Genomic DNA, 57671 nt, shown 5'->3' with positions numbered 1-57671 from the left:
CCAGGCGACCCGATACTGCCACAGCCCCGGGCTTGGCACGATTGCGAAGCCCGATGTTCGCAGCGTTGTTAGGCTGGTTGACGTGGCAAAAACGTTCGTGGGGTCGCGTGTTCGGCAGTTGCGCAACGAACGCGGCTACAGTCAGGCCGCGCTGGCGCAGATGCTCGAGATCTCCCCGAGCTACCTCAACCAGATCGAGCACGACGTCCGTCCGCTGACCGTCGCGGTGCTGCTGCGCATCACCGAGGTGTTCGGCGTCGACGCCACGTTCTTCGCCTCGCAGGACGACACCCGGCTCGTGGCCGAACTCCGCGAAGTGGCGATGGACCGCGAACTCGGCGTCGAGGTCGACGTGTCCGAGATCGCGGACATGGTCGCGGCGCACCCCGCGCTGGCCCGCGCCATGGTCAACCTGCACCGCCGCTACCGGCTGACCACCACCCAGTTGGCCGCCGCGACCGAAGACCGGTTCACCGACGGCAGCGGAAGCGGGTCCATCACGATGCCGCACGAGGAGGTGCGCGACTACTTCTACCAACGCCAGAACTACCTGCACGAACTCGACAGCGCCGCCGAGGATCTCACTGTCCGGATGCGGATGCACCGCGGCGACCTCGCCGGCGAACTGTCCAACCGGTTGTCGACGGTGCACGGTGTGCACATCGTGCGGCGCATCGACCTCGGGGAGACCGTGCTGCACCGGTTCGAACCGGGCACCCGGACACTGGAGATGAGCACCCACCTGTCGGCCGGTCAGCAGGTGTTCAAGATGGCCGCCGAACTGGCCTATCTCGAATTCGGCGACCTCATCGACAAGATGGTCGACGAGGGCATGTTCACCAGCGACGAGTCGCGCACCCTGGCCCGCCTCGGCCTGGCCAACTACTTCGCCGCGGCCACGGTGCTGCCGTACCGGCAGTTCCACGACGTCGCGGAGGACTTCCGCTACGACGTCGAACGGCTCTCGGCGTTCTATCAGGTCAGCTACGAGACGATCGGGCACCGGCTGTCGACCTTGCAGCGGCCGTCGATGCGCGGGGTGCCGTTCTCGTTCGTGCGCGTGGACCGTGCGGGCAACATGTCGAAACGCCAGTCCGCGACGGGGTTCCACTTCTCGTCCAGCGGCGGCACCTGCCCGCTGTGGAACGTGTACGAGACCTTCGCCAACCCGGGCAAGATCCTGGTGCAGATCGCGCAGATGCCCGACGGCCGCAACTACATGTGGGTGGCGCGGACGGTGGAGCGCCGGGCGTCGCGCTATGGTCAGCCGGGTAAGACGTTCGCGATCGGTCTCGGATGCGAACTGCGCCACGCACATCGGCTGGTCTACTCCGAGGGGCTGGAGGTAACTGATGGCTCGAATGTTCGAGCGACGCCCATCGGGGCCGGCTGCCGCGTCTGCGAGCGGGACAACTGCCCACAGCGCGCGTTCCCCGCGCTGGGCCGCGCCCTCGACCTCGACGAGCACCGGTCCACGGTCTCGCCCTATCTGGTGAAGCAGACATGACCCGCATCGCGCCCGGCGGACTCCGGGAACTCGGCCCGCTGAACTGGGTCATCGCCAAGGCCGGTGCCCGCGCCATCCGCGCGCCGCGCTTCAGCCTGTTCGACGTGCTCGGCCAGCACCGTCTGCTGTTCCTGGCGTTCCTGCCCTACAGCGGCGTGCTGCTCGGCCGGCTGGGCAAGCTGACCCGTCAGGACGCCGAGCTCGTGATCCTGCGGGTGGGCCATCTGCGGGAGTGCGAGTACGAACTGCAGCAGCACCGCCGGCTGGCGCGCAGCCGCGGCCTGGGCGCCGACCTGCAGGCCCGGATCTTCGAGGGACCCGACGCCGAGGGCCTCACCGACCGGCAGCGGGTGCTCGTCACCGCGACCGACGAGTTCGTCGTCACCCGCGGGGTGTCACCGCAGACGTGGGCGGTGCTGGCCCGGCATCTGACCAAGCCGCAGCTCATCGAATTCTGCTTGCTGGCAGCGCATTACGACGGCCTGGCGGCGACCATCAGCACGCTGCAGGTACCGCTGGACTTCCCGGACTGAGCGCTACAGGTAGGTCACGCCGAGGACGACGATCGAGAACAGCACCGGCGAGACCGCCAGACCCCACACGAACGTCGACCACACGTGTTCCTTGCGCTGGAATCTGCGCCAGCCGAGGTAGCCGAGCGCGGCGCCCACCACGAACGACAGCGCGGCGACCACCAGCACCCACGTGCTGACGTCGGAGGTGTTGGTGGCCAACGAGATCGCGACCAGCCACAGGATATGACCGAGCACGAATCCGCCGACACCGGCGACGATTTCGTTTCTCAAAAGTTGATCATGTGTCCGGCAAGCCCGTGGAAGGCCTCCTGCAGCGCCTCCGATAGCGTCGGGTGGGTGTGCACGTTGCGGGCCAGTTCGTTGGCGGTCAGATCCCACTTCTGCGCCAGCGTGAGTTCGGGCAGCAGTTCGGAGACGTCGTGGCCGATGAGGTGGCCGCCGATCAGCTCGCCGTACTTCGCGTCGGCGATGAGCTTGACGAAACCGGCCGGAGCGCCCATCCCGTGCGCCTTGCCGTTGGCGGTGAACGGGAACTTGGCGACCTTGACGTCGTAGCCCTCCTCGCGGGCCTGCTCTTCGGTGAGCCCGAAGCTGGCGACCTGCGGCTGGCAGAAGGTGGCGCGCGGCATCATCCGGTAGTCGCCCAGCGGGAGGGTCTCGGCCCCGGCGATGGTCTCGGCGGCGACGACACCCATCGCCTCGGCGACGTGGGCGAGTTGCAGTTTGCCGGTGACGTCGCCGATCGCGTAGATGTGCGGTTTGTTGGTGCGCATGTAGTCGTCGATGCCGATGCCCTTGCGGTCGGTCAACTCGACGCCGGCCGCCTCCAGGCCGTACCCCTCGACGTTCGGGGAGAAGCCGATGGCCTGCAGCACCTTGTCGGCCTTGATGTCCTGGGACTTGCCGTCCTTGGACACCGCGACGGTCACCTGCTCACCGTCGTCGGTGATCTTCTCGACCTTGGTGCCGGTCATGATCTTGACGCCCAGCTTCTTGAACTGCTTCTCGATCTCCTTGGAGACCTCGGCGTCCTCGTTGGGCAGCGCGCGGGGCAGGAACTCGACGATCGTGACGTCGACTCCGTAGTTCTTCATCACGTAGCCGAACTCCATGCCGATGGCCCCCGCGCCGGCGATGACGATCGAGCCGGGCAGTTCGCGCTCCATGATCTGCTCTTCGTAGGTGACCACGTTCTCCGACAGCGACGTGTTGGGCACCAGTTTCGTGCTGGCCCCGGTGGAGATGATCGCGTTGTCGAAGGTCAGCGTCTCGGTCCCGCCCTCGTTGAGGTCGACCTCGATGGTGTGGTCGTCGGTGAACTTCCCGTACCCGTGAACCTCGGTGATCTTGTTCTTCTTCATCAGGAAGTGCACACCGGCGACGCGGCCCTCGGCCACCTTGCGGCTGCGGTCGAACGCGGCGCCGTAGTCGAACGTCGCCTCACCGCTGATCCCGAAGGTCTTGGCCTCCTTGGTGAAGATGTGGGCCAGTTCGGCGTTGCGCAGCAGCGCCTTCGACGGGATGCATCCCACGTTGAGGCACACGCCGCCCCAGTACTTGGGTTCGACGATGGCGGTGTTCAGCCCGAGCTGGGCAGCGCGAATGCCCGCGACGTATCCGCCGGGACCTGCTCCGAGTACGACGACGTCATAGTGGGTCACCCTGACCACACTAGTGGTCGCGGCAGCTGTGTCAGCGTGTGATCCAGCCGAATACATAGGCGCCGTAGAGCGCGGCGGCGCCTGCGGTGGATGCCAGCGGCACCGACATCAGCGCGATGGCCAACGCCGAGATGACGGGTTTCCTGGCGACCATGGCGACGATGAGGCCGGCGACCGTACAGCCGAGCAGGTAGACGAGCACGCTGTAGACGGGCCAGGTCTTGTCGGGGTCCAGGTCCCCGACCCACCAGTGGTAGAGGCCGGCGCCGACGGCGGCGGCGACGACCCACACCCCGGCCAGCACCAGCGCGAACACCCAGCGCTTGAGGAACTGGTAGGAACCGGGCAGGACGACCGGTTGCGCGGGCGGCACGATCATCGGCTCGGAGTCGGGTTCGAAATCGAGCGCCTCGTAGGCGATCGGATCGGGTTCCCGGTCCAGGGTGAGCGTGTGTTCGGGCTTCGCGGCCAGCGGCGTCACCGGATCGGGCCGGCTGAACCCGCCCGTGTCGAACGTCGGCAGGTACGGCGAGGTGTGCTCGCCCCCCGCGGTGTCGTTGCCGTTGTCAGCCACCGTTGACCACCTCGATCAGCGTCAGCGCGCCCAACCAGCCGGGCGCGATGGCCAGCACGAACACCCCCAGCGTGGTGACCCAGCGCCGGCCCGAGCACAGGATCATGACCACGCCGAGGACGGCGGGCACACCGACGACGAGCCCGATGACGACGTCGGGACGGACGGTGGCCGTGATGAGCAGCGTCGACGTGACGGCGGCGACCAGTCCGACCGCGGCGCCGACCAGCATCGCACTGGACAGCAGCCAGGGGCGGGGCAGCGGAATCACGCATCCGACGATAACGCCGCCGGGCGCGTCAACCCTGCATGCGCTCGGCGCGCCTCGCAGGTATCGGGCACGCGTCCTCGGCTTCGGCCACGACGGGTGCCCGGCCGGCCGGGCGGTCCCCGTCGGCGTAGCGAGCACCGGTCACCGGCGAATCCTGCGCCAACGCCGCGTTCTCGGCGTCGGTGAACGCGCGGGCGCGGCTGAGGAAGCGCATGCCCTCGGGCGCTTCGAGGCTGAACCCGCCGCCGCGGCCGGGCACCACGTCGATGACGAGCTGGGTGTGTTTCCAGGTGTCGAACTGCGGGCCGGAGATCCACACCGGCACACCGTCGGCCCCGACGTCGAGCACCGCGAGCAGCACGTCACGGTCGCCGACGATGAACTCGCCGTCGGGGTAGCACATCGGCGACGACCCGTCGCAGCAGCCGCCGGACTGGTGGAACATCAGCGCACCGTGGCGGCCCTGCAGTGTGGTCAGCAGGTCCGCCGCGGCGCGCGTGACGAGTGCGCGGGGTGGGGTCATCTAGAAGAAGCCCTGCGCCTTGTTGCTGTAACTCACCAGCAGGTTCTTCGTCTGCTGGTAGTGGTCGAGCATCATCTTGTGGGTCTCGCGCCCGATGCCGGACTGCTTGTAGCCGCCGAACGCCGCGTGGGCCGGATACATGTGGTAGCAGTTCGTCCACACCCGGCCGGCCTTGATGTCGCGTCCCGCGCGGTAGGCGGTGTTGCCGTCGCGCGACCAGACACCCGCGCCCAGCCCGTAGAGGGTGTCGTTGGCCATGCCGATCGCGTCGTCGTAGTCCTTGAACGAGGTGACCGCGACGACCGGGCCGAAGATCTCCTCCTGGAACACACGCATCTTGTTCGTGCCCTCGAAGATCGTGGGCTGCACGTAGAAGCCGCCGTTGAGATCGCCGCCCAGTTCGGCGCGTTCACCGCCGGTGACCACACGCGCGCCCTCGTCCTTACCGATCTCGATGTAGGACAGCACCTTCTCGAGCTGATCGTTGGACGCCTGCGAGCCGATCATCGTCTCGGTGTCGAGCGGATCGCCCTGGCGCACCGCCTTGGTGCGGATCGCCGCCAATTCCAGGAACTCGTCGTAGATGTCGGCCTGGACGAGGCTGCGCGACGGGCAGGTGCACACCTCGCCCTGGTTGAGGGCGAACATCGTGAACCCCTCGAGCGCCTTGTCCTGATAGTCGTCGCCCTCGGCCATCACGTCGGAGAAGAAGATGTTCGGGCTCTTGCCGCCCAGCTCCAGCGTGACGGGGATCAGGTTCTGCGATGCGTACTGCATGATCAGCCGGCCGGTGGTGGTCTCCCCGGTGAACGCGATCTTGGCGATCCGGTTCGAGGACGCCAGCGGTTTGCCGGCCTCGACGCCGAATCCGTTGACCACGTTGAGGACTCCCGCGGGCAGCAGGTCACCGATCAACGACATCAGGTACAGGATCGACGCGGGGGTCTGCTCGGCCGGTTTGAGGACCACCGCGTTGCCCGCGGCCAGCGCGGGCGCCAGCTTCCAGGTGGCCATCAGGATCGGGAAGTTCCACGGGATGATCTGGCCGACCACGCCGAGCGGTTCGTGGAAGTGGTACGCCACGGTGTCCTCGTCGATCTGGCTCAGCGCCCCCTCCTGCGCGCGGATGGCCCCGGCGAAGTAGCGGAAATGGTCCACCGCCAACGGAATGTCGGCGTTGAGCGTCTCGCGGATCGGCTTGCCGTTGTCCCACGACTCCGCCAGCGCCAGCGATTCGAGATTCGCCTCGATGCGGTCGGCGATCTTCAGCAGCACCTGCGCCCGCTCCCCCGGCGAGGTCTTGCCCCACGCCGTGGCCGCGCCGTGCGCGGCGTCGAGGGCCTTGTCGATGTCGGCCTCGGTCGAGCGCGGGATCTCACAGAACGTCTGCCCCGTCACCGGTGTCAGGTTCTCGAAGTACTCCCCGCCGACGGGCGCGACCCATTCACCACCGATGAAGTTGCCGTACCGCGACTCATAGGCCATCAGTGCGTCGGCAGCACCGGGTCGGGCGTAAACAGTCATGCGTGTCCTCCTTGGTGGGATGGGGGTTCGGGTGGTTCGAGCCGTGCGGCGTGGACCACGGGGGCGGTCGAGGTCGGCAGGAGTCGCATCCTATCGACGGGGTAGCGGACGTCCAGGCGCACAGAGTGGGCGATGCGGTACGGCTGGGCGGCCAGCAGCCCGACGAACTGTTTGCGCATCCGCGACACCTCGGCGCGCACCGTCACCACGCGCGAGGCGTCTCCGTACAGATCGAGGGCCAGCTCCGGCGCGGACCGGCCTGCACGCCGAACCGACAGCGCCAGAAGGATTTCCGCGTGCCGCAGGCTCAGCGCGCGGCGCCAGCCACCGACCTGGCCGACCATCTCCAGCGCCGGCGCGTCGGGGTTGCGCAGATCCAACGCCACCTGCGCCGCGACCCCCGACGCGGCCTCGGGGTCGTCGGCCAACCGGACCAGCCACCCGCCGGGCAGCGGGTCGACATCGCACAGACCCAGGGCAGGCACCAGCAGCCTTCCGGGTGTGACCCCGCGGGGAAGCGCGATCCGGTTGTGCGGCGGAAGCGAATCCACCGCGGCGACCCACCCGTCGGGGTCGACGGCCAGGGCGGGGCTGCCGATGCGCGCGAGGATGGGCGCCGCGACCATCCGCAGGCTGTTGAGCGTGCGGTTGTGCTGTTCGCGCAGATGGGATTCGGCCAGCCGCGCGACCGCGTCGACCAGCGCCACCGTCGTCGGATGCACGGTCGCCGCGGGGCCGGACACGTCGACCACACCGATGACGTGGCCCGTCCGCGGATCCTTGATGGGCGCGCCCGCACAGGTCCACGGGTGATGGCTGCGGGAGTAGTGCTCGGCGGAGAACACCTGCACCGCACTGTTCGACATCAGCGCGGTGCCGATCGCGTTGGTGCCGACGGCGTTCTCACCCCAGTGCGCGCCCTCCACGAAACCCAGCCGGTCCGCGGACCCGAGCACCGCACGCGATCCGGCCCGCCACAGCACCCGGCCGCGCGCGTCGGCGACGACGAGGATGTTGTCACCCTCGACGATCAGCGATTCCAGCCCGCGCGAGAGATCCTCGAGCACCGACATCAGCCCGGACGCCTGCCGCAACTCCTCGAGAGTGGTGCCCTCCACCTCGGGTTCGGGCAGCGTGTCGGGGTCGATACCACGCGCCATCAACCGGTGCCAGGACTCCTCGATGACCTTGCGGGGCCGGGCGGGGGCGCGGCCGCCGGCCATGGTGGCGTCGTAGACCGCCGACATCAGACGGGCGTACTGGCGTGGATCCTCGCCCGCCGCGACGGCGGGTTCGGGGACGGGCGGACGAGGCATCACAGCCGATTGTGCTCCCCGTCACAATGACGCGGCAACGAGGTCACCGGTAGACCATGCCGCCGTCGATGAGGCCGGCCTGTCCGGTCATGTAGTCGGCGCCGGGTCCGGCCAGGTAGGCCACGAATCCGGCGACGTCCTCCGGCGTCTCCGGTCGGCCGAGTGCGATGGTGTCGGAGAACTTCTTGAACGTCTCACCCTCGGCGGCGCCGGTGAGTTGGGCGAACCGCCGGTCGATCTCCACCCACATGTCGGTGCCCACCACCCCGGGGCAGTAGGCGTTGACGGTGATGCCGTCGGCGGCGTGCTCCTTGGCCGCGGCCTGGGTCAGCGCGCGCACCGCGAACTTGGTCGCGCTGTACGGGCCGAGCATCGCGAAGCCCTCGTGGCCGGCGATCGACGAGGCGTTGACGATCTTGCCGGGACGCGCGAGTTCCTTGAATTTCGCCACCGCCGCCTGGATGCCCCAGAGCACACCGTCGACGTTGATCGCCCAGAGCCGCGCGAGGTCCTGCGGAGTCACCTCGGCGATCGGGCCGACGAGTGCGATCCCGGCGTTGTTCACCATCACGTCGAAGCCGCCGAGTGCGGAGGCCGCATGGTCGACTGCGGCGAAGACCGCCTCGCGGTCACTCACGTCGGCCACGAATGTCGTTGTCTTGGAGCCTGATTCACCAATCTCGGCGGCGACCTCGGCCAGACCGCCCTCGGAGACGTCGACCAGCGCCACATCGGCGCCCTGCCGGGCGAGCTCGACGGCGATGCCCCGGCCGATACCACGACCGGCGCCGGTGACCAGGGCGACCTTGCCCGCCAACGGGGCGGGAATCTGCATTGCCATGCCGCAGTTCTATGTGACGGCGACCACACGCCGAAAGAGTTGCATCGGGTTGCACGCCCGCGTGCAACGGCGTGCAACCCTTGTGCGACGCGGTGGCGACGGTGTGCCCTGGGTCACATGACACAGACCCTTGCAAATGGTCGGAAACCGACCACCGACCTGACGCCGCAGCAGCGCGTCGACGCCTGGCTCGCCGACTTCGAGGCCGCCCTGGCGGTGCGCGACGTCGAACGGGTGGTCGCGAAGTTCGCGACCGACAGCTTCTGGCGCGACCTCGTCGCGTTCACGTGGAACCTCAAGACCCTCGAGGGGCGCGACGGCATCGCGGACATGCTGTCTTCTCGCCTCGCCGAGACCGATCCCGGAGGCTTCCGCACCCGCGAGACGCCCACGGTCGACGGCGACGTCACGACCGCGTTCATCGAATTCGACACCGCAGCGGGCCGCGGTGTCGGGCACCTGCGGCTGCGCGGCGACTCCGCGGGAGATGATGTGGCCTGGACCCTGCTGACCACCCTGCAGGAACTCAAGGGCCACGAGGAGCGCAAGGGCCCGTCGCGGGTGCTCGGTGCGGTGCACGGCTCGGATCCCGATCCCCGGTCCTGGGCCGAGAAGCGGGCCGAGGAGGAGGCGGCGCTGGGGCGGACCGTTCAGCCGTACGCGCTGGTGATCGGCGGTGGCCAGGGCGGCATCGCGCTCGGCGCGCGGCTGCGTCAGCTCGGGGTGCCCGCCATCGTCGTGGACCGCCACGAGCGCCCGGGTGACCAGTGGCGCAAGCGTTACAAGTCGCTGTGCCTGCACGATCCGGTGTGGTACGACCACCTGCCGTATCTGCCGTTCCCGCAGAACTGGCCGGTGTTCGCGCCGAAGGACAAGATCGGCGACTGGCTGGAGTTCTACACCCGGGTGATGGAGGTGCCCTACTGGTCGAAGACGACGTGTCTGTCGGCGTCGTTCGACGACCGGACCAAGACATGGACCGTCGACGTGGACCGGGACGGCGAACGCCTCACGCTCCACCCGACGCAGTTGATCCTGGCCACCGGCATGTCGGGTAAGCCCAACGTCCCGACGCTGCCCGGCCAGGACGTGTTCTGCGGCGAGCAACACCACAGCAGCGCCCACCCGGGGCCGGACCGCTATATCGGCAAGCGGGCCGTGGTGATCGGGTCGAACAACTCCGCCCACGACATCTGCAAGGCGCTGGTCGAGAACGGCGTCGACACCACGATGGTGCAGCGCTCCTCCACCCACATCGTCAAGTCGGATTCGCTGATGGACCTCGGGCTCGGCGACCTGTACTCCGAGCGCGCGCTGGCGGCGGGGATGACGACCGAGAAAGCCGACCTCACGTTCGCGTCGCTGCCGTACCGGATCATGCACGAGTTCCAGACGCCGATCTACGACGCGATCCGCGAGCGGGACAGGGACTTCTACGAACGACTGGCCGCCGCGGGCTTCGAACTGGACTGGGGCGACGACGGTTCCGGGTTGTTCATGAAATACCTGCGCCGCGGTTCGGGCTACTACATCGACGTCGGCGCGTGTGATCTCGTGGCCGACGGCACGATCAAGCTCGCCCACGGGGAGGTCTCCCATCTGACAGAGGATTCGGTAGTGCTGGCCGACGGGACCGAGTTGCCGGCCGACGTGGTGGTCTACGCGACGGGCTACGGCTCGATGAACGGCTGGGCCGCCGATCTGATCGGCCAGGACGTGGCCGACAAGGTCGGCAAGGTGTGGGGACTGGGCTCGTCGACCACCAAAGACCCCGGGCCGTGGGAAGGCGAGCAACGCAACATGTGGAAGCCGACGCAACAGGAGAACCTGTGGTTCCACGGCGGCAACCTGCACCAGTCCCGGCACTACTCGCTGTATCTGGCGTTGCAACTCAAGGCCCGCTACGAAGGCATCCCGACACCGGTGTACGGACTGCAGGAGGTGCACCACCTGAGCTGACGGCCGGCGGTCACGCAGAATGGGGGCGTGACTGACGACGCGTACCTGTGGCTCGAGGACATCACCGGCGACGACGCCCTGGACTGGGTGCGGGCGCACAACGAGCCGACCCTGGCCGACCTCCGCGGTGAGCGTTTCGAGCAGATGCGCACCGAGGCGCTCGAGGTGCTCGACACCGATGCCCGCATCCCCTACGTCCGCCGGCGCGGGGACCACCTCTACAACTTCTGGCGCGATGCGGCGAACCCACGGGGTCTGTGGCGGCGCACCACGCTGGAGAGCTACCGCACCGAGGAGCCGGAGTGGGAGGTGGTCATCGACGTCGACGACCTTGCTCGCGCCGACGACGAGAACTGGGTGTGGGCCGGGGCCGACGTCCTCGAACCCGACCACACCCGTGCGCTGATCAGCCTGTCCCGGGGCGGCGCGGACGCCGCGATCGTGCGCGAATTCGACATGAGCGCAATGCAATTCGTCGACGGTGGGTTCGAGCTCCCCGAGGCCAAGACGGCGATCGCCTGGGAGGACCACGACACCGTGCTGGTGGGTACGGATTTCGGTGAGAGCGCGCTGACCGACTCGGGTTATCCGCGGCTGGTCAAGCGGTGGCGTCGCGGTACGCCGCTCGCCGATGCCGAGACGGTGTACAGCGGCGAGCCGACCGACGTCATCGTCACCGCATCGGTGGACCGCACCCCCGGATTCGAACGCACCATGGTGCGCCGCGCCGTCGACTTCTTCAACGACGAGGTCCACGAGCTGCGCGACGGCGAGCTGAGCCGCATCGACGCCCCGACCGACGCGACGGTGTCGGTGCACCGGGAGTGGCTGCTCATCGAGTTGCGCACCGACTGGCTGGACTACCGGGCAGGCTCGCTGCTCGCCGCGAAGTATGACGAATACCGCGGCGGCACAGGGGAACTGCGGGTGGTGTTCGAGCCCGACGAGCACACCTGCCTACACCATTACGCGTGGACCCGCGACCGACTCGTCGTCGTCACCCTCGCCGACGTCGCAAGCCGCGTCGAGGTGTACACCCCGGGTGAGTGGACGTCGCAGCCCGTCCCGGGACTGCCCGACAACACCAACACCGTGATCGTGGCCGCCGACGACCTCGGCGACGAGATCTTCCTGGACTCCAGCGGCTTCGACACCCCCTCGCGGCTGCTACACGGCACCGCGGGTGGCGAGCTCGCCGAGATCAAGCGCGCCCCTTCGTTCTTCGACGCCGCCGACCTGAAGGTCGACCAGCACTTCGCCACGTCGGCCGACGGCACGAAGATTCCGTACTTCGTGGTCGACCACCGGCACAAGCAGTCCCCCGGGCCGACGCTGCTGGGTGGGTACGGCGGTTTCGAGGTGGCGCGGACGCCCGGCTACGACGGCGTGCTGGGCAGGCTGTGGTTGTCGCGCGGCGGCACCTACGTCCTGGCGAACATCCGCGGCGGCGGGGAGTACGGGCCGACGTGGCACACCCAGGCGATGCGCGAGGGCCGGCACCTCGTCGGTGAGGACTTCGCCGCCGTGGCAGCGGATCTCGTGGACCGCGGCATCACCACGGTCGAGCAGTTGGGCGCTCAGGGCGGCAGCAACGGCGGTCTGCTCATGGGGATCATGCTCACGCAGTATCCGAAACTGTTCGGCGGTCTGGTGTGCAGCGTGCCGCTGTTGGACATGCGCCGGTTCCACCTGCTGCTGGCCGGGGCGTCGTGGGTGGCCGAGTACGGCAACCCCGACGACCCAGCCGACTGGGAGTTCATCTCGAAGTACTCGCCGTACCAGAACATCTCGGCCGAACGCCGGTATCCGCCGGTGCTGATCACGACGTCGACGCGCGACGACCGGGTGCACCCCGGGCATGCGCGGAAGATGACCGCGGCGCTCGAGGACGCCGGGCAACCGGTGCAGTACTACGAGAACATCGAGGGCGGCCACGGCGGCGCAGCGGACAACTCCCAGGCGGCGTTCCGCGCGGCGCTGATCTACGAGTTCCTGTGGCGGAAGCTGGGCGGGTAGCGGCGCCGGCGCTCCGCCGACCTCGAGGTTTGTCAGTGGGCGTCGATATAGTCGAACGTATGTTCGATACAGTGTTCGCGGGGCTCGCCGAGTCGGCGTTGGTCGCTGCGGTCGAGCAGGCCGCGCGGGAGGAGGCGCAGGCGGGGGCGCGCAAGCTGGCCGCGATCGCGGAGTTGGTGCACTCGACGGTGACTTTCGACGCGGAGCATGACGACTGGGTGTACGACTCCTGGGCTGCGGTCGCGTCCGAGGTGGGGGCGGCGTTGACCATCGGGCAGCGGCGGGCGTCGGGGCAGATGCGGATCGCGGTCGCGTTGCGCGACCGGCTACCCAAACTGGGGGCGTTGTATCTGCAGGGCCGGCTGAGTGCCCGACTGGTCTCGGAAATCACCTGGCGCACCCGCCTGGTCGACGACGAGCAGGTATTGGCGCTGCTCGATGCCGCGCTGGCCGAGAAGGCGCTGCGCTGGGGGCCGTTGTCGGAGCAGCGGTTGACGCGCGCCATCGACGCGCTGATCACCCGATACGACCCCGACGCGGTGATGCGGGCGAAGGAGGCCGTCAAGAAGCGGGACTTTCGGGTTGGGTCCTGTGAGGACCCTGACGAACTCGTCTCGGTCTACGGACACCTGCTGGGCTGTGACGCCGCGGTGCTCTCAGCGCGGATCGACGCGATGCTCAAAGGCCTCTGCGACAACGACCCACGCACGGTGCCTGAGCGGCGGTCGTGTGCGGTGGGGGCGATCATCCAGGGTCACGATCGGCTGCCGTGCCGATGCGGGGCACCCGCGTGCGCGGAATCGGCGCCGCCGAAATCCAATGTGGTCATCTCGGTGATCGCCGACCCGGCCGCAGTGGAGGCGGCCCAACAATTGATCGCCACCGAAGACCACGCCCAACACGAGAAGCGGGCAAAAGAACCTGAGATGTCTGAACCTCGGCCGTGCCCGCAGGATTCCGGCGTCGCGGTACTGCCCGGCGGGAAGGTGCTGCCGCTCGTGGCGTTGGCCGAGGCGATCCGCAACGGCGCGGCGATCAAACAACTGTGGCTGCCCGGACCGGATCCCGAACCGCACTACCGGCCCTCGGCCAAGCTGGCCGCGTTCGTGCGCGCCCGCGACCTGTTCTGCCGGTTCCCCGGCTGTGACGTGCCCGCCGAACGCTGCGACATCGACCACGTCGTGCCCTGGCCCTACGGGCCCACCCACGCCTCGAACCTGAACTGCAAATGCCGCACCCACCATCTGGCCAAGACCTTCTGGGACGGCTGGTGTGACGAACAGTTCCCCGACGGCACCGTGCTCTGGACGAGCCCAGCCGGGCAGCGCTACACCACCACCCCCGGTAGCCGATTGTTCTTCCCCACCTGGGACACCACCACCACCGAGCTACCGCCGCCGCCACAGCCACCGCCCGACCCCGACCGCAGCGCCAAGATGCCCAAACGACGACGCACCCGCGCCGCCGACTACACCGCACGCCTCAAAGCCGAACGCGACCACAACGCCGCACACCGAGCCGCTGCCCAACGCGACCGACCCCCACCCCACTAGGGCACCCCGGGAACCATCCCGGTGTAACGGATGGCGGGTGGCGGTGCACTACAGCGTGTACTGCACCGCCATTCGAGAGGAACGATCATGACGACCTTCACCGCACCCGCCACGTTGTCCACCAAAGTCCTGCCGGCCGTCGACCGGTTGGGCGCCCTACTCCCGCGCTATGGCCTCGTGGTCGTCATCGCGTGGATCGGGCTGATGAAGTTCACGGCCTTCGAAGCCAACGGCATTCAGCCACTCGTCGCGAACAGCCCGTTGATGAGCTGGGCCTACGCCATCTTCTCGGTCACGGCCTTCTCCGCGCTGCTGGGCGTAGTCGAGGTCGCGGCCGCGGTTCTGCTGGCGGTCAAGCCCTGGTGGCCGAGGATCTCCGCGATCGGCAGCGTCATCGCGATCGGACTGTTCGTCGCGACCCTGAGCTTCCTGTTCACCACCCCCGGCGTCTTCGAGGCCTCGGCGGGCGGCTTCCCGATGTTGTCGTCCACCGGTCAGTTCCTGATCAAGGACGTCGCGCTGCTGGGTGTGGCGGTATGGACGTTGGCCGATGCGCTGAAGCACCGGTAGATCGCCTGTCGAGCGCCTACGCTCTGCCCCAGATGACCCGCCAGGCAATCGACGAAAGCGACCTCATCGCGGCGTTACGCCACCGCGATGAGGCCGCTTTCGCCGAGCTGGTCGATCGTCACACCCCGTCGATGCTGCGGGTCGCGCGCGGCTACGTCCGGACGCACGAGACCGCCGAAGAGGTCGTTCAGGACACCTGGATCGCGTTGCTCAAGGGCATCGACGGATTCGAAGGCAGATCATCCCTGCGCACGTGGCTGTTCACCGTGCTGGTCAACATCGCGAAGGCACGCGGCATCCGCGAGAGCCGCGACGGCGCAGCCACACCCACGGTCGACCCGGCGCGGTTCCGGCCGACCGGTGACGAGTGGCCCGGCCACTGGCGCGAGCACGAGGTCCCCTCGCCATTTCCCGACACACCCGAGGGTTCGGCGCTCGGCCGAGAACTGACCGACGTCGCACGTCATGCGCTCGATGGACTTCCCGAGCGCCAACGTGTGGTCGTCACCCTTCGCGACATGCTGGGCTTCAGCTCCGAGGAAGTCCGCGATCTACTGGACCTGAGCGCGGCCAACCAGCGCGTACTCCTGCACCGCGGCCGGTCGGCCGTACGGCAGGTCCTCGAGGACTACATGAAAGACGTGACGTGACCACCGGAGCGATGAACTGCAACGAACTCGTCGAGCTCGTGACCGCCTATCTCGACGAGTCCCTCGACCACGAGACACGGGCCCGGTTCGACCTGCACCTGCTCGAGTGCGACGGCTGCACGAACTATCTGCAGCAGTTCCGGACCACCGTGTCGACCTTGGGGAAGGTCCCCGACGACGACCTCGATCCCACCTTCCGTACCCGGCTGCTCGATGCGTTCAAGGACTGGAGCTGAGCCGGTCCGATCGGCCGTGCGGCGCCCGCAGTCCGAGGGTGCGCCGCCCCGCCGCGATCAGCGCGTCGCGCAGGTCCGCCTCGTCGACGGTGCCGTAGTCGCCGCCCGCGGCCGACGCGATCCCCGACATCACCAGCGCGGCTTTCACCTGCCCGCCCAGGCCGGGTTCGAGCGCGGCGAACACAGCCATCTGACGGTCGACGACCGCGCTCCAGTCCGCGCGGACCCGCAGCAGAGCAGTGACGCCGGGGTCGCCGGTGAGCAGCGGGATCAACTCGCGGCGAGAGGCGGCCAGCGCGGCGTAGCCGGCGAGCAGGTGTTCGGCGCGTGCGCGGGGGCCCGAGCGGGCCTCGGCGGCGTCCAGGAGCGCGACCACCTCGGCGATGAGGGGTTCCATGACGGCGCTCAGCAGCTCGTCGCGAGTGCGGAAGTGGTGGTAGATCGCGGACTTCGTCAGGCCCAGCTCATCGGAGATCATCTGCAGTGAGGTGCCGGCCACGCTGTGCTGTTGGAAAAGCTCGATCGCCACGTCGATGAGGCGCTGCCGGGTCGGCCCGCCGGGTGTCTGACCGGTCACACCGGGCACCTTACCTGACCATTCGTACAGGAATCTGCTGTACGTTTGGTCAGGAGAGACGCGCCAGCCACGTCAACGAGGAGGACCATGTCCGTGGACTTCAGCTCCAGGGGCCGCACAGCATTCGACCTGACCGGCAAGGTCGTCGTCGTGGTGGGAGCGGGACAGAGCCCCGGCCCCGGCATGGGCAACGGGCGCGCCATCTCCATCCTGGCCGCGCGCCACGGCGCCGAGGTGGTGGCCGTCGACCTGAACCCCGCAGCGGTGAAGGAGACGGTCGAGATGATCGTCGCCGAAGGCGGCAGCGCGTACGCCGTCGAGGCGGATGTCGCCGACGAGGACGACTGCCGGCGCATCTTCGACACCGCGATGGCGACGAGCGGCCGGGTCGACGGCATGGTCTACAGCGTGGCGACCAATCCGCCGTTCGACCTCGAGACGAACTCGATGACCGTCGAGAACTTCAACCACGGCATTAACGTCAACATGCTCGGCTGCTTCCACTGCAATCTCTTCGCCGCGCAGTGCATGGAGCGCAACGACGGTGACACCACGGGCAGCATCGTCAACATCTCGTCGATCGCAAGCGTCAAGAACGAACTCGGGTTGAACATCGGCATCATGCCCTACGCACTGGGCAAGAGCGGGCTGAACCAGATCACCGAACTCACCGCCGTGCAGTACGCCGCGGCGGGCATCCGCGTCAACACGCTGATGCTGGGTCCCATCAACTCCGTTCTGGCCAACCGGGATTCGCAGTCGCTGTTCGGCCTGGACGCCGACGAGGCGACGGCGCGGCACAACGAGGTGGTCAAGCTCAAGATGGGCCGCGGCAGCGTGTGGGAGAGCGCCTACGCCGCGGTGTATCTGCTCGCCGACGAGTCGCGGTTCATGACCGGCCAGCAGATTCGGCTCGATGGGGGCGCAACTCTGGTGCGGTGACCGGCTCGACGGTGAACTCCACCCCGTACTGGTTCAGCGTCACCGGCAGCGGTTCGTCCGCCGACAGCTGCGGCGTCGACGACAGCCGGAAGTCCAGACCGCTCAACAGATTCGCCAGCAGCGTGCTCGTCGCGAAAAGGACCAGATTGCGTCCCGGGCACTCGGCGGGGCCGGCGGAGAACGGCACCAGCTGCGGGTAGGAGCGGGCGCGTCCGTCGAGCCAGATGTCGGGCACGAAATCATGCGCGAACGGCAGCAGGTCGGGGTCGCGGTGGAACGCGGGGGTCACAACCATCACCCCGGCGCCCTTCTCGATGGTGATCGCACCGTCACGCCACGTGGTGCGCTCGGTGGTGTCCCGCAGGATCGTCGGCGTGGTCGGCCACAACCGCACCGACTCCAGCACGCACGCGCGCAGGAACGGCCGCATCCGCAGCTGATCCGGTTCGGCGGCGTCCTCGATCGCCCGGACCATGGCCACGGAATGGGTGGCCAGTGCGGCCAGCGCGCGCAGCTGCGCCATCCCCGCCGCGTCGAAGGCGAACAACCACTGCGGCAACTGGCCCACCGGGTCCACCGCACCGCAGGTGGGCACCTCGGCCACCGCGGCCGCCAGCGTGCCGATCTGGGGGTCCTCGACATACTCGTAGAGCCGCTCGAGGAACTTCGCGCGCTTGCGGTAGTGCGGTAGCGCCAGGAACGACCAGTTCCCCGCCCTGCGCAGCCGGAGCAGGGCATCGGTGATCTCGTCGTCGTCGCGGGCACGGTCACCCAGGGCTATCCGGCGAACGATTCGCCACCACGCGGCCATGAACTGATCGGCGTCCATGGTGCCGCGCGCGGCCACCGCGCTCACCAGCTCGCGCGCCTCAGCGGTGATCACGTCGGCGAACGCGCCGGCGAGCCGGTGCATCTCGGCACCCGAGTCGAGCGCCGAGTCGTTGAGGACACGTCGCTGCTGACGGATCGGGCCCTGCGAGATCAGCACGCCGTGAGGCTGGAACCACTCGAGGGCCTTGCGCTTCTCGCGGTTGGCCGGGTGGAACGGGTCGGGCGCTCCGGCGAGGACGCGGCCGACGTCGTCGGGGTCGAGGACCACCACCATGCGCCGGCCGGGAAGCACCAATTCGACGGGACCCGCGCCGAACTCCTCCCGCAGCTGCCGCATCCGGCGCACCGCCCTGGCGTCGGCCTGCACGGTCTCCAGTGCCCGGACTGCGGGTTTGCGCCGTGCGATCACCCCGGCGGCGATCGACGCCGAGCCCAGGTCGGCCAGCGTCGCAGCGGCCCTCGCCCCCGTCAGTCGATGCGCGCGCGCTCCCATGAACTCGCATTTCCCCGGCCCGCACCCTGCCAAACTGCACGCATGCCCGAGTTCGAGACGCTGCTCTACCGCACCGACGCCGCCGTCGCGACCATCACGCTGAACCGGCCTGATCACCTGAACACGATCGTGCCGCCGATGCCCGACGAGATCGAGGCCGCGATCGCGCTCGCCGAGCGGGATCCGCAGGTCAAGGTCATCGTGCTGCGCGGTGCGGGCCGCGCGTTCTCGGGTGGCTATGACTTCGGCGGCGGGTTCGCGCACTGGGACGAGTCGATGAACAGTGACGGGCACTGGGACCCGGGTAAGGACTTCGCGTTCGTCACCGGTCGCGCGACCGCACCGACCGGAAAGTTCATGGCGATCTGGCGGGCGTCGAAACCCGTCATCGCGCAGGTCCACGGGTGGTGTGTCGGCGGCGCGAGCGATTACGCGCTGTGCGCCGACATCGTGATCGCCAGCGACGACGCGGTCATCGGCACGCCGTACGCCCGGATGTGGGGCGCCTACCTGACCGGGATGTGGCTCTACCGTCTGAGCCTGGCCAAGGTGAAGTGGCATTCGCTGACCGGTGAACCGCTGACCGGCGTGGAGGCCGCGGCGGTCGAACTGATCAACGAGTCGGTGCCGTTCGAACGGCTCGAGGCGCGGGTGGCCGAGGTGGCGGCGAAGCTGACCCGAATTCCGTTGTCCCAGTTGCAGGCTCAGAAGCTGATCGTCAATCAGGCCTACGAGAACATGGGGCTCGCCTCCACGCAGACCCTCGGCGGCATCCTCGACGGGTTGATGCGCAACACCCCCGAGGCGCTGGAGTTCATCGCGACGGCAGAGTCGCAGGGCGTCCGTGCCGCGGTCGAACGGCGCGACGGTCCGTGGGGTGACTACAGCCAGGCGCCGCCGCACCGGCGCCCGGACCCGTCACACGTGATCGAACCCTGACGGGGTGCGCCGCAGACCCCCGAGCATCGAGACCACCACCCCGGCGGCCACGAGCGCCGCTCCGGCGGCCAGTGTCAGGTTCAGCCAGTGGTGCAGGCTGTCCTCGGCGTGCAGGACCATCTCGTCGGCGATCCGGCGGAAGTTGCCCTCGGTGCGGTTGAGCGCGTCGTCGAGGTAACCGTCGGCCACCTCCAGCCCCGCCCATCCGGCGGCTCCGACCAGCAGCGCCGAAACGCCAAGTGCCGCCAACCCTTTGCCCCGCCGGCGCGAACTCGCCAGGGTGAGCAGCGCGCACACCGCCGCCAGCACCGCGACCCCGGTGCTGACCCACGGCCCCCACGTCGCCACGGCCTGCAGACGGCCCGGCCGCAGTTCGGGCGACGGCACGGTGACCGGGACCATCAGCGTGTCGGGCACATCGAGGTCGAGGTTGCCCAGCGTCGCCGCCAGCGACGAATCCGACAGCATCGGCGCGATGTCGATCAGCCACTGATCGTCATTGTTGGCCTGCGGAATGTCGTCGGAGAACATCCAGCGGTGCGCGATGCGGTTGGCCTGCGCGAACTGCCCGGGAAAGCCGGAGTTGCCGGTGTAGGCCGACGTGACCTGGTGCACCAGCGTCTCGTTGAGGCCGTACCCGCGGTCGGCGGCGAGCGCGGTGATCTGGTTCGTGAGTTCGTCGGCCATCGCGTCCCGCAGGCGTGTGTCGGTGGCCGCCGACTCGGCGAGGTCGGCGTACCCCTGTTCACTGACGAGGTGCTGCTGCGCCCACACCGCGGGCACGGCGACAGCCAGCAGCACCGTCGTCAGCAGCCACAGCAGGGCTGTCAGAACGAACCGCACGCGGTGGGACCGGCGCCCTACTTGGCCATGCGGCGGGGACGGATCAACGCGAGCTTGGTCATCATCGTGTTCATCCGCTTGAGCGCCTTGGGCGAGTTGTCGTAGTAGTTGCCGCCGGCGCCGACGTTGGTCCGCGGCGCCACCACCGTCTCGATCCGGCAGTACTTGCGCAACCCTTCGGGCCCACCGAACCGCGCGCCGATGCCCGAGGTCTTCCAGCCGCCCATCGGCGCTGTGGTGCACATCAGGTTGGAGATCACGTCGTTGACGTTGACACCGCCGCACTCCAGCTGCAGCGCAACGGATTTCGCGCGCTCGATGTCCCTGGAGAACACCGCGGCCGACAGGCCGTAAGGGCTGTCGTTGGCCAGGCGGACGGCCTCCTCCACCGACGCGACCTTCATGATCGGCAGCGTGGGGCCGAAGGTCTCCTCGGTCATACAGGCCATCGAGTGGTCGACGTCGACGAGCACCGTCGGCTCGTAGAAGCTGCCCGGGCCGCTGCGCCGTTTCCCGCCGGTGAGCGCCTTGGCGCCCTTGGCTATCGCGTCCTCGACGTGGCGCTCGGTGACCGACACCTGACCGTCGTCGATGAGCGCCCCGACGTGGTTGCCCTCCCCGGCGCCCATCTTGAGGTTCTTCACGTCGCGGACGACGGCGTCGACGAACTGGTCGTAGACCGACTCGAGGACGTACACCCGCTCCACCGACACACACGTCTGGCCGGCGTTGAACATCGCACCCCACACCGCGGCGTGCGCGGCGAGATCCACGTCGGCGTCCTCGAGCACGATCATCGGATCCTTGCCGCCGAGCTCGAGGCTGACCGGGGTGAGGCGGCGCGCGGCGCGTTCCATCACCTTGGCGCCGGTGGCGCTGGATCCGGTGAACTGGATGAACTCGGAGTTGTCGATGACCGCCTCGGACACCTCGCGGGCGCCCTGTGCGAGCGCCAGAACCTCGGGGGCGCCGGAGTCCTGCCAGCCGCGCAGCAGCAGTTCGGCGGTCAGCGGGGTGCGCTCGGACGGCTTGAGCAGCACCGCACACCCGGCGGCCAGGGCGCCGATCGCGTCCATCAGCGCGTTGGCGACGGGGTAGTTCCACGGCGCGATGATCCCCACCACCGCCCGCGGCCGGTAGTGCACGCTGATCTTCTTGATCGCCAGGAACGGCAGTGCGGCCGGACGCGAATCCGGCGCCAGCGCCTTCTCCATGGTGCGGATGTAGTACGAGGTGATCATGAGGATCAGCGGCACTTCCTGGGCCGCGTCGACGGCGGACTTGCCGGTCTCCTTGATCAGCAGGTCCTCGATCTCGGCGCGGTGCTCGCCCAGCCACACCGCGTAGCGGGCCAGCACTTTGGCACGGCCCTTCGCCCCGCGGGCCTCCCACTCCTTCTGGGCGGTCCGCAGCCCGGCGGCGATCCTGGGCACGTCGGCGGGATCGGTCCAGCGCACCTGCCCGGCGACGGCGCCCGTCGCCGGATTGCGGATGGTGCTGTTCTCGAGCGCATCAACTTCTGGCGTCGCGGTCATAGGGCTATGTTAACCACCCACTGTGACGCAGGTCGCACCGGGGTTGACACCTGTCAAGTAACGCGCAGGGGTGTGCGGGTGACCAGGCGGGCGGCCGCCGCGACATAGGCGCTGCCGAGCAACAACGCGCCGACGGTGTCGGTGAAGTAGTGGAACGACATCCCGACCAGCACCATGCCGACCACGACGGCCACCGCCGCGGCCACGACCGCCCACAGCCGGCCACCGGCCACGAGCACGACCATCCCGGCAACCACCACCAGCGCCGTGATGTGTCCGCTGGGGTAGGCGAGCTCACCGTCGCGGGTGCGGCCGAAGACGCGCTTGAGCAACTGCGCGGAGACGACGGCCACCGGCGGGCACAGCGCCGCCAACACGGCCAGCCGCCACCGTCTGCGCCACAGCGCGTAGGCCACCGCGGCGCCGAGCACCGCCACCTGAACCGGCGCCTCCACGAACGTCAGCAGCCGGTCCGGTGCGTCGACAGCCAGCAGTCGGCTGTCGAACGGCGTGGAACCCTTGCCCACCAGCCAGCCGAGCGCGAACAACCCGGTGACGGCGACCGCCGGCCACCACTGCAGCGCAGTCCTCATCTCAGCGTGAGATGCCCTGGATGTAGGCGGCCTGACCGAGGTGCTGGGCACAGTCGTCGATGATGCTGACCAACCGGGCGCCAGCCGTGACCGGCGGGTCCCAGCGGCGGTCGACGATCTCGGCGAGGTCCTCGGGCGTCACGGACGCGATGTAGGCCAACGTCATCTTGTGCACCGCGGAGTAGTAGCCGGCCAGCAGATCGGCCGACACCCGCACCTTGCCGACATCGTCGGGGCGGTGGCCGTAGCCGGTGTCCTCGCGCGGCAGGTCGAGGGCGAACTGGTCGACCCAGCCTTCCCGGGTCCACACCTGTTCGACGCCGGCGATCTCGCAGAGCTGGGCGTCCTGGACCCGGGCGCTGTGCCACAGCAACCACGCGATGCTGTTGGCCGTCGCGGTAGGACGGTAGAGCGCCACCTCGTCGGTCAGGTCGTCGGTGAGAGCCTCGACGTGCTCGATCAGGCGGGTGAACGAGTCACGCAGCAGTTCGCGGGCGGCGGCCGCATCCGAGTCAGGCATACCGCCAACCTACCCAGCGAAGGTCAGGTCCGCGGGCCGCCGCCGTGGAAGACGGCCTCGACGTTGTTGCCGTCCGGGTCGCGGACGAATGCGCCGTAGTAGTTCTCGTGATACTCCGGCCACAGCCGCGGCTCGTGCAGCGGTTCGGCGCCGAGCGCCAGCGCGGTGCGATAGAACGCCTGCACGCTCTCGGGGTCCTTGGCCGCGAACCCGACGTGGATCTCGCGGTTCGGCCCGGGCACGTTGCCCGCGTTCATGTCGGCGATCCAGAAATCGGGATGGCCCTCGGTGCCGTAGCCGACGGCCACCCCGAAATCCATCTGGCGCGTGTAGCCCAGGACGCCGAGCACCTTGTCGTAGAACTCTTTTGACCTGTCGAAGTCGGCGCAGTTGATTCCGAAGTGATCGATCACCTCGTCACCGTACATTCGGGGTATGACATTCGATCTCGTCATCCGCAACGGCACGATCGTCGACGGCCTCGGCGGTGAACCGTTCGTCGGCGACGTCGCGGTGCGCGACGGGGTGATCACCTCGGTCGGCGCCGTCGACGGGCCGGGTGAGCGGGAGATCGACGCCACCGGCCTGCTCGTCACACCCGGTTTCGTCGACCTGCACACCCACTACGACGGGCAGGCCATCTGGTCGGACCGGATGACGCCGTCGTCGGCGCACGGGGTGACCACCGCGGTGATGGGCAACTGCGGGGTGGGTTTCGCGCCGTGCCGGCCGGAGGACCACGACGTGCTCGTCGACGTGATGGCCGGCGTCGAGGACATCCCCGGGGTGGTGATGGTCGACGGGCTGCCGTGGGACTGGGAGACCTTCCCGCAGTACCTCGACGCGGTGGACGCGCGCGCCCGCGACATCGACGTGGCGGCGTACCTGCCGCATTCGCCACTGCGGGTGTACACGATGGGCCGGCGGGGTGCGGACCGCGAACCGGCGACCGACGAGGACCTGGCGCGGATGCGGTCGCTGGCGAAGGAGGCGGTGCAGGCGGGTGCGCTCGGGTTCGCCTCGTCGCGGTTCGCACTGCACAAGACCTCGAGCGGATCGCCGATCCCGACCTACGACGCGGCGCAGGCCGAGATCGCGGCGATCGCCGCGGGAGTGGCCGACGGCGGCGGCGGGCTGCTGCAGTTCGTCCCGGACATCCCTGCCGGTGGGTATGAGACCGTGCTGCGGCAGGTGTTCGAGGTCGCCGCGGACGTCGGGCTGCCGGTGACGTTCTCGCTCCTCACCGGCAACACCGGCGATCCTGTCTGGCCGCAGGCGATGAACCTGGTCGAGAAGTTCAACTCCGCGGGCGGATCCGTCACCGCGCAGATGTTCCCCCGGCCGATCGGCATGGTGATCGGCCTCGAGGTGAGCGGCAACCCGTTCGTCATGTACCCGAGCTATCAGGAGATCGCCGGGCTGCCGCTGGCCGAACGCGTCGCCGAGATGCGCAAACCCGAAGTGCGCGAACGCATCCTGAACGACACGCCGTCGAATCCCGGACATCCGCTGATGTTCATGGTGCAGGCGTGGAACTGGATCTTCCCGCTCGGCGACGACCCCGACTACGAGCCGGCCGCATCGACCTCCATCGCGGCCCGCGCCGCGGCGCGTGGGGTGAGCCCGGTCGAGGAGGCCTACGACCGGCTGCTCGACGACGACGGGCACGCCATGATGCTGCTCGCACTGGGCAACTACGAGAACAACTCGCTCGACACGGTGGGGCGACTGATGCGCCGCGACGACGTGGTGCTGGGCCTCGGCGACGGTGGCGCGCACTACGGGATGATCTGCGATGCAAGCTTTCCCACGTTCGTACTGGCGCACTGGACGCGGGACCGGTCGGCCGGCCGGTTGTCGGTGTCCGAGGCGGTGCGGGAACTGACGTCGGTGCCCGCGGGTGTCGCCGGGCTGGCCGACCGCGGCCGCATCGCCGTCGGGTACAAGGCCGATCTCAACGTCATCGACCACGCCGCCCTGCGCCTGCACAAACCTGTTGTCGTGCATGACCTGCCCGCCGGGGGCAAGCGACTCGACCAGACCGCCGACGGCTACGTCGCCACCGTCGTCAGCGGCGTCGTGATCGCGGAGCGGGGTGTGCCGACCGACGCGCGGCCGGGGAGACTGATCCGCGGACGGCAACCGGCGCCGGCCTAGTGGACGCGCACCCCCGCGACTGTGCGGTTTCATACGCGACGCGCCGGGGTGGGGGTATTGATCCGCACACTCACCACGTCTTCGGGCATCCACGCGATACGAGCGCGGCGCCGACCTGGTCGAGAAACCACCGCCTGCGGGTGTGCAGGATGCCGCTGATCAGCCTGACGTCGATCCATCCCATCTCCGCCAGTCGGGTGTATCGCACGACGTCACCGGACCGCTGCTTCGCGTCCGTCCAGTGATGCGCGCCTTCGAAATCCACGCCGACGAGGTACTCCGGCCAACCCATGTCGATGCGCGCGAAGACGTATCCGTGCTCGTCGCAGACCCGGATCTGCGTCTGCGGCGGCGGGAACCCGGCCTGCACGAGGATGAGTCGGGTGAGGGATTCGTAGGGCGACTCTGCTCCCCCGTCGACCAGGGTGAGCGTCTCACGCAATTGTCGCAGTCCACGGACGCCGGGATGCCGCGCGATCACCGCCTCGACATCGGCGATCTTGACGTCAGTGGCGTTCAGCAGCGCGTCGATGCGTTGCACACCCTCGTTCAGCCCCAGGCGTCTCCCGAGATCGAACACCGTGCGGCTCGCCGAGGTGACGGGCAGCAGGCCGACAGTTCGGACCTCCTCGGGCGCAAGCGTTTCCGTGCGGACCACGACGCCGGCGGGCGGACGTCGATTGGTGTGGACGAGCTCGACAGGCGCGCCCGGTTCGATCCACTTGGCACCGTGCATCGCCGACGCCGCCAGTCCCGCGACCACCGCTCTGCGGCCGGACCAGAGCCACGCCGCGTGAGCGAGTTGATCCATCGACAGGTCGCTGCCGCGGAGCACCCACACGCCGGGAAAGTCCGCGTGATGGAACCGCCGCAGTTCCCGAAAGGTGAGGAGGCCGTTGTCGAGCGCCTCGCGTGCCAGGAACGGGCCGTTGACCTGTTGCATGGCCGGACGGTCTCAGCGGCCCCCGACGATTTCCGGTACTCGCCGCCGAGTTATCCACAGCCCACGGGCGTCGAGTGTGCGGATCGATACGCCCGTCGCGGCGGGTTGCGGATGAAACCGCACACTCGGCGAGGGCGACCGGCAGACACGGAAAAGCCCGGCCCCGCGAACGGGACCGGGCCTTCTCCAGAAAGGACTTAGAAGTCCATACCGCCCATGCCACCGGTCGGGTCGCCGGCGGGTGCGGCGGCCTTCTCCGGCTTGTCGGCGACGACGGCCTCGGTGGTGAGGAAGAGCGCCGCGATCGAGGCTGCGTTCTGCAGCGCCGAGCGGGTCACCTTCACCGGGTCGGCCACGCCGGCCTTGAGCAGATCCTCGTACTCACCGGTCGCGGCGTTGAGGCCGGTGCCGGCGGGCGAGTTGGTGACCTTCTCGGCGACGACGCCGGGCTCGAGGCCACCATTGAAGGCGATCTGCTTGAGCGGAGCCGACAGCGCGACACGCACGATGTTGGCACCGGTCGCCTCGTCACCGCTGAGGTTGAGCTCCTCGAGCGACGGGGCGGACTGCAGCAGAGCCACGCCGCCACCGGCGACGATGCCCTCCTCGACGGCCGCCTTCGCGTTGCGGACGGCGTCCTCGATGCGGTGCTTGCGCTCCTTGAGCTCCACCTCGGTGGCAGCGCCGGCCTTGATCACCGCAACACCGCCGGCCAGCTTGGCCAGGCGCTCCTGCAGCTTCTCGCGGTCGTAGTCCGAGTCGCTGTTCTCGATCTCGGCGCGGATCTGAGCCACCCGGCCCTGGATGGCCTCGGCGTCGCCGGCACCCTCCACGATCGTGGTCTCGTCCTTGGTGATGACTACCTTGCGGGCCTGGCCCAGCAGCGAGATGTCGGCGGTCTCCAGGGACAGGCCGACCTCTTCGCTGATGACCTGACCACCGGTGAGGATGGCCATGTCCTGCAGCATCGCCTTGCGGCGGTCACCGAAGCCCGGGGCCTTGACGGCGACGGACTTGAAGGTGCCACGGATCTTGTTCACGACCAGGGTCGACAGGGCCTCGCCCTCGACGTCCTCGGCGATGATCAGCAGCGGCTTGCCGGATTGGATGACCTTCTCCAGCAGCGGGAGCAGATCCTTGACGGTCGAGATCTTCGACGACACCAGCAGGATGTAGGGATCCTCGAGGACCGCTTCCTGACGCTCGGCGTCGGTGACGAAGTAACCCGAGATGTAGCCCTTGTCGAAGCGCATACCCTCGGTGAGCTCGAGCTGCAGGCCGAAGGTGTTGGACTCCTCGACGGTGATGACACCCTCGTTGCCGACCTTGTCCATGGCCTCGGCGATCAGGTCGCCGATGGACTGGTCACCGGCGGAGATGCCGGCGGTGGCCGCGATCTGCTCCTTGGTCTCGACCTCCTTGGCCGACTTCAGCAGCGTCTCGGTGACCTTCTCGACGGCCTTCTCGATGCCGCGCTTCAGACCGAGCGGGTTGGCACCGGCGGCCACGTTGCGCAGACCCTCGCGGACGAGCGCCTGGGCGAGCACGGTGGCGGTGGTGGTGCCGTCGCCTGCGACGTCGTCGGTCTTCTTGGCGACCTCTTTGACCAGCTCAGCGCCGATCTTCTCGTACGGGTCCTCCAGCTCGATCTCCTTGGCGATGGACACGCCATCGTTGGTGATCGTGGGGGCGCCCCACTTCTTCTCCAGAACGACGTTGCGACCCTTGGGGCCCAGCGTCACCTTTACCGCGTCGGCGAGGGCGTTGAGGCCCCGCTCGAGGCCGCGACGGGCCTCTTCGTCGTACGCAATTGTCTTGGCCATTGCGAAGTGTTTCCTCCGATAACGGATGCACGTTCTCGTCGGTCGGATCCAGTGCCCGCGACGGACGGCTTGGGTGTGCCCCGCAGGTGCGGACCCTCGCCTCACCGTCCCGACCTAGCACTCGCCGGTCGCGAGTGCCAATTGCATTCTTAGCACTCGGTCAGGGAGAGTGCAAGGCAGTCTCGCGGGTCAGCGCCCGGCCCGCAAACCATCCGTCACCACGGCCGTCGCCCGCTCGGCGACATCGGCGTCGTACGCCCCGATGGCCTGACACCCGACCAGGATCGCCTTGAGTTCGCCGACGCCGATGTCGGCGCGAACCGTGCCCGCCCGCTGAGCGGCCGCCAGCAGCTCGCCGAGCAGCGCGCGGGCGGCGGCGTCGGCCTCCGGCGCGACGGTGTGCACGTCGATCCCCCACCCCGCCAGCCCATCGATCAGCACGCGGTCGGAGGCGCCCCATTCCAGCGCGATCGCGCGCAGGAACGCGAACAGCGCCTCGCCCGGGTCGCCCGACTCCAGCAGCCGTCTGCCGAGGTCGGCCATCTCCTGCAGACGGTGCTCCACGACGGCGGTGTAGAGCGCCTCCTTGGTCGGGAAGTGGCGGTAGATGGTTCCCGCGCCGACGCCGGCCCGCCGGGCGATCTCGTCGACCGGAACGGTCAGCCCCTCGGCCGCGAACGTCTCGTAGGCGACCCGCAGCACGCGGTCGCGGTTGCGTGCGGCGTCCGCCCGCAGCGGTCGCGGCCTCGCGGCGTTCTCGGCCATATCCCTCCGCTCGTTCGGGAATCATTGAAACGGAGCGATCGTTCCGTATAGTGACAAGCAACCGGAGCGCACGCTCCGCTTCAAGTGTAGGAGGAACCCATGGCTTCATCCTCTCGGTGGACCGCCGACCAGATCCCCGACCAGTCCGGTCGCACCGCGATCGTCACCGGTGCCAACACCGGCCTCGGGCTGGCCACGGCCGAAGCCCTCGCCGGTCGCGGCGCGCAGGTGGTGCTCGCCGTCCGCGACACCGAGAAGGGCAGGCAGGCCGCCGACGAGATCACCGCCGCCCACCCGGACGCCACCGTCACCGTGCAGAGCCTCGACCTGGGATCGCTGCGCTCGGTCCGCGCGGCAGCCGAGACGCTCAAGGCCCAGTTCCCGCGGGTCGACCTGTTGATCAACAACGCCGGCGTGATGTACCCGCCGAAGCAGACCACCGAGGACGGCTTCGAGCTCGCCTTCGGCACCAACCATCTCGGCCACTTCGCGCTGACCGGCCTGCTGCTCGAGAACCTGCTGGCGACTCCGAACTCGCGAGTCGTGACGGTCAGCAGCGTCGGGCACCGCATCCTCGCCGAGATCCACTTCGACGACCTGCAGTGGGAACGCAGCTACAACCGTGTCGGCGCGTACGGACAGTCGAAGCTGGCCAACCTGCTGTTCACCTACGAGCTGCAGCGACGGCTCGCCGGCCGGGACACCATGGCGCTCGCCGCGCACCCCGGGGTGTCCAACACCGAGCTGATGCGCCACCTCCATCTGCCGTCGGCCTTCAACCCGCTGATCGGCCTCCTGACCCAGAGCCCCACCATGGGGGCACTACCGACGCTGCGGGCCGCCACCGACCCGAACGCGCGGGGCGGGCAGTACTACGGCCCCGGTGGACTCGGCCAGACGCGTGGATACCCGAAACTCGTCGAGTCCAGCGACCAGTCGCACGACGAGGAGTTGGCCCGCCGGCTGTGGGCGGTCTCCGAAGAGCTCACCGGGGTGACGTTCCCGGCCTAGTCTCGGTCGTGTGTCGCTGGTCGTCCCGCCCTATCCGCCGCCGCGCTACACCGCCGACGAACCGGAGGTGAGTGCGTGGCTCAAGCGCGGTGACTCGCCGCCGGACTACGACGCCTTCGGTCACGTCCAGTACCACTACCTGGCGAACCAGCGGGACACCGGCGGTGACTACGGCCTGTACCGGGTGCAGATCGCGCCGCGGGGCGGCGGCCCCGGTCCGCACTACCACCGCGGGATGTCTGAGGCGTTCTACGTCCTGTCGGGCATGCTGTCGCTCTACAACGGCACCGAGTGGGTCGACGGGAACGCCGGAGACTTCCTCTACGTGCCACCGGGCGGCATCCACGGTTTCCGCAACGAGGCCGACAAGCCGGCGTCGGTTCTCATGCTGTTCGCGCCGGGTGCGCCGCGCGAGCACTACTTCGAGGGGCTCGCCCACCTCGGCGAGCTCACCGACGAGGAACGCCGGGAGTGGTTCGTCAAGAACGACAACTACTTCGTCGAGTGAGCCAGTCGCGCCGCGAGATACGGTGCGGTGCGGCTGCATTCGGCCCGACTCACCTCGTGCGGGGTGCCCGCGGCGACCACCCGCCCGCCGTCGGCCCCCGCACCCGGTCCGAGGTCGACGACCCAGTCGGATCCCGCGACCATCCGCATGTCGTGTTCGGCGACGACGACGGTGTTGCCCGCGTCGACGAGGCGGTGCAACTGCGCGTCGAGCAGGTCCACGTCGGCCGGGTGCAGGCCGGTGGTCGGTTCGTCCAGCACGTAGAGCGTGTGGCCGCGTTTGGGCCGCTGCAGCTCCGACGCCAACTTGATGCGTTGCGCCTCACCGCCTGACAATTCGGTGGCGGGCTGGCCCAGCCGCAGGTAGCCGAGCCCGACCTCACGCAGCGTCGCCAGGCTGCGCGAGGCGCCCGCGATGTCGGCGAAGAACTCCAGCGCCTCGTCGACGGTCATCGCCAGGACGTCGGCGATCGTGCGGCCGCGATAGCGCACCGCCAGCGTGGCCTCGTTGTACCGCGCGCCGCCACAGGTCGGGCAGGTGGCGTATGTCCCTGGCAGGAACAGCAATTCAACCGACACGAACCCCTCACCCTGGCAGGTCGGGCAGCGGCCCTCGGCGACATTGAACGAGAACCGGCCCGCCGTCCAGCCCCGTCGGCGTGCCGTGGGCGTCGCCGCGAACTCGCGCCGGACGGCGTCGAAGAGTCCGGTGTAGGTGGCCAGCGTCGAACGCGGGGTCCGTCCGATCGGTCGCTGGTCGACGGCCACCAGACGGGTGATCGCCTCGACGCCCTCGGCGCTCACCCCGATCGACGCATCGTGGTCGAGGTCGACGATCTCGGCGTCCGGATCGTCCCCGTCGGCGTCCGAATCCGCTTGGAAGGCGGCGCGTCCCAATTGACGGTTGACCACGTCGCCGAGCACCTTGACCACCAGTGTCGACTTGCCCGAACCCGACACCCCGGTGACCGCGGCGAAGACGCCGAGCGGCAGGTCGACGTCGAGGCCGCGCAGATTGTGCGACGTGATGCCGCGCATGCGCAGCCAGCCCGACGGCGCGCGCGGCGACCGCGTCGCGGTCGGTGCGGTGTCGAACAGGTATCTGCCGGTGACCGATTCGCCGACTTCGGCGAGACCGCCGACGGGTCCGCTGTAGATCACCCGGCCGCCGAGCTCGCCGGCGCCGGGGCCGACGTCGACGATCCAGTCGGCGCGCCGCACCACATCCATGTCGTGTTCCACGACGAACACCGAATTCCCGGCCCGCCGAAGCCGATCCAGGACCTCGAGCAGCGGCTCGGCGTCGGCGGGGTGCAGACCGGCGGACGGTTCGTCGAGGACGTAGAGCACCCCGAAGAGCCCCGCGCGAAGCTGGGTGGCCAACCGGAGCCGCTGCAGTTCGCCCGGTGAGACGGTGGGGGTGCGGCGGTTCAATGTCAGATACCCCAGCCCCAGGTCGATGAGCACCTGGATACGGGCGACGAGGTCAGCGGCGATCATCGTGGCCACCTCGGTCAGCTCACCGGACTCCGTCGATTCGAACGCAGGCGCCGCATCGGTTCGCGCGGCGACCGGGCGGAGCGCGTCGGCGAGTCGGGCCAGCGGCATCGCCACGTAGTCGCCGATGGTGCGGCCCGCGAAGGTCACCGTCAGCGCCTCCGGGCGCAGCCCCGACCCACCGCACGTCCCGCACTCGACGGTGTTCACGTACTGCAGCACCCGGCGGCGCATCGTCGCGCTCTGCGAGTTGGCCAGGGTGTGCCGGACATGGCGTTCGGCACTCGAGAACGTCCCGTTGTAGTAGTAGTCGGCGGTGACGGGGTGGCTGCCCGGATCGATCTCGACGGTCGGCTGATCGTCGGTGAACAGAATCCAATTCCGCTGGCGCTTCGGCAGTTTGTGCCATGGCCTGTCGATGTCGTAGCCGAGCGTGATGAGGATGTCGCGGAGGTTCTGCCCCTGCCACGCCCCCGGCCACGCCGCGACGGCGCCCTCCCGGATGGTCAGCGACGGGTCGGGTACCAGCGTCTGCTCCGTCACCTGATGGATCCGGCCGAGCCCGTGGCACTCCGGACAGGCGCCGACCGCGGTGTTCGGCGAGAACGCGTCGGAGTCCAGGCGTTCGGTGGCCCCGCGCGGGTAGGTGCCCGCGCGGGAGAACAGCATCCTCAGCAGGTTGGACAGCGTCGTGACAGTCCCCACCGTCGACCGCGACGTCGCGGTCCCCCGCCGCTGCTGCAGTGCCACCGCGGGGGGCAGTCCGGTGATGTCGTCCACCTTCGGCGCACCGCTCGGCAGCAGCAGCCGCCGCGCGTACGGGGCCACCGACTCGAAGTACCGCCGCTGCGCCTCGGCGTAGATCGTCCCGAACGCCAGGGACGATTTGCCGGACCCGGAGATCCCGGTGAACGCGACGAGCGCGTCACGCGGTGCGGCAACGTCGACGCCCTTGAGGTTGTGCACGCGTGTCCCGAACACGCGCACGAGCGGATCGTGCTCGTCCGCCTGCTCACCGATCGCCGTCATCGTGCGCAGAAGAGTACCCACGATGCGGTCGGCCGGCACCACGTTTGCTGCCGCCCCGCGCCGGGTCCCGGAGGGCGGCGGACCGGGTGAACGCGGACATCCACCGAGGGCCCGGCCGCGGGCGCCGGGCGACACACCGTCTGTCCGGCGACGCGCCACGCGGATGTGCGCGCCCGGAATCCGTTGCGCTAGGCTGCTGTCCGATCAGTGAGGAGTCTTTGGGTGCGGGCTTATGCAGCGCCCGACACCCAGGCTTTGCGTGGCTGGCAGCGTCGGGCATTGGTGCGGTATCTTGCCGCCAGGCCGCGCGACTTCCTGGCCGTCGCCACCCCCGGTGCTGGTAAGACCACGTTTGCCCTGCGCATCGCCGGTGAGCTGCTCCCCGTCGACACCGTCGAACGTGTCACCGTGGTGGTGCCGACCGAGCACCTCAAGATCCAGTGGGCGCTGGCCGCCTCCCGGGTGGGCATCGCGCTGGACCCGAAGTTCAGCAACTCCTCGGCGCAGACGTCGTCGGAGTACCACGGCGTCGCGGTGACCTACGCCCAGGTGGCCAGCCACCCGACCCGGCACCGGGTGCGGACGGAGAACTACCGCACCCTGGTCATCTTCGACGAGATCCATCACGGCGGGGACGCCAAGACGTGGGGTGAGGCGATGCGCGAGGCGTTCAGCGACGCCACCCGCCGCCTCTCGCTCACCGGGACCCCGTTCCGCAGCGACGACAGCCCGATCCCGTTCGTGAACTACGTCCCGGACGCTGAAGGTTTGCTGCGCTCGGAGTCCGACCACACCTACGGGTACGCCGACGCGCTGGCCGACGGGGTGGTGCGCCCGGTGATCTTCCTGGCCTACTCCGGTGAGGCGCGGTGGCGCAGCAGTGCCGGGGAGGAACACGCCGCCCGCCTCGGCGAACCGCTGAGCGCCGAGCAGACCGCGCGGGCGTGGCGCACCGTGCTCGACGCGAACGGGGAGTGGATCCCCGCGGTCCTCAAGGCCGCGGACACCAGGTTGCGCCAGCTGCGCGACGGCGGGATACCGGATGCCGGGGCGATGATCATCGCCACCGACCAGACCGCCGCCCGCCAGTACGCGGCGCTGCTGACGAAGATGACCGGCCAGGCGCCGACCCTGGTGCTGTCCGACGACCCCGGCTCGTCGGCGCGGATCGCGGAGTACGCGGCAGGCGACACGCCGTGGCTGGTGGCGGTCCGGATGGTGTCCGAGGGCGTCGACGTGCCGCGGCTGGCGGTCGGCGTCTACGCCACCAGCGCATCGACCCCGTTGTTCTTCGCGCAGGCGATCGGGCGTTTCGTGCGGTCGCGGCGCCCCGGGGAGACCGCCAGCATTTTCGTGCCGTCGGTGCCGACGCTCCTCGAGCTGGCCAGCCAGATGGAAGCCCAGCGCGACCATGTGCTCGGCAAACCCCACCGCGAGTCGATGGGCGACGAGGAACTCGTCGAACGCCGCCGCACCGAGCCCACCGAAGAGGATCGCGGGTTCGAATCGCTGGGCGCCAGCGCGGAACTGGACCAGGTCATCTTCGACGGCGCGTCGTTCGGCACCGCCACCCCGGCGGGCAGCGACGAAGAGGCCGACTACCTCGGGATCCCTGGACTGCTCGACTCCGACCAGATGCGAGATCTGTTGCGGCGCAGACAGGAGGAGCAGCTGACCAGGCGCACCGCCTCGGGCGAGCCGCCGCCGGTCACACCCTACGGCCAGCTGCGCGAACTGCGTCAGGAACTCAACACGCTGGTGTCGCTGGCGCATCACCGGCTCAACAAGCCGCACGGATGGATCCACAACGAACTGCGCCGCATCTGCGGTGGGCCGCCGGTGGCCGCAGCGACGTCGGATCAGTTGCAGGCCCGTATCGCGGCGGTGCGCACGCTCAAGGCCTGACGGGTCAGGCGTCCGTTGACGATGTAAGCAGTCCGCTCCGCAGTGCTGTCACCGGTCTGATCGAGAACTAGAGTCGTTGTACGCGCAATCCGGGGGTACGCGATGAAAACGGTTGTCCGCACGGGGTACCGGCCATGGTCACGCTGGATGAATTCTCGCGCCTAGTCTCGGCGATCCACGACGCCGCGGTCACGCCCGAGCACTGGGTGGACGCGATGGCCGACATCCGGCACACGCTCGGCGCGGTCACCGGGGCGATGCTGATCGCCGAGGACGTGGGGCGCAGCGCCGAGCGGGCCAGCCTGCCACCCGACGCCCACCGCACCTACCGCGAGTACTACCACCGGATCGACTACGTGCTCGAGACCGTGGAGCGGGGTCCGGTCGGACTGATCCACAGCGGGCGGCAGCTGGTCGACCTCGACGAGCGGTCCGAGTTCAACGGCGACTGGATCCAGCCCAACCACATGGACGACGGGCTGTTCGTCCGGCTGACCGGGGACGACCACCCCGCCTGTTTCATCGTGGCCGACCGGCGGCGCGACGAACCGTTCGTCACCGCCGAACGGGCCGAACTCGTCGCCGCCCTGATCCCCCACTTCCAGCAGGCGCTGCGCACCGAGAAACACCTCGCCGAGCTCAGGCGCGACACCGGTGACCTCGCCGGGGCGATCGACAGCATGCGCCAGGCGGTCCTGGTCGTCGCCGCCGACAGCGTTGTGCTGTACTGCAATTCGACCGCATCGATGCTGTTGCGCCGCGCCGACGGCCTGACGGTCCGGTCCGGTCGGCTGCGCGCCTTCCGCTCCGATGCGGACGCGGCCCTTCAGCATGCGGTGTATGACGCGCTGGGCATGGGCGACGGCGGTGCACGCACCGGTGCGTCGGTGCTGTGTCCGCGCCCGTCGGGCAGACACGCCTTCGTCGCTCACACGTTCCCGTTTCCGGCCGGTGGAGAGCGCGTGTGGGCCGAGCCGCGAGCCCTGGTCGTCGTCGTCGATCCCGACAACCGGCCGCAGCCGCCGAAGGAGATGCTGCGCAATCTCTTCGGTCTCACCAACGGTGAGTGCGACGTCGCGCTGCGGGTCGCGGGCGGGCAGGGGCTCACGCCGATCTCCGAGGAGTTGTCGGTCTCGGTCGCCACGGTCAAGACCCACCTGCAGCACGTCTTCGACAAGACCGACACTCACCGTCAGGCCGAGCTGGTCCGTCTCCTCACCGCGCTGCTGCCGTGAGGGCGGATTCACTGCCGCCCGCCGCGGACGCGCGGCGGCGCTGCCCCCGCGCCACCCTGGCCAGCGTCGCCGGATGCACCAACTGTGCGGGCGGCGCGACCATCCCCACGACGCGCAGGAAGTCCAGTGCCACCACCGCATCGGTCTCGGCGGCGCGCAGCACCCGGTCGGTGTAGGCGTTGGTGAGCCGCATCGACATCGACGGCCTGCCCTGCACTTCCGGCAGGGCCAGATCGCTGCCGACCGCCGTCTGCCAGGCCACCCGGATCGTCTTGGCGGCCGCGCGGTGGAAGCGGCGCGGAAGGTCGGCGTCGCCGGCGCGCAGACAGTCTCGCAGGACCGTCGCCTCGATCGCGGCGACCGTCATGCCCTGACCGTAGATGGGGTTGAAGCTGCAGACGGCGTCGCCGAGGACGACGAAACCCGCGGGGAAGCGCTTGAGCTTGTCGTAGCGGCGCCAGCGGTTACTCGGATACTGGTGCACCCGGACACCGCCCAGCGGTTCGGCCGCCCGCGCCGCGGCGAGCGCGTACGCCGGAGCGATCCCCTCGCCGAAGTCGAGGAGTTCGGCCGGGGTGCTCGGCGGGCGGACCGGTCCGAGGGTGCCCGCGGCGACCAGCCAGTCGTCCCGCTCGCACCGGAACATGACGAACCCACGTGGGCGTCCCGGCTCGAACATCCGGATGATGAGGTTCTGCCGCAGCGTATCCGGCGGAATGCGCACCGGCATGCTCGCGTACGCGACCCGGATGACCAGCTCCTCGACCTCGGGTCGCTCGTAGCCGAGTTCGGCCAGCAGGGCGGGGGTCCGGGACCCGCGTCCGGACGCATCGACCACCAGATCGGCGGGAAAATCGGTTGTGGGACCGTCGATCTCGCTCACCCGCACACCGGTGACACGGGACCCTGAGCGCAGCAGCGTCTCGACCCGGTGCCCGTCGACGATGTTCACCTGGGGCAGGGCGCACACCCGGCGCCACACCTGGTGCTCGATCATCGGCCGGCTCGCGTAGTGCTGCACCAGGGTCTCGGGCCTCGGCAGCCTGCAGGTGTTCAGGATCACGTGGCCGGCGAAGCTGATGTCGAACTTCGACATGTCGCCGTCGTCCCAGCGGTGGGCGCCCGCGGCGACCAGGTCGTCGAGGTATCCCGGGAACAGTTCGTCGAGGATCTGCGCGCACCGCGCGAGCAACGCGTGCGGTTGGCAGCCCTGCGGTACGCCGCGGCGGGCCACCGGTTCGTCGACCAGCCTGTCCCGTTCGACCACGGTGACCCGGTCGTAGTAGTCGGTGAGCACCCGGGCGGCCAGGAGCCCGGCCATGCTCGCCCCGCACACCACTGCGTGCTCGCCGATTCTGGGCATGGCCCATCCCTCCCCGTCATAGGTGTCGGGATCGACCCAACCATCTCGCGGGGTGGCGCGCCTCAACCGAACGGTTGAGATGTCCTGGCGCAGCGGGCAACCGACGGCGGCCTCACAGGCCGAGCAGTCCGGGCAGATCGGCCACGGAGTCGATCACGTGGTTGGGCTGCATCGCGAATTCGTCCGCGGCCCAACGGTCCAACGTGTCCTGTCGGAACTTGCCGGTGCGCACCAGCACCCCCGTCATCCCGACCACCTGACCGGCCAGCACGTCGTTGTTCAGATCGTCGCCGACGATGTACATCTCGTCGGGGTCGACACCGAGGCGGCCCGCGGCGGCCAGGAATCCCTCGGGTGCGGGTTTGCCGACCGCCGTCGCCTTGCGACCCGACGTCTCCTCCATCCCGATGAGGTACATCCCGGTGTCGATCCGCAGCCCGTCGGCGGTGTTCCACGATGTGCTGCGGTGCATGGCGACCACCGGCACACCGCGCGCCATCCAGTCGTAGACCCAGCTCAGCGTCAGGTGGTCGTACTCCGGGCCCGCACCACCGAGCAGCACCACATCCGGTGGCTCGGGGACGTGGTCGGGGCCGAATTCACCGGCGTACACCAGGTCGACGCCGGGCATGTCCTCGCCGATCCTGCCGCTGTTCACCAGGAAACACCGGGCGCCCGGGTAACGGTCGCGGACGTACTCGGCGGTGAGCACCGCGGCGGTGATCACCTCGTCGGCGGTGACCTGCATCCCGGCGTCGACGAGCAGGTCGGCGATCTGCCTGCGGGTCTTGGTCGTGGTGTTCGTCAGATAGGACCGCGCGACCTGATGTTCGGCGAGCACCCCCAGGGTCTCGGCCGCACCCTCGATCGGCCGCCACGACGTCACCAGCACGCCATCGATGTCGAAGAGCACCCCACCGATCGCCATGCGCCGACAGTAAACCGCCACCCGCGGCGCGCAACTCGGACCCGGTCAATCACGCACCCAGGGGACGTCCCTCACCCACGGCGAGGCCGCCGCCACGATCGACCACGCCGCGTCGGCGGGGACGTCGATGACGCGGTAGGCCTTTTCGCCCGCGGCGGTGGCGGCGATCAGCGTCGCCACGCCGGACCGCCGCTGGAGGAACGTCTGCCGCACCGTCCACCCGATGATGCCGGGCCCGGCGATGCAGTCGCGGCGCCGCTCGAGGCTGCCGGTGCGCGCCACCAGCCAGCCGTCGCCGACCCGGTGCCCGAGCGCGCGGACCCGGTCGGCGGCGAGCAGCGCGCAGCCCACCGCGAACACCGCCCACACCACCCACAGCCAGACAGGTGGCGCCGCAGGCACGGTTGCCACCGCCAGCACGACACCCGACGTCACCGGTGCCACCAACGCTCGGGTCCACCGTCGCCGCGCCGCGGCCGCCCCGTGGCTGCGCAGCGGTCCGGTGACCTCCTGTTCGCGGGCGATCACATCGCTCAGCACCGCGCGTGCGGTCGCCGCCGGGCAGGGCGGCAGCAGCAACGACGCCTCACCCTCACCGCCCACCCCGGTCATCACCGCGTCCAGCCGCGCACCGCCGAAGGCCCTGACCAGCAGCGGTTCGCGCAACGTGCCGCCGCGGAGCCGGCGCATGTCGTAGGTGTGTTCCCGCCGCCGCAGCAGGCCGTGTTCGAGGTGCAGGACGTCCGCATCGCGCCGCAGGAGCAGGTTGCCGTAGGTCACCAGGGACCGCAGCACCGACAGCACCACGGACGCGGTCAGCACGGCGAGCACGACTGCGGCCACCGTCGCCGCCACGCCGAAACGCTCAGCGACGTCGCGGCCGTCTTCGGCGAGGCCCGAATCACGCAGCAGCGCACCGACTCCCGCCTGATACAGCAGACCGGCCGCGGCGGCGATCATCGCCAGGCCGGTGAAGCTGAGCGGGCTGTACCGCAACCATCCCGGCTGCCAGCGCGCCAGCACGCGGCCCCGTGGTTCGGCATCGGCGGCGACGGTCAGCGAGCCGGCCAGCAGCTCGGCCCGCAGATGCGGCACCTGACCGGCCTCGACCGCGTCGAGCGCGAACGCGTCGTCCCCGCGCGCCTCCTGCCCGGTGCTCACCCGCAGCACGGTCAGGCCGAGCAACCGGTGCAGCAACCGGGCATCGGTGGACACCGATCGAATCCTGTTGCGCGGCACCGAGAGCACCCGGCGCTGCAGGACACCGGCACGCAGCTGGACCTCCTCGGCGTCGATCCGGTACGTCGTCGTGAACCACCGCGCGATCCCGACGGCGACCGTCACGACCAGCGCGGCGACCGCCCACAACGGATTCCCGGTCGCCGAGCCCAGCACCACCGAACCGATCAGCACCGGGACCTGACGCAGCACCTCGTGCACCGGGTGGACGAGCAGCATGCGCGGGCTCAGCCGCAGCCACGGCCGCTCCGGAGCCGGGGCCGTCACGTCGCGTCCTGCTCGCCGAGCGCCGCGATGTCGGTCAACTGCGCGACGATCCGTTCAGCCACCGGTGCGTCGAGCGCGACGATGCGCACCGCCCCGGCCGTCGACGCCGTCGTCACCGTCACGCTGGCCAACCCGAACAACCGGTCCAGCGGACCGCGCTGGGTGTCGACGGTCTGCACGCGCGAGATCGGCGCGATCCGGCGCTCCTGCACGAGCCAACCGGTCCGCGTGTAGACCGCCCGCGTGTCGACCGCCCAGCGGTGCACCCGATACCGCCACACCGGCACGACGCCGACGAACACGACGATGCCGAGGACCGTGCCCATCGCCGCGAGGGCGTGCAGCCACCCCGTCGCCGGGTCCGTCGCCCACCAGGCCACCTGCGCCACCACCAGCACCAGCCACGGCAGCGCCGCCGACGTCGCCCACAGCAGCGGCGCCTTGGCGCTCGGCCGGTTCTCCGGATCGGCGAGAACGACTTCGTCCATGGGTCGAGCATGGCGCATCTGGGTAGGGTTTCGGCATGACCCAATGGACCGCGTCAGACGTGCCCGACCAGGAAGGCCGCGTCGCCGTCATCACCGGCGCCAACACGGGCATCGGTTACGAGGCGGCGGCGGTGCTGGCCGGGAGGGGCGCGCATGTGGTGCTGGCCGTGCGCAACACCGAGAAGGGCCGCGCCGCGGCCGAGCGCATCCGCGCGGGGCTTCCGCACGCCGACGTGACGGTGCGCGAACTCGATCTCACGTCACTGGACAGCATCCGCGCGGCGTCGGACCAGTTGCGCGCCGACTACTCGCGGATCGACCTGCTGATCAACAACGCGGGCGTGATGATGACCGAGAAGGGCACCACCAAGGACGGTTTCGAGCTTCAGCTCGGCACCAACCACCTCGGGCACTTCGCCCTCACCGGCCAGCTGCTCGACAACCTGCTCCCCGTCGAGGGCTCGCGTGTCGTGACCGTCAGCAGCGGCGCGCACCGCTTCGGCCGCGTGGACTTCGACGATCTGCAGTCCGAACGCAGCTACAACCGCATCACCGCCTACGGGCAGAGCAAGCTCGCCAACCTGCTGTTCACCTACGAACTCAACCGCCGGCTGTCGGCCAAGGGCGCCCCGACCATCGCCGTCGCCGCGCATCCCGGTGGATCCGACACCGAGCTGACGCGGAACCTCTGGCCCGTGGTGCGCAAACCCGTCCAACTGGTCTGGGGTCTGCTGGCGCAGAGCGCCGAGATGGGTGCGTTGCCGACGCTGCGCGCGGCGACCGACCCCGACGTGCGCGGCGGACAGTATTTCGGTCCCGACGGCATCGGCGAACAGCGCGGCTATCCGAAACTCGTGCAGTCCAACGCCCGCTCGTACGACGAAGTCGCACAGCGCCGGCTGTGGAGCGTGTCCGAGGAACTCACCGGCGTCACCTTTCCCGTCTGACCATGCGGACCGTCGAAGAGCACCAGCGGGTCGTCGCGGGGCTGATCGAGAGGCGCGCTCCGGTCCGGCTGCCGATCGCCGCCACGCTGGGCCTCACGCTGGCCGAGGACATCGTCGCGCCGCTGTCGCTGCCCGGGTTCGACAACTCCGCCATGGACGGATACGCCGTCATCGCCGAGGACGTCGCGGACGCGACCGAGGACCGGCCGGCGCGCCTGCCGGTCGCCGAGGACATCCCCGCCGGGCGCACCGATGCTCTGGTGCTGCAGCCCGGTAGCGCGCACCGCATCATGACGGGCGCGCCACTGCCGCGCGGAGCGACCGCGGTGGTCCCGGTCGAGACGACGAACGGCGCCACCGACACCGTCGAGATCCGGTCCGCCGTCCGGCCCGGCCAACACGTCCGCACCGCCGGTGAGGACGTCACCGCGGGCACCACGGTGCTGCGGGCCGGGGTCGCGCTCACCCCGGCGGCCCTGGGTCTCGCGGCGGCGCTCGGCCTCGGCGAACTGTCGGTCATCCCGCCGCAGCGGGTACTGGTCATGTCGACGGGGACCGAACTGGTCGCGCCCGGGACGCCGCTGCTGCCGGGGCAGATCTACGAATCCAACGCCGTCATGCTCGCCGCGGCCGTCCGGGAGGCGGGCGGGGAGGTGATCGCCTCCACCATGACCGGCGACGACGTCGACGCGTTTCGGGCCACCCTGGACCGGTACGCCGGGCAGGCCGATCTCATCATCACCACCGGCGGCGTCAGCGCGGGCGCCTACGAGGTCGTCAAGGACACCCTGGGAGCCGATGAGGTCGAGTTCGCCAAGGTCGCCATGCAACCCGGTATGCCCCAGGGCGCGGGCCGCGTCGGCGGGACGCCCGTCATCACGCTGCCCGGCAATCCGGTCAGCGCGCTGGTCTCGTTCGAGGTGTTCCTGCGGGCGCCGCTGCGCGCGGCGATGGGCGCACCGCAGCCCGAACGTCCGCGCCGCAGCGCGGTGCTGACCGAGGATCTGACGTCGCCGCGCGGTAAGCGCCAGTTCCGCCGCGGCGTGTTCGACCAGTACACCGGCGAGGTGATGAGCTACGGGCCGCCCGCATCGCACCACCTGCGCTGGCTGGCGTCGGCCAACTGTCTGCTCGAGATCGGAGAGGACGTCGGCGAGCTGCCCGCCGGATCGCGGGTGAACCTGTGGGACCTGAGCTAGCCAGGCCGACACCTCACGCACGTAGAATCCAGCCGATGGCCAGACGCCCCCGCACCGATGACCTGAGATCCGGCCCAGAGCGGTTCATGGCGCTGGTGAAGACCACCGTTCCGCCGGTCCACCCGGCCGGCCTGCCGTTCATCGGCGCCGGCCTCGCGGTGGCCGCCGCAGGCCGCCGCAACAGGTGGGTGCGGGGCGCGGGACTGGTCGCCGCCGGCGCGAACGCCGCCTTCTTCCGGCATCCGCCGCGCGTGCCACCGACGCGCCCCGGTGTCGTGGTGGCCCCCGCCGACGGGCTGATCTGCCTGGTCGAGGAGGCCGAACCGCCCGCCGAGCTCAACCTGCCTGCCCGGCCGGTGCCGCGGGTGAGCATCTTCCTGTCGATCTTCGACGCCCACGTGCAGCGCATCCCGATCAGCGGTGAGGTGGTCGCCGTCGAACACCGGCCCGGCCTGTTCGGCTCCGCCGAGTTGGCGGCCGCCAGCGAGGACAACGAACGCAACAGCGTGGTGATCCGCACCGACACCGGCGCCCAGGTGATCGCCGTGCAGATCGCGGGCCTGGTCGCCCGCCGCATCGTCTGCGACCTCACCCCGGGCGACAAGGTGACCATCGGCGACACGTACGGGCTGATCCGCTACGGCTCGCGGCTGGACACCTACCTGCCCGAGGGCACCGAGATCAAGGTGCTGCCCGGCCAGCGCGCGGTCGGCGGCGAGACGATCCTGGCGGAGCTGCCGTGAGCAAAGGTGTGAGCCGGCGCCCGAGGGGTTTGCGGATCCTGCCCAGCGCGACCACGGTGCTCGCCATCTGCGCCGGGCTGACCTCGATCAAGTTCGCGCTCGACGACCGCCCGCATATCGCGCTGGCGCTGATCGGCGCGGCGGCGGTCCTCGACGGGATCGACGGTGGCATCGCCCGCGCCCTCGACGCCCAGTCCCGGATGGGCGCCGAAATCGACTCGCTGGCCGACGCGGTGAACTTCGGGGTGGCGCCCGCGCTGGTGGTGTACGTAACGCTGCTCGCGGACTCACCGGTGGGCTGGATGTTCGTACTGCTGTACGCGGTGTGCATAGTGCTGCGGTTGGCTCGGTTCAACGCGCTGCTCGACGAGCCGGACAAGCCCGCCTACACCCGCGAGTTCTTCACCGGTATGCCTGCGCCGTGCGGCGCCGTCGGCGTCATCGGCCCTCTGGCGGCCATGCTGCAGTTCGGCCAGGGTTGGTGGACGTCACAGTGGTTCGTCTGCCTGTGGCTCGTGGCCAACTCGGCGCTGCTGATCAGCCGGGTGCCGACGATCGCGGCCAAGTCCATCTCGGTACCGCCGAACGCGGCGCCCTTGCTGTTGATCGTCGTCGCGCTGGCCGCCGCGGGGCTGCTGCTCTTCCCCTACATCCTGGTACTGCTGGTGATCGTCGGCTACCTGTGCATCATCCCGTTCACCATCCGCAGCCAACGATGGGTGGCCGCAAGACCCGAGGCATGGGACGTCGAACCGCGGCAACGACGGGCGGCGCGTCGCGCGAGCCGCCGCGCCCAGCCGAACCGTCGGTCCATGGCCCGGCTGGGCCTGCGTAAACCCGGCAGGTGACATGACGGAGTCCGAACTGTCCGAGGACCAACCGAATCCGAGCCACCTGCGGCTCACAGCGCGGTTGAACACCTCGGCCCTCGACTCCCGGCGCGGGGTGGTGCGCCTGCATCCCGAGGCGATCGCCGCGCTCGGTGTGCGCGAATGGGATGCGGTGTCGCTCATCGGCGCACGGACCACGGCCGCGGTGGTCGGTGTCGCCCCGACGGGCACCCCCGCGGGGACGGCCCTGCTCGACGACGTGACGCTGTCCAATGCGGGGCTGCGCGAGAACAGCAGCGTCCTCGTGGCGCCGGTGACGGTCTACGGGGCGCGCTCGGTGACGGTGTCGGGGTCGCGGCTCGCCACCAACTCGATCTCGCCGGCCACGCTGCGCCAGGCGCTGCTGGGCAAGGTGATGACGGTGGGCGACACCGTCTCCCTGCTGCCGCGCGACCTGGGACCCGGCACCTCCACGTCGGCGGCGACCAGCGCACTCGCGTCGTCGGTGGGCATCACCTGGACCTCGGAACTTCTGACGGTCACCGGCGTCGACCCCCGAGGCACGGTGAGCGTCCAACCGAACTCGGCGGTCGGCTGGGGGGACGGACCCGCACCCGGGGCCGAGCTCGCCCGCCCGGCCGTCGGCGCCAGCGTCGGCGCCGCGGTCGGAGAAGCCACCGTCACCGCGCCGTCGACCGAGAGACCGGCGGTGTCCTTCGACGACCTCAAGGGCAGCCACGCGCAGGCCGGCCGGCTGACGGAATGGCTGAAACTCTCCCTCGACGAGCCGTCGTTACTCGAGACCCTGGGCGCCACCGCGCATCTCGGCGTCCTGGTGTCCGGGCCCGCCGGGGTGGGCAAGGCCACGATGGTGCGGACCGTGTGCGCGCCACGGCGACTCGTCGAACTGGACGGGCCCGAGGTCGGCGCCCTGCACGCCGAGGACCGGCTCAACCGGGTGTCGTCGGCGGTGTCGACGGTGCGCGACGGCGGTGGCGTGCTGCTGATCACCGACATCGACGCGCTGCTGCCCGCGACGCCGGAACCGGTGGGCACGCTGATCCTCAACGAACTGCGCACGGCCGTCGCGACGCCCGGCGTCGCGTTCGTGGCGACGTCGGCCAGGCCGGACGCCGTCGACGCCCGCCTGCGCGAACCCGACCTCTGCGACCGTGAGCTCGGGTTGAGCCTGCCCGACGCCGCCACCCGCAGGGCACTGCTGGAGGTGCTGCTGCGCGGCGTCCCCGCCCAGGACCTGAAAATCGACGAGATCGCCGGGCGCACACCAGGTTTCGTGATCGCAGACCTGTGTGCGCTGGTTCGCGAGGCGGCGCTGCGGGCGGCGGCGCGCGCCAGTGCCGACGGGGCGCCGCCGCAGCTCACCCAGGACGACCTCACCGGGGCGCTCACGGTGATCCGGCCGCTGTCACGGTCGGCGACCGAAGAGGTGTCGGTCGGTTCGGTGACGCTGGCGGACGTCGGCGACATGGCCGAGACCAAGCAGGCGCTGACCGAGGCGGTGCTGTGGCCGCTGCAGCATCCGGACACCTTCGAACGCCTCGGCATCGAACCGCCGCGCGGGGTGCTGCTGTACGGGCCGCCGGGTTGCGGGAAGACGTTCGTGGTGCGCGCGCTCGCGAGTTCCGGGCGGCTGTCGGTGCACGCGGTCAAGGGCGCCGAGCTCATGGACAAATGGGTGGGCGCCTCGGAGAAGGCGGTGCGCGAACTGTTCCGCAGGGCCCGCGACTCGGCGCCGTCGCTGGTGTTCCTCGACGAGATCGACGCGCTCGCGCCGCGGCGCGGGCAGAGCTTCGACTCCGGGGTGACCGACCGCGTCGTCGCGTCGCTGCTGACCGAACTCGACGGCATCGAACCGATGCGCAACGTCGTCGTGCTGGGCGCCACGAACCGGCCCGACCTGATCGACCCCGCGCTGCTGCGCCCGGGCAGGCTGGAGCGGCTGGTGTTCGTCGAGCCGCCCGACGCCGAGGCGCGACGCGAGATCCTGCGCACCGCGGGCAAATCCGTCCCGCTGGCCGACGACGTCGACCTCGACACGCTGGCCGAGGGCCTCGACGGCTACAGCGCCGCGGACTGCGTCGCACTGCTGCGCGAGGCGGCGCTGACGGCGATGCGACGGTCGATCGACGCCGCCGACGTCACCGCCGCCGACGTCGAGGCCGCGCGGCAGACCGTTCGCCCGTCGCTCGACCCGGTCCAGGTCGACACGCTGCGCGCCTTCTCCGAAGGCCGCTGACTCCTTCGACGAGACCGCAATCTTGACAGTGCCAAGTTCGAGTGGGACAGTGGACCACATCGAACTAGTCACTGTCTAGATGTCACGGGAGCCACCATGACCGTCCCCACCGCGGTACGCATCGGCGACGACGACCGCACCCGCACGGCCACCCTGCTCGGCCTGGCGCTGACGCAGGGCTACCTCGACGTGGCCGACTACGACCAACGCCTGCAGCGCGCGTTCGCCGCGCAGACCGGCACCGAACTGCACAGCCTCACCGCCGACCTGCCGGTCGCCTCGCTGCGCCGCAACGATCCCGCGCGGCAGGCCGAACGCCGCCGCGCCGCCCGTCGCGGCGTGCGCCGGCATCTCGCGGGCTACCTGGCGATGGTCGTCATCGTCCTCATGGTGTGGCTGGCCGTCGGGCTCACCGCCGGGTCCTGGTACTTCTGGCCGATCTGGCCGATCCTCGGCGCGGGCATCGGGGTCCTCGGCCACGCGCTGCCGATGCGCTACGTCGGCGGCTCCGTCTGCGGACGGGTCACGGCTCGATCAATCCCGCCCGGATGGCGTATCGGGTGAGCGCCAACCGATCCCGCAGGCCCAGCTTGGCGAGGATGTTCGCGCGGTGCCGGTCGACGGTTTTGACGCTGATGCTCAGCGTTGCCGCGATCTCGCGCGTCGAGTAACCCTCGGCGATCAGCTTGAGCACCTCCTCCTCCCGCGGGGTGAGGATGGTGTCCGGCAGTTCGTCGCCGCTGCGGGCCCGGTGCAGATAGTCACGGATGAGCGCGGTCACCGCGCCGGCATACAGGAACGGTTCGCCACGAAGCGTGGCCCGGCACGCCGCGAGCAGGTCGCGATCGGCGACCGACTTGAGCACGTAGCCCGACGCGCCTGCCTTGAGCGCTTCGAAGAAGTACTGCTCGTTGTCGTGCATCGACAGGATGAGGATCCGCACGTGCGGATGCATGCGGCTGATCTCGCGGGCGGCCTGCAGACCCGTCATCCGCGGCATCGCGATATCGAGGATCGCCAGATCGGTCGGGGTTGCGTCCACCGCTTCGAGCGCCTCGTGCCCGTCGGCCGCCTCGGCGACCACCTGCAGATCGGGTTCGGCGTCGATGATCCGCCGCAGCCCGCTGCGCACCAGCGCGTGGTCGTCGGCGAGCAGGATCCGGGCCGGCACCGCAGGCATCAACCGTCGCCGCCGCGGTATGGGATGGCCAACCGCACCTCGGTGCCGTCGCCCGGCGGCGAGCTGATCGTCAGCGCCGCATCGATCAGCAGCGCCCGCTCCCGCATCCCGCTGATCCCCGCGCCCTCCCCCGCCTCACCCACGCCGCCCCTGCCGTCGTCGGCGATGCGCAGCGTCACCTGTCCGGCGACGACGTGCAGGTCGACCCAGGCCTTGCGGGCCTCGGCATGACGGGCGATGTTGGTGAGCGACTCCTGGGCGATGCGGTAGCAGACCAGCTCCACATCGGGCGCCAGCCGTGCGGCGGGCAGCGCGATGTGTCTGACCACCGGCAACCCGGTGGCCTGGGCGAATTCGCTGCACAGCGCGTTGAGCGCGCTCTGCAGACCGAGGTCTTCGAGTGCGTCGGGACGCAACCGGCGCGCGATGCCGCGCACCTCGTCGAGGCTCGCCCGCACCGTCTCCTGGGTCTCCTCGAGCTCGCCGCGGATCTCGGCGGGCGCACGATCCACCGCGCGCTTGAGCGTGAGCAGGGCGACGGTCAACGTCTGCCCGATCTCGTCGTGCAGCTCCCGCGCGATGCGCTGCCGTTCGTTCTCCTGCGCGGCGAGCGCCGATGCGCTGGCCGTGGTGCGTTCGGTCTCCAGCCGGTCGAGCATCGCGTTGAAGGACTCGATCAGGTGGTGCAGATCGCCGCTGTTCCGATCGTCGACGCGGTCGCTGCGCCGCGGTGGGTCGACCCGCCGCATGGACGCGGCCAGCCGGTCGAGCGGGGCGAGGCTGGACCGCAGCAGCAAGGCGTTGGCACTCAACATGATCGCCAACCCGACGACCAGAACCGGGATCTCAGTGAGCCGGATGCGCGACGACACCGTGGCAGGCGACACGGCCAGGACCAGGGTGCCGAGCGTGAAGATGAGGCCGTTGATCAGAAAGACCCGGCGAAACAGTGCGGCCGCGGGGGTACGCGCCCGATTCATACCCACCAGCGTGGCGTCCCGGTCAGCGGATGTCCATACACGCCGCCGCCCCCCGGAAATGGGTGTCAGCCCCGATGGCGGCCGTCGCGTCTCGCGCGAAGGCTCGGGAGTGACCTGCAAGGAGCTGCGATGCGAATCGATCGGACGACGGTGCCCGGCGGCGGGACGCTACATCACATCGTCACCCGGGCCGGCGGTCGGCTGTGCGTCCTGGTCACCCACGACGGGGACCGGCAGGTGTTCGTCTACGACGACGACGGCAGCGACGAGCCCGCCGAGGAGCTCGTGCTGGCCCCCGACGAGGCCGACGGACTCGCCGAGATCCTGCACAGCCGGCCCATCGCCGACCGGGTCCGGTGGCTGGAACGCCGGGTGGATGCGCTGATCGGAGAACGGGGATCATGACGGCAACGGAAGCCACCCGATGGACCGCCCGATTGAATGAAGTCGCCATGCAAGCACATGAGATCGCGGTCTCGCCCCCGACCGTCCGCATGGACGATCCGGTGTCCAAGGCGGTGCAGCTCATGGTCGTCAACCGCCTACCCGGGCTGGTCGTCGTCGACGAGGCGGACCGCCCGATCGCGGTCCTGCCGGGCACGCAGGTCCTGCGCCTGGCGATTCCCGAGACCTACCGTGACGATCCGGCTCTGGTCCGCACCGTCGACGAGATCCACGCCGACCTGTTCTGGCACGGCCCCGGCCGCCTCACCGTCGGTGATTGCCTGCCCTCGCCCGTCGCGAAACCGGCGACGGTGGCGCCCGACGCCACCCTGCTCGAGGTCGCGACCGTGATGGCGACGAAGAGGAGCCCACTGATCGCCATCGTCGACAGCGCGGGCCGGCTGACCGGCGCGGTGACCCTCGAACGGCTGTTGACCAGTCTGGCTGTCGCCGGTCCGGGCGACTGACCCCGGCACGGCGAGCGCGTGTCAGCAGCTCCGGCCGTGTTGCCCTCGCCGGCCCCGGTGCTCGCCCTGGCGATCTTCGTCGTCGCGTTCTGGGTCATCGCCACCGAGCGGGCCGACAAGGTCAGAACCGTCCTCGTCGCGGCGGGGCTGATGACCCTGCTCGGGCTGATCCCCGGCGAGCGGGTCTTCTATTCCGAGCACGAGGGCATCGACTGGAACGTCATCTTCCTGCTGCTCGGGATGATGATCATCGTCGGCGTCGTGAAACAGACCGGGCTGTTCGACTTCCTGGCGATCTGGGCGGCGAAGCGCTCGCGCGGCAGACCGTACCGGCTGATGGTCATGCTGATGCTGATCACGGCGTTCGCCTCACCGGTGCTCGACAACGTCACGATCATCCTGTTGATCGCGCCCGTCACGCTGGTGATCTGCGACCGGCTACGGATCCCGCCGCAGCCCTATCTCATCGCCGAGGTGCTGGCGTCCAACATCGGCGGGGCGGCCACACTGATCGGCGACCCGCCCAACATCATCATCGGCAGCCGAGCCGGGCTCACGTTCAACGACTTCCTCGTGCACATGGCGCCGATCGTGCTGCTCATCTTCGTCCTGTTCGTGCTGTTCACCAGGGTGCTGTTCCGCAAGGACCTGCGCGCGGACGACGTGCACATGGACGAGGTGATGGCCCTGCAGGAACGCCGTGCGATCAAGGACACGCGACTGCTGGTCCGCTCGCTGGTGGTGTTGAACCTCGTCATCGTCGGGTTCGCCCTGCACTCGGTGCTGCACGTGGCGCCGTCGGTGGTGGCACTGCTCGGGGCCGGGGCCATGCTGCTGGCGACCGACATCGACGTGTCCGATGTGCTGCCCGAGGTGGAGTGGCCGACGCTGGTGTTCTTCATGGGCCTGTTCGTGATGGTGGCCGGCCTGACGCACACGGGGGTGATCGGCGCGCTCGGTTCGGTGGCCGAGTCGGCGTTCGGCGACAACTGGTTCGGGGCGGCCACCGCACTGCTGTTCGGGTCATCGATTGTGGGGGCGTTCCTCGACAACATCCCCTACACCGCGACGATGACGCCGGTCGTCGAGTCGATGGTGGCCCAGACACCCGATGCGGGTACCGGCCAGGCGCTGTGGTGGGCCTTCGCGCTCGGCGCCTGCTTCAGCGGCAACGGCACCGCCATCGCGGCCAGCGCGAACGTCGTCGCCATCGGCATCGCCGCGCGGGCCGGCCACCCGATCAGTTTCTGGCGGTTCACCCGGTACGGGATCGTCGTGACACTGCTCAGCACCACCCTGGCCTGGGGTTACGTCTGGCTGCGGTACTTCTGACGATGTCCCGTCCGCAGTGCGCCGGTGACGCCGTCAGCAACGCACGTAGAATTGACACAATCCAAAGCAGCTCACGCTGACACCCCGACCCCAATCACGATCGGAGTGCCATGCTGGCCATCCTCTGTGCCCATGCGGTCGCGACCGCGTTGGCACCCCTGATGGTGGCCAGATGGGGACGGATCGCGTTCTACCCGTTGGCGGTCGTCCCGCTGGTCTCCCTGGTCTGGGTTGCGCTGAACTGGCCCGAGCCCGGCAGCGCGCAAACCGTGAACCTGGTCTGGCTGCCCGAGCTGTCGATGGACATCACGCTGCGGTTCGACACGCTGGCCGCGATCATGAGCGTGCTCATCCTCGGCATCGGCGCCCTGGTGCTGTTCTACTGCGGCACCTACTTCCACCATCGCGACGGCCACATCGAGAAGCGCCTGCCCAGCTTCGCCGCCGAGATGGTGGCGTTCGCGGGGTCGATGTTCGGTCTCGTCATCAGCGACAACATGCTGATCCTGTACGTGTTCTGGGAGACGACGACGGTGTTGTCGTTCCTGCTGGTCGGCCACTACGCCGAACGCGCGACGAGCCGCCGCGCCGCCACCCAGGCGTTGCTGGTCACCACCTTCGGCGGGCTGGCGATGCTGGTCGGCATCATCATCCTCGGCAACCTCGCCGGCACCTACCTGCTCTCCGAGCTGGTCGCCTCACCGCCGTCCGGGGTGGCCGCCGCGGTCGGGGTGGCGCTCGTCCTCGTGGGCGCCCTGTCCAAATCGGCGATCGTCCCGCTGCACTTCTGGCTGCCCGGGGCGATGGCCGCCCCCACTCCCGTCAGCGCCTACCTGCACGCCGCGGCCATGGTGAAGGCCGGGGTGTTCCTGGTGGCGCGGATGACGCCCGGCTTCGCCGACTCCCCGGTGTGGCGGCCGATGATCCTCACCCTCGGGTTGGCGACGATGCTGCTGGCCGGCTGGCGGGCGGTGCGCGAGTACGACCTCAAACTCATCCTGGCGTTCGGCACGGTCAGCCAGCTCGGGCTGATCACCGTCATGGTCGGCACCGGCGGGCGCGACATGATGCTGGCCGGGCTGGCCATGCTGGTCGCGCATGCCATGTTCAAGGCGTCGCTGTTCATGGTGGTCGGTGTCATCGACCACTCGACCGGCACCCGCGACATCCGCCGGCTGGCGTGGCTCGGCGACCGCAGCAGGCCGCTGTTGATCATCGCCGTCGGCGCGACGGCCAGCATGGCGGCGCTCCCGCCGTTCCTCGGCTTCGTGGCCAAGGAAGCCGACTTCGAGACCGTGCTGCACAGCGCCGCACTCGGCCCGTTCGCCCCCTGGGTGCTCGCGGGCATCGTGTTCGGTTCGGTGTTCACCACCATCTACAGCCTGCGGTTCCTGTGGGGCGCGTTCAGCCGCAAAGGTCTGCACGAGCCGAGCGTGCGCGTCCGCGAGATGCACCGTCCGTCGGCGGCATTTCTCGCCGCGCCTGCGTTCCTGGCCGCGGCCGGCCTGGTGTCGGGTCTGTGGCCCGCCCCGCTGGACGCCGTGCTCGGCGAATACGCGCAGACCGTGCCCGGCGGTAAGGACTACCACCTGGCGCTGTGGCACGGCCTGAACCTGCCGCTGCTGCTGTCGGCGCTGGTGATCGCGACCGGTGTCGCGGCCTTCTTCGAGCGGTCCAAGCTGCGCCGCGCCCGGGTGGCCTACCTTCCGCTCGGCAACGCCGACCACGTCTACGACGCGCTGATCCGCGGACTCGACATGGTGTCGGTGCGGCTGACCGCGACCACTCAGCGCGGCTCCATCCCGGCCACCCAGTCGGTCATCCTCTGCACGCTGGTCGTCGTGCCCGCGGTGGCGCTGCTCCTCGGCGCGCGGGACCGGCCGGACTTCGCGCTGTGGGATTCGCCGTGGGTGGTCGTGGTCGGGCTGCTGATGCTCGCCGCCGCGGTGGGTGCGGCCGTGATGCGCAACCGCCTGGCCGCGGTCCTGTTGATCGGGGTCACCGGCTACGGCTGCGGCGCGATCTTCGCGCTGCACGGCGCGCCGGATCTGGCGCTGACCCAGTTCTTGGTCGAGACGCTGGTGTTGGTCATCTTCGTGCTCGTGCTGCGCACCCTGCCCGCGGAGGCGGAGAAGGCCCACATCAACCACAAGCGCCTGCCCCGCGCGGTGCTCTCGCTGGCGGTCGGCGTGACGGTGACGTCGCTCGCGGTGTACGCGATGGCGGCCCGCACCGGCGCCGGCATCGCCGACCTGATCCCCGACGCGGCCTATTACCGCGGCCAGGGAGCCAATGCGGTCAACGTCCTGCTGGTCGACATCCGCGCCTGGGACACCATGGGCGAGATCTCGGTGCTGCTCGTGGCGGCCACGGGCGTGGCCTCGCTGGTGTTCCGCAACCGTCGCTTCGGGACCGCGCCGCGGGTGGCGGACGCCGGTCAGCCCGACATCGGACGCATCGGCACCTTCGCCAACAGCCCGGCCGTCGGCGACATCACCTGGCTGCGCGGTAGCGAACTGCGCGATCCGCGGCACCGCTCGCTGGTGCTGGAGGTGGCGACGCGCGTCATCTTCCCGCTCATCATGGTGCTGTCGGCGTATTTCTTCTTCGCCGGCCACAACACGCCCGGCGGCGGATTCGCCGGCGGCCTGACCGCGGGTCTGGCCCTGGTGCTGCGCTATCTCGCCGGCGGCCGGTACGAACTGGGTGAGACGCTGCCGCTGGATGCGGGCAAGATCCTCGGCGTCGGACTGGCGCTGTCCGCGGGCACCGCGGTGACCTCGCTGTTCCTCGGCGCGCCCGCATTGTCCTCGGCGGTCATCGAATTCGACCTGCCGGTCCTCGGCACCGTCAAGTTGGTGACCGCACTGTTCTTCGATTTGGGGGTGTATCTGATCGTCGTCGGTCTGGTTCTCGATGTACTGCGCAGCCTGGGCGCTCAGGTCGACGTGGAGATGTCCCAACCGAACCCCGGGTCGGGCAGGTCGGCGGCGAAGGTGGGTGCGCGGTGACCACCTACCTCGTCCCCCTGATCCTGATCGGCGGCCTCACCAGCGTGGGTGTCTACCTGCTCCTCGAGCGCAACCTGACCCGAATGCTGTTGGGACTGTTGCTGATCGGCAACGCGATCAATCTGCTCATCCTCACGGTGGCCGGGCCGTCCGGCAATCCGCCGGTCCGCGGGCGCACCAGCGCCGGCGAGACGTCCACCGCTGATCCGTTGGCGCAGGGCATGATCCTCACCGCGATCGTGATCAGCATGGGCATCGCGGCGTTCGTGCTGGCGCTGACCTACCGGTCCTACAGACTGACCACCGCCGAAGAGGTCGGCAACGACCCCGAGGACACCCGCGTCTCCGAGATGGCCGCCAAGGAGGCCGCCGCCCTCGACGAGGACCGGCCGCCGGAGCCGGATCTGGCGAAGGACACCGACCTGCCAGACGAACTCGACGCACTGCCGGGTCGGGAGGGTTCCCGGTGACGCTCGCGGCCGTGCTCACGCCGCTGCCGGTCCTCATCCCGACCATCGCCGCCGCGCTCACGTTGTTCGCGGGCCGCCGCCCGGTGTTGCAGCGCGTCATCGCGCAGGTGGCACTCGTCGCGGTGGTCATCGTGTGCGCGGTGCTCGTCTACCTCACCGACCGCGACGGCACCCTGGCGCTGCATGTCGGCGGCTGGGGGCAGAGCATCCCCGGGATGGGTCCGCTCGGCATCACCCTGGTCGTGGACCGGTTGTCGGCGCTGATGCTGATGGTGTCGTCCATCGTGCTGCTGGCGGTGGTCGCGTACGCCATCGGGCAGGGCATCCGCGACGGCGACGGCCGTCAGCCGGTGTCGATCTTCCTGCCCACCTACCTGGTGCTCTCGGCCGGTGTGTGCACCGCGTTCCTGGCCGGCGACCTGTTCAACCTGTTCGTCGGGTTCGAGGTGCTGCTGTCCGCGAGCTTCGTGCTGCTCACCATCGGAGCGAGCGCCGAACGGGTGCGGGCGGGCATCTCGTACGTGATGGTGTCGATGGTGTCGTCGCTGATCTTCCTGCTCGGCATCGGGCTCGTGTATGCGGCCACCGGCACGCTGAACATGGCCGAGCTGGCCGTGCGTCTCGACGACGTCTCCGACGGGACGCGGATGGCTTTGTTCGCGGTGCTGCTGGTGGCGTTCGGCATCAAGGCGGCGGTGTTCCCGCTCTCGACGTGGCTGCCCGACTCCTACCCGACTGCACCGGCGCCGGTCACGGCCGTGTTCGCGGGCCTGCTGACGAAAGTCGGCGTCTACGCGATCATCCGGGCGCATTCGCTGCTGTTCCCCGGCGGTGGGCTGGACCAGGTGCTGCTCTGGGCGGCGCTGCTGACCATGGTGGTCGGCGTCCTCGGCGCCATCGCGCAGAGCGACATCAAGCGACTGTTGTCGTTCACGCTCGTCAGCCACATCGGCTACATGGTCTTCGGGATCGCGCTCTCGAACGATTTGGGTATGGCCGGGGCCATCTACTACGTGGCGCACCACATCGTCGTGCAGACCACCCTGTTCCTCGTGGTGGGTCTGATCGAGCGTCAGGCCGGCGCCTCGACGATGACGCGCCTGGGTGGCCTGGCCGCCGCCAGCCCCCTGCTCGCCTTCGTCTTCGTGGTGCCGGCACTGAATCTCGGCGGCATACCGCCGTTCTCGGGCTTCATCGGCAAGGTGGCACTGCTCGAGGCCGGCGCGTCCAACGGCACACCGCTGGCCTGGGCGCTGGTGGCGGGCGGTGTGGTGACGAGCCTGCTGACGCTCTACGTGGTGGCCCGGGTGTGGACGAAGGCGTTCTGGCGGTCGCGTGAGGACGCACCGGAGGGGCACCTGTCCTCCACCGCCCCCGCGGCGCTGCTGGACGACACCGCGGAATCGGAGGACATTCAGTTCGTGGACCGCGACCACGTCGGCCGCATGCCCGTCGGCATGCTGGCGCCGACCGGCGCGCTGATCGCGGTCGGCCTGGCGCTGACCGTGGCGGCGGGGCCGATCTTCGCCTACAGCGGCCGAGCGGCCGACGAGGTGATCGACCGCGACCACTACATCACCGCGGTGGTGGGTGAGCGGCCATGAAGGTGCTCGAGGGGACGAGGTGGTCACCGCGCCGGCTCGCGCTGCGCGCATGGGTGCTGTGCTGGCTGACGCTGGTGTGGATCCTGTTGTGGGGCACGCTGTCTGCGGCCAATGTCGTCAGCGGCCTGGCCGTCGCGCTGATGATCACGCTGCTGTTGCCGCTGCCGCCGGTGCCCGTGGAGGGCCGGGTTCACCTGCTGTCGCTGCTACGCCTGATCGCCACCGTGGCGTACTACCTTGTGGTGTCGTCGGTGCAGGTGGCGTGGCTGGCCGTCAAACCTGGTCCGCCGCCGCTGACCGCGGTGCTGCGGGCGCACTTCGCGGTGAAGTCGGACCTGGTGCTCGCGCTCGCGGTGAACATCGTGAACCTGACGCCGGGCACCATCGCGCTGGAGATCGACCAGACCAGGCGCGTGGTCTACGTCCATGTCATCGACGTCGGCTCCGACCGCGCGCTGAGTCGCTTCTACCGCCAGATCGGACAGTTCGAGCGGTTGCTGATCGCCGCGTTCGAACGGGAATCCGATTGGCGGCCATCGACCGAGAGGGAGGCCGATCCCGAATGAGCTGGGTCTGGATCATCGCGGGAGTGATGCTCAGCGCCGCCGCGGCCGCGACGATGTTCCGGTTGCTGGCCGGCCCGAGCACGCTGGACCGGCTTGTCGCGCTGGACACGCTCGTCGCGGTCACCATGTGCGCGATCGGCACGTGGGCCGCGTTCAGCCTCAACACCACTGTCACCTACAGCCTGACCGCCCTGGCACTCATCAGCTTCGTCGGGTCGGTCAGCGTCGCGCGTTTCCGCGTGCCCGATGTCCGCAGACCCGACAGGACACGGAGGACCTCGTGAACGCCTTCGACATCGTCGCCAGCGTCCTCGTGCTGGGCGGCTCGACGCTGGCTCTGACCGCCGCGATCGGCGTCGTCCGGTTCCCGGACACGTTGTCGCGGATGCACGCCGCGACCAAGCCCCAGGTGCTCGGTCTGCTCCTCGTGCTCGCGGGGGCGGCGATCCGCCTGCGCGGCAACGTCGACGTCGGAATGCTCATCCTGACCGGACTTTTCACCCTCATCACCGCGCCGGTGATCGCCAATCGCGTCGGCCAACTGGCCTACCACGAGCAGAACATCCGGGACGACCTGTTGACCAGGGACGAGATGCTTGAAGTCGCCGCGGAAAGGGAACACCGCGGCCATGACGACTCCTGACGGCATCGTGAGCGCGCTGGCCGTCGCCATGGCCAGACAAAGCGAGTCGCATGCCGACTGTCCGTTGTTCGACGACCCGTACGCGCAGGTGTTCATCGACGCCGCCCTGACCCGGGGGTGTCAGCTTCCCAGCGACGAGTCGGCCGAACGGATCAACGGAATCGCCAACTATGCGTCGTCGCGCACCAAGTGGTTCGACGAGTACTTCATCGCCGCGGGGGCGCACGGGCTCGAGCAGATGGTGATCGTCGCCGCCGGGCTCGACGCGCGAGCGTGGCGACTGCCGTGGGTCAACGGCACCACCGTCTACGAGATCGACCACCCCGGTGTGTTGAAGTTCAAGAACGAGGCTCTGCGTGAACACGGCGACAGTCCCTCGGTGTCCCGATACGTTCCGGTTCCCGCCGATCTCTCCGACGGGTGGCCGGACACGTTGCGCGAGGCCGGATTCGACGCTTCGGAGCCGACGGCGTGGGCAGTCGAGGGACTTCTTCCGTATGTGGCGGACGGACCGCACCTGTTGTTCGACCGCATCCACGAGATGAGCCCGCCCGGAAGCCGGTTGGCCGTCGAGGCGGTCGGACCGGGGGTCGCCGACTGGTTGACGGCGCGGGGATGGCAGGTCACGACGATCGGCGCCCAGGAGCTGATGACTCGGTACGGACGGTGCGGCGACCACAGCGACATCGACACGGGTATGAGTACGGTGTTCGTCGACGCCAGACGCAACCGCTGACTCACCCACAGCGGCGAATTCATCCACAGGCCAGATGATTTCGTGGGGTCGTGTCGGTAGCGCCTGGCAGAATCGAATGCATGTTCGATGGTTCG

The 57671-nt window shown here is 69.5% G+C and carries 56 protein-coding genes; 31 read left to right on the top strand and 25 right to left on the bottom strand.

The window, feature by feature from the left end; genetic code table 11:
- Positions 1-82: 82 nt before the first annotated feature.
- A complete protein-coding gene (gene ramB / locus AU196_RS08310) occupies positions 83-1507 on the top strand; it encodes an acetate metabolism transcriptional regulator RamB (RefSeq protein WP_059094635.1) in 1425 nt (474 codons plus the stop codon).
- Complete coding sequence (locus AU196_RS08305) at positions 1504-2040, top strand: carboxymuconolactone decarboxylase family protein (protein WP_059094634.1); 537 nt, start codon at positions 1504-1506, stop codon at positions 2038-2040. The genes ramB and AU196_RS08305 overlap by 4 nt, the downstream gene beginning before the upstream one ends.
- Before the next feature lie 3 nt (positions 2041-2043).
- Here AU196_RS08305 and AU196_RS08300 read toward each other — a convergent pair whose 3' ends face one another.
- The 8 genes from AU196_RS08300 to AU196_RS08265 are packed head-to-tail and all read right to left on the bottom strand — an operon-like array spanning position 2044 to position 8753.
- Positions 2044-2313: a hypothetical protein gene (locus tag AU196_RS08300; protein ID WP_059094633.1), complete on the bottom strand. Its 270-nt coding sequence runs from the start codon at positions 2311-2313 to the stop codon at positions 2044-2046.
- Entirely contained in the window at positions 2310-3704 is a 1395-nt protein-coding gene (lpdA, locus tag AU196_RS08295) for a dihydrolipoyl dehydrogenase (protein ID WP_059094691.1), read from the bottom strand. Before lpdA ends, AU196_RS08300 begins: the two co-directional genes overlap by 4 nt.
- Positions 3705-3735: 31 nt before the next feature.
- Positions 3736-4278 (bottom strand): hypothetical protein, encoded by a 543-nt coding sequence (locus AU196_RS08290; RefSeq protein ID WP_059094632.1) that lies wholly within the window; start codon positions 4276-4278, stop codon positions 3736-3738.
- Positions 4271-4549, bottom strand: coding sequence for a putative holin (locus AU196_RS08285; RefSeq protein ID WP_059094631.1), 279 nt, complete (start codon positions 4547-4549; stop codon positions 4271-4273). Before AU196_RS08285 ends, AU196_RS08290 begins: the two co-directional genes overlap by 8 nt.
- A 28-nt stretch (positions 4550-4577) precedes the next feature.
- On the bottom strand, positions 4578-5072 hold the full coding sequence (locus AU196_RS08280; protein ID WP_059094630.1) for a DUF779 domain-containing protein: 495 nt from the start codon (positions 5070-5072) through the stop codon (positions 4578-4580).
- Positions 5073-6596: an aldehyde dehydrogenase gene (adh, locus tag AU196_RS08275; protein WP_059094629.1), complete on the bottom strand. Its 1524-nt coding sequence runs from the start codon at positions 6594-6596 to the stop codon at positions 5073-5075. It lies immediately after the preceding gene.
- Positions 6593-7912 carry a GAF domain-containing protein gene (locus AU196_RS08270; RefSeq protein ID WP_059094628.1) on the bottom strand — a complete coding sequence of 440 codons (1320 nt, stop codon included), beginning with the start codon at positions 7910-7912 and terminating at the stop codon, positions 6593-6595. The genes adh and AU196_RS08270 overlap by 4 nt, the downstream gene beginning before the upstream one ends.
- Before the next feature lie 43 nt (positions 7913-7955).
- A complete protein-coding gene (locus AU196_RS08265) occupies positions 7956-8753 on the bottom strand; it encodes an acetoin reductase (protein ID WP_197415731.1) in 798 nt (265 codons plus the stop codon).
- 117 nt (positions 8754-8870) lie between these two features.
- On the opposite strand from AU196_RS08265, the gene AU196_RS08260 reads away from it, so the two are divergent.
- The 6 genes from AU196_RS08260 (at position 8871) to AU196_RS08235 (ending at position 15737) form a co-directional block, all read left to right on the top strand.
- The gene (locus AU196_RS08260) at positions 8871-10712 is read left to right on the top strand and encodes an NAD(P)/FAD-dependent oxidoreductase (protein WP_059094626.1); all 1842 of its coding nucleotides are present in this window, start codon (positions 8871-8873) and stop codon (positions 10710-10712) included.
- 27 nt (positions 10713-10739) lie between these two features.
- On the top strand, positions 10740-12728 hold the full coding sequence (locus tag AU196_RS08255; protein WP_059094625.1) for a prolyl oligopeptidase family serine peptidase: 1989 nt from the start codon (positions 10740-10742) through the stop codon (positions 12726-12728).
- Positions 12729-12787: 59 nt separating this feature from the next.
- A complete protein-coding gene (locus AU196_RS08250; protein WP_059094624.1) occupies positions 12788-14281 on the top strand; it encodes an HNH endonuclease signature motif containing protein in 1494 nt (497 codons plus the stop codon).
- Between the two features lie 87 nt (positions 14282-14368).
- Positions 14369-14851 carry a YkgB family protein gene (locus tag AU196_RS08245; RefSeq protein ID WP_059094623.1) on the top strand — a complete coding sequence of 161 codons (483 nt, stop codon included), beginning with the start codon at positions 14369-14371 and terminating at the stop codon, positions 14849-14851.
- Between the two features lie 32 nt (positions 14852-14883).
- Positions 14884-15501: an RNA polymerase sigma factor gene (locus AU196_RS08240; RefSeq protein ID WP_059094622.1), complete on the top strand. Its 618-nt coding sequence runs from the start codon at positions 14884-14886 to the stop codon at positions 15499-15501.
- 11 nt (positions 15502-15512) lie between these two features.
- Entirely contained in the window at positions 15513-15737 is a 225-nt protein-coding gene (locus AU196_RS08235) for an anti-sigma factor family protein (RefSeq protein ID WP_059094690.1), read from the top strand.
- Here the strand turns inward: AU196_RS08235 and AU196_RS08230 are convergent.
- The gene (locus AU196_RS08230; RefSeq protein ID WP_059094621.1) at positions 15721-16314 is read right to left on the bottom strand and encodes a TetR/AcrR family transcriptional regulator; all 594 of its coding nucleotides are present in this window, start codon (positions 16312-16314) and stop codon (positions 15721-15723) included. The genes AU196_RS08235 and AU196_RS08230 overlap by 17 nt on opposite strands.
- Positions 16315-16401: 87 nt before the next feature.
- Between AU196_RS08230 and AU196_RS08225 the strand changes: the two genes are divergently transcribed.
- Entirely contained in the window at positions 16402-17256 is an 855-nt protein-coding gene (locus AU196_RS08225; RefSeq protein WP_059094620.1) for an SDR family NAD(P)-dependent oxidoreductase, read from the top strand.
- Here AU196_RS08225 and AU196_RS08220 read toward each other — a convergent pair.
- The gene (locus AU196_RS08220) at positions 17204-18580 is read right to left on the bottom strand and encodes a cytochrome P450 (RefSeq protein ID WP_059094619.1); all 1377 of its coding nucleotides are present in this window, start codon (positions 18578-18580) and stop codon (positions 17204-17206) included. The two genes, AU196_RS08225 and AU196_RS08220, sit on opposite strands and share 53 nt — an antisense overlap.
- 42 nt (positions 18581-18622) lie before the next feature.
- Between AU196_RS08220 and AU196_RS08215 the strand changes: the two genes are divergently transcribed.
- Positions 18623-19519: a crotonase/enoyl-CoA hydratase family protein gene (locus tag AU196_RS08215; RefSeq protein WP_059094618.1), complete on the top strand. Its 897-nt coding sequence runs from the start codon at positions 18623-18625 to the stop codon at positions 19517-19519.
- On the opposite strand, the gene AU196_RS08210 is transcribed toward AU196_RS08215, so the two are convergent.
- The 5 genes from AU196_RS08210 to AU196_RS08190 are packed head-to-tail and all read right to left on the bottom strand — an operon-like array spanning position 19499 to position 23423.
- On the bottom strand, positions 19499-20362 hold the full coding sequence (locus AU196_RS08210) for a hypothetical protein (RefSeq protein WP_059094617.1): 864 nt from the start codon (positions 20360-20362) through the stop codon (positions 19499-19501). The two genes, AU196_RS08215 and AU196_RS08210, sit on opposite strands and share 21 nt — an antisense overlap.
- A 17-nt stretch (positions 20363-20379) precedes the next feature.
- The gene (locus AU196_RS08205; RefSeq protein WP_059094616.1) at positions 20380-21897 is read right to left on the bottom strand and encodes an aldehyde dehydrogenase family protein; all 1518 of its coding nucleotides are present in this window, start codon (positions 21895-21897) and stop codon (positions 20380-20382) included.
- Between the two features lie 53 nt (positions 21898-21950).
- The gene (locus AU196_RS08200; RefSeq protein WP_059094615.1) at positions 21951-22490 is read right to left on the bottom strand and encodes a phosphatase PAP2 family protein; all 540 of its coding nucleotides are present in this window, start codon (positions 22488-22490) and stop codon (positions 21951-21953) included.
- A gap of 1 nt (position 22491) precedes the next feature.
- Positions 22492-23010, bottom strand: coding sequence for a mycothiol transferase (locus tag AU196_RS08195; RefSeq protein WP_059094614.1), 519 nt, complete (start codon positions 23008-23010; stop codon positions 22492-22494).
- A gap of 23 nt (positions 23011-23033) precedes the next feature.
- Complete coding sequence (locus AU196_RS08190) at positions 23034-23423, bottom strand: VOC family protein (RefSeq protein ID WP_059094689.1); 390 nt, start codon at positions 23421-23423, stop codon at positions 23034-23036.
- A gap of 22 nt (positions 23424-23445) precedes the next feature.
- On the opposite strand from AU196_RS08190, the gene AU196_RS08185 reads away from it, so the two are divergent.
- Positions 23446-25167, top strand: coding sequence for an N-acyl-D-amino-acid deacylase family protein (locus AU196_RS08185; protein WP_059094613.1), 1722 nt, complete (start codon positions 23446-23448; stop codon positions 25165-25167).
- Between the two features lie 70 nt (positions 25168-25237).
- Here the strand turns inward: AU196_RS08185 and AU196_RS08180 are convergent, their stop codons facing one another.
- The 3 genes from AU196_RS08180 to AU196_RS08170 all read right to left on the bottom strand — a co-directional run bounded on the left by AU196_RS08180 (position 25238) and on the right by AU196_RS08170 (position 28698).
- Entirely contained in the window at positions 25238-26110 is an 873-nt protein-coding gene (locus tag AU196_RS08180) for a putative endonuclease domain-containing protein (protein ID WP_059094612.1), read from the bottom strand.
- A gap of 197 nt (positions 26111-26307) precedes the next feature.
- Positions 26308-27933, bottom strand: a complete 1626-nt coding sequence (groL, locus tag AU196_RS08175) for a chaperonin GroEL (RefSeq protein WP_059094611.1) — start codon at positions 27931-27933, stop codon at positions 26308-26310.
- A gap of 189 nt (positions 27934-28122) precedes the next feature.
- Entirely contained in the window at positions 28123-28698 is a 576-nt protein-coding gene (locus tag AU196_RS08170; RefSeq protein WP_059094610.1) for a TetR/AcrR family transcriptional regulator, read from the bottom strand.
- A 99-nt stretch (positions 28699-28797) separates the two neighbouring features.
- On the opposite strand from AU196_RS08170, the gene AU196_RS08165 reads away from it, so the two are divergent.
- Both AU196_RS08165 and AU196_RS08160 read left to right on the top strand, forming a co-directional pair.
- Positions 28798-29709, top strand: coding sequence for an SDR family NAD(P)-dependent oxidoreductase (locus AU196_RS08165; protein WP_059094609.1), 912 nt, complete (start codon positions 28798-28800; stop codon positions 29707-29709).
- 10 nt (positions 29710-29719) lie between these two features.
- Positions 29720-30217, top strand: a complete 498-nt coding sequence (locus tag AU196_RS08160) for a cupin domain-containing protein (protein ID WP_059094608.1) — start codon at positions 29720-29722, stop codon at positions 30215-30217.
- Here AU196_RS08160 and AU196_RS08155 read toward each other — a convergent pair.
- Entirely contained in the window at positions 30202-32742 is a 2541-nt protein-coding gene (locus AU196_RS08155; protein ID WP_059094688.1) for an excinuclease ABC subunit UvrA, read from the bottom strand. The genes AU196_RS08160 and AU196_RS08155 overlap by 16 nt on opposite strands.
- A 222-nt stretch (positions 32743-32964) precedes the next feature.
- Between AU196_RS08155 and AU196_RS08150 the strand changes: the two genes are divergently transcribed.
- Both AU196_RS08150 and AU196_RS08145 read left to right on the top strand, forming a co-directional pair.
- Complete coding sequence (locus tag AU196_RS08150) at positions 32965-34647, top strand: DEAD/DEAH box helicase (protein WP_059094607.1); 1683 nt, start codon at positions 32965-32967, stop codon at positions 34645-34647.
- A gap of 134 nt (positions 34648-34781) precedes the next feature.
- A complete protein-coding gene (locus AU196_RS08145; RefSeq protein ID WP_059094606.1) occupies positions 34782-35882 on the top strand; it encodes a helix-turn-helix transcriptional regulator in 1101 nt (366 codons plus the stop codon).
- On the opposite strand, the gene AU196_RS08140 is transcribed toward AU196_RS08145, so the two are convergent.
- The 4 genes from AU196_RS08140 to AU196_RS08125 form a co-directional block, all read right to left on the bottom strand.
- Entirely contained in the window at positions 35863-37245 is a 1383-nt protein-coding gene (locus AU196_RS08140) for an FAD-dependent oxidoreductase (RefSeq protein WP_059094605.1), read from the bottom strand. The genes AU196_RS08145 and AU196_RS08140 overlap by 20 nt on opposite strands.
- Positions 37246-37357: 112 nt before the next feature.
- Entirely contained in the window at positions 37358-38173 is an 816-nt protein-coding gene (locus AU196_RS08135; protein ID WP_059094604.1) for an HAD-IIA family hydrolase, read from the bottom strand.
- Between the two features lie 45 nt (positions 38174-38218).
- Entirely contained in the window at positions 38219-39679 is a 1461-nt protein-coding gene (locus AU196_RS08130) for a PH domain-containing protein (protein ID WP_059094603.1), read from the bottom strand.
- The gene (locus AU196_RS08125) at positions 39676-40167 is read right to left on the bottom strand and encodes a PH domain-containing protein (protein ID WP_157546147.1); all 492 of its coding nucleotides are present in this window, start codon (positions 40165-40167) and stop codon (positions 39676-39678) included. Before AU196_RS08125 ends, AU196_RS08130 begins: the two co-directional genes overlap by 4 nt.
- 35 nt (positions 40168-40202) lie before the next feature.
- On the opposite strand from AU196_RS08125, the gene AU196_RS08120 reads away from it, so the two are divergent.
- From AU196_RS08120 to AU196_RS08095, 6 genes are all read left to right on the top strand, one after another.
- A complete protein-coding gene (locus AU196_RS08120) occupies positions 40203-41114 on the top strand; it encodes an SDR family NAD(P)-dependent oxidoreductase (RefSeq protein ID WP_059094601.1) in 912 nt (303 codons plus the stop codon).
- 2 nt (positions 41115-41116) lie between these two features.
- Positions 41117-42313 carry a molybdopterin molybdotransferase MoeA gene (gene moeA / locus AU196_RS08115; protein WP_059094600.1) on the top strand — a complete coding sequence of 399 codons (1197 nt, stop codon included), beginning with the start codon at positions 41117-41119 and terminating at the stop codon, positions 42311-42313.
- A gap of 35 nt (positions 42314-42348) precedes the next feature.
- Entirely contained in the window at positions 42349-43056 is a 708-nt protein-coding gene (locus AU196_RS08110) for a phosphatidylserine decarboxylase (RefSeq protein ID WP_059094599.1), read from the top strand.
- Entirely contained in the window at positions 43053-43904 is an 852-nt protein-coding gene (locus AU196_RS08105; protein WP_059094598.1) for a CDP-alcohol phosphatidyltransferase family protein, read from the top strand. The genes AU196_RS08110 and AU196_RS08105 overlap by 4 nt, the downstream gene beginning before the upstream one ends.
- Before the next feature lies 1 nt (position 43905).
- Positions 43906-46143: an AAA family ATPase gene (locus AU196_RS08100; protein WP_059094597.1), complete on the top strand. Its 2238-nt coding sequence runs from the start codon at positions 43906-43908 to the stop codon at positions 46141-46143.
- A gap of 96 nt (positions 46144-46239) precedes the next feature.
- The gene (locus tag AU196_RS08095) at positions 46240-46707 is read left to right on the top strand and encodes a DUF1707 domain-containing protein (protein WP_059094596.1); all 468 of its coding nucleotides are present in this window, start codon (positions 46240-46242) and stop codon (positions 46705-46707) included.
- Here the strand turns inward: AU196_RS08095 and AU196_RS08090 are convergent.
- Positions 46667-47314 (bottom strand): response regulator, encoded by a 648-nt coding sequence (locus AU196_RS08090; protein ID WP_059094595.1) that lies wholly within the window; start codon positions 47312-47314, stop codon positions 46667-46669. The genes AU196_RS08095 and AU196_RS08090 overlap by 41 nt on opposite strands.
- A gap of 8 nt (positions 47315-47322) precedes the next feature.
- The gene (locus tag AU196_RS08085) at positions 47323-48303 is read right to left on the bottom strand and encodes a sensor histidine kinase (RefSeq protein ID WP_059094594.1); all 981 of its coding nucleotides are present in this window, start codon (positions 48301-48303) and stop codon (positions 47323-47325) included.
- Between the two features lie 129 nt (positions 48304-48432).
- Here AU196_RS08085 and AU196_RS08080 point away from each other — a divergent pair, with 129 nt between their 5' ends.
- The 10 genes from AU196_RS08080 (at position 48433) to AU196_RS08035 (ending at position 57576) form a co-directional block, all read left to right on the top strand.
- Positions 48433-48708 carry a cation:proton antiporter regulatory subunit gene (locus AU196_RS08080; RefSeq protein WP_059094593.1) on the top strand — a complete coding sequence of 92 codons (276 nt, stop codon included), beginning with the start codon at positions 48433-48435 and terminating at the stop codon, positions 48706-48708.
- 47 nt (positions 48709-48755) lie between these two features.
- Positions 48756-49214 carry a CBS domain-containing protein gene (locus AU196_RS08075; protein WP_059094592.1) on the top strand — a complete coding sequence of 153 codons (459 nt, stop codon included), beginning with the start codon at positions 48756-48758 and terminating at the stop codon, positions 49212-49214.
- Between the two features lie 18 nt (positions 49215-49232).
- Positions 49233-50546 (top strand): ArsB/NhaD family transporter, encoded by a 1314-nt coding sequence (locus tag AU196_RS08070; RefSeq protein WP_059094591.1) that lies wholly within the window; start codon positions 49233-49235, stop codon positions 50544-50546.
- Between the two features lie 110 nt (positions 50547-50656).
- Positions 50657-53557 (top strand): Na+/H+ antiporter subunit A, encoded by a 2901-nt coding sequence (locus tag AU196_RS08065; RefSeq protein WP_059094590.1) that lies wholly within the window; start codon positions 50657-50659, stop codon positions 53555-53557.
- Positions 53554-54027, top strand: coding sequence for a Na(+)/H(+) antiporter subunit C (locus AU196_RS08060; RefSeq protein WP_059094589.1), 474 nt, complete (start codon positions 53554-53556; stop codon positions 54025-54027). Before AU196_RS08065 ends, AU196_RS08060 begins: the two co-directional genes overlap by 4 nt.
- Positions 54024-55631, top strand: coding sequence for a Na+/H+ antiporter subunit D (locus tag AU196_RS08055; RefSeq protein ID WP_059094588.1), 1608 nt, complete (start codon positions 54024-54026; stop codon positions 55629-55631). Before AU196_RS08060 ends, AU196_RS08055 begins: the two co-directional genes overlap by 4 nt.
- Positions 55628-56197, top strand: a complete 570-nt coding sequence (locus AU196_RS08050) for a Na+/H+ antiporter subunit E (protein ID WP_059094587.1) — start codon at positions 55628-55630, stop codon at positions 56195-56197. Before AU196_RS08055 ends, AU196_RS08050 begins: the two co-directional genes overlap by 4 nt.
- The gene (locus tag AU196_RS08045) at positions 56194-56481 is read left to right on the top strand and encodes a monovalent cation/H+ antiporter complex subunit F (RefSeq protein WP_059094586.1); all 288 of its coding nucleotides are present in this window, start codon (positions 56194-56196) and stop codon (positions 56479-56481) included. The genes AU196_RS08050 and AU196_RS08045 overlap by 4 nt, the downstream gene beginning before the upstream one ends.
- Entirely contained in the window at positions 56478-56840 is a 363-nt protein-coding gene (gene mnhG / locus AU196_RS08040; protein ID WP_059094585.1) for a monovalent cation/H(+) antiporter subunit G, read from the top strand. The genes AU196_RS08045 and mnhG overlap by 4 nt, the downstream gene beginning before the upstream one ends.
- A complete protein-coding gene (locus tag AU196_RS08035) occupies positions 56827-57576 on the top strand; it encodes an SAM-dependent methyltransferase (RefSeq protein ID WP_059094584.1) in 750 nt (249 codons plus the stop codon). Before mnhG ends, AU196_RS08035 begins: the two co-directional genes overlap by 14 nt.
- Positions 57577-57671 lie beyond the last annotated feature (95 nt).

This window comes from Mycobacterium sp. IS-1742, assembly GCF_001500125.1.
Taxonomy (GTDB): Bacteria; Actinomycetota; Actinomycetes; order Mycobacteriales; family Mycobacteriaceae; genus Mycobacterium.
Note: the sequence above shows the minus strand (reverse complement) of the source record. Positions and strands in the feature narration are given on the sequence as shown.

Bases quoted from the DNA above. Each gene is read 5' to 3' on its own strand.
- AU196_RS08305 (WP_059094634.1), top strand. From the start codon at position 1,504: ATGACCCGCATCGCGCCCGGCGGACTCCGGGAACTCGGCCCGCTGAAC.
- AU196_RS08280 (WP_059094630.1), bottom strand. From the start codon at position 5,072: ATGACCCCACCCCGCGCACTCGTCACGCGCGCCGCGGCGGACCTGCTG.
- adh (WP_059094629.1), bottom strand. From the start codon at position 6,596: ATGACTGTTTACGCCCGACCCGGTGCTGCCGACGCACTGATGGCCTAT.
- AU196_RS08270 (WP_059094628.1), bottom strand. From the start codon at position 7,912: ATGCCTCGTCCGCCCGTCCCCGAACCCGCCGTCGCGGCGGGCGAGGAT.
- AU196_RS08265 (WP_197415731.1), bottom strand. From the start codon at position 8,753: ATGGCAATGCAGATTCCCGCCCCGTTGGCGGGCAAGGTCGCCCTGGTC.
- AU196_RS08260 (WP_059094626.1), top strand. From the start codon at position 8,871: ATGACACAGACCCTTGCAAATGGTCGGAAACCGACCACCGACCTGACG.
- AU196_RS08250 (WP_059094624.1), top strand. From the start codon at position 12,788: ATGTTCGATACAGTGTTCGCGGGGCTCGCCGAGTCGGCGTTGGTCGCT.
- AU196_RS08245 (WP_059094623.1), top strand. From the start codon at position 14,369: ATGACGACCTTCACCGCACCCGCCACGTTGTCCACCAAAGTCCTGCCG.
- AU196_RS08240 (WP_059094622.1), top strand. From the start codon at position 14,884: ATGACCCGCCAGGCAATCGACGAAAGCGACCTCATCGCGGCGTTACGC.
- AU196_RS08235 (WP_059094690.1), top strand. From the start codon at position 15,513: ATGAACTGCAACGAACTCGTCGAGCTCGTGACCGCCTATCTCGACGAG.
- AU196_RS08225 (WP_059094620.1), top strand. From the start codon at position 16,402: ATGTCCGTGGACTTCAGCTCCAGGGGCCGCACAGCATTCGACCTGACC.
- AU196_RS08220 (WP_059094619.1), bottom strand. From the start codon at position 18,580: ATGGGAGCGCGCGCGCATCGACTGACGGGGGCGAGGGCCGCTGCGACG.
- AU196_RS08215 (WP_059094618.1), top strand. From the start codon at position 18,623: ATGCCCGAGTTCGAGACGCTGCTCTACCGCACCGACGCCGCCGTCGCG.
- AU196_RS08205 (WP_059094616.1), bottom strand. From the start codon at position 21,897: ATGACCGCGACGCCAGAAGTTGATGCGCTCGAGAACAGCACCATCCGC.
- AU196_RS08200 (WP_059094615.1), bottom strand. From the start codon at position 22,490: ATGAGGACTGCGCTGCAGTGGTGGCCGGCGGTCGCCGTCACCGGGTTG.
- AU196_RS08195 (WP_059094614.1), bottom strand. From the start codon at position 23,010: ATGCCTGACTCGGATGCGGCCGCCGCCCGCGAACTGCTGCGTGACTCG.
- AU196_RS08185 (WP_059094613.1), top strand. From the start codon at position 23,446: ATGACATTCGATCTCGTCATCCGCAACGGCACGATCGTCGACGGCCTC.
- AU196_RS08180 (WP_059094612.1), bottom strand. From the start codon at position 26,110: ATGCAACAGGTCAACGGCCCGTTCCTGGCACGCGAGGCGCTCGACAAC.
- groL (WP_059094611.1), bottom strand. From the start codon at position 27,933: ATGGCCAAGACAATTGCGTACGACGAAGAGGCCCGTCGCGGCCTCGAG.
- AU196_RS08170 (WP_059094610.1), bottom strand. From the start codon at position 28,698: ATGGCCGAGAACGCCGCGAGGCCGCGACCGCTGCGGGCGGACGCCGCA.
- AU196_RS08165 (WP_059094609.1), top strand. From the start codon at position 28,798: ATGGCTTCATCCTCTCGGTGGACCGCCGACCAGATCCCCGACCAGTCC.
- AU196_RS08155 (WP_059094688.1), bottom strand. From the start codon at position 32,742: ATGACGGCGATCGGTGAGCAGGCGGACGAGCACGATCCGCTCGTGCGC.
- AU196_RS08145 (WP_059094606.1), top strand. From the start codon at position 34,782: ATGGTCACGCTGGATGAATTCTCGCGCCTAGTCTCGGCGATCCACGAC.
- AU196_RS08140 (WP_059094605.1), bottom strand. From the start codon at position 37,245: ATGCCCAGAATCGGCGAGCACGCAGTGGTGTGCGGGGCGAGCATGGCC.
- AU196_RS08135 (WP_059094604.1), bottom strand. From the start codon at position 38,173: ATGGCGATCGGTGGGGTGCTCTTCGACATCGATGGCGTGCTGGTGACG.
- AU196_RS08125 (WP_157546147.1), bottom strand. From the start codon at position 40,167: ATGGACGAAGTCGTTCTCGCCGATCCGGAGAACCGGCCGAGCGCCAAG.
- AU196_RS08120 (WP_059094601.1), top strand. From the start codon at position 40,203: ATGACCCAATGGACCGCGTCAGACGTGCCCGACCAGGAAGGCCGCGTC.
- moeA (WP_059094600.1), top strand. From the start codon at position 41,117: ATGCGGACCGTCGAAGAGCACCAGCGGGTCGTCGCGGGGCTGATCGAG.
- AU196_RS08110 (WP_059094599.1), top strand. From the start codon at position 42,349: ATGGCCAGACGCCCCCGCACCGATGACCTGAGATCCGGCCCAGAGCGG.
- AU196_RS08100 (WP_059094597.1), top strand. From the start codon at position 43,906: ATGACGGAGTCCGAACTGTCCGAGGACCAACCGAATCCGAGCCACCTG.
- AU196_RS08095 (WP_059094596.1), top strand. From the start codon at position 46,240: ATGACCGTCCCCACCGCGGTACGCATCGGCGACGACGACCGCACCCGC.
- AU196_RS08085 (WP_059094594.1), bottom strand. From the start codon at position 48,303: ATGAATCGGGCGCGTACCCCCGCGGCCGCACTGTTTCGCCGGGTCTTT.
- AU196_RS08080 (WP_059094593.1), top strand. From the start codon at position 48,433: ATGCGAATCGATCGGACGACGGTGCCCGGCGGCGGGACGCTACATCAC.
- AU196_RS08075 (WP_059094592.1), top strand. From the start codon at position 48,756: ATGCAAGCACATGAGATCGCGGTCTCGCCCCCGACCGTCCGCATGGAC.
- AU196_RS08065 (WP_059094590.1), top strand. From the start codon at position 50,657: ATGCTGGCCATCCTCTGTGCCCATGCGGTCGCGACCGCGTTGGCACCC.
- AU196_RS08050 (WP_059094587.1), top strand. From the start codon at position 55,628: ATGAAGGTGCTCGAGGGGACGAGGTGGTCACCGCGCCGGCTCGCGCTG.
- AU196_RS08045 (WP_059094586.1), top strand. From the start codon at position 56,194: ATGAGCTGGGTCTGGATCATCGCGGGAGTGATGCTCAGCGCCGCCGCG.
- AU196_RS08035 (WP_059094584.1), top strand. From the start codon at position 56,827: ATGACGACTCCTGACGGCATCGTGAGCGCGCTGGCCGTCGCCATGGCC.